This is a genomic window from Uliginosibacterium sangjuense, assembly GCF_059132465.1.
Genome location: NZ_CP101132.1, coordinates 2,776,373 through 2,831,641, shown reverse-complemented (window position 1 = coordinate 2,831,641; position 55,269 = coordinate 2,776,373). Strand labels below are relative to the sequence as shown.

Genomic DNA, 55,269 nt, shown 5'->3' with positions numbered 1-55,269 from the left:
CTGCCGGGGAGTCCCAGGGTCATGCTGTTTGCCTTGTATTACATCGTTTCCATTACCGTGCTGATCCTCCATTTCACGGGGTTTCTGGCTAGGCACAACCTGGAATGGTTGATCTATGTGCTGGCCGTTACGGTATTTCCTGCCGTTCTGTATCTGTAAGTCGTCATGACAGCGCGCCGGGGGATGTGCCCGGCGTGGCGCTCAACTTTCTCTCCCTACCTGCCGCAACTACTCCCAGCAGACCTTCATGTGATGGGCCGACATGCTGGAGTCCTCCACCTGGCTTGATTTCCTGACCGCCCTGATGATCGGTGCGCTGGTCGGCATCGAGCGTGAGAAGCGCAAACGCGAGGCGACCGATCCGCGCGGCGTGGGCCTGCGCACCTTCATGCTGTTGGCCCTGTTTGGCGCCTTGGCGAGCTTTCTTGCGGTGAGCCATGCCTCCCTGTCCTGGATGTTGCCAGCAGCGCTTCTGGCGGCCGTCACCTTGCTTGCCGCCGGCTATTGGCTGGATACACGCAGTTCTGTGGACACCCCGGGCATGACAACCGAGATGGCTGCCTTGTGCGTCTTCCTGCTCGGTGCCCTGTGCGTGGCGGGCGAGCGGATGCTGGCGGCGGGCCTGGGGGTGGCGCTGGCGGCCGTGCTGGCCTACAAGCAGCCGCTACACAGTCTCGTCGTCCGTCTCGGCTGGGACGATGTCTTTGCCGGCCTGCGCCTGCTGGTGGCCACCTTCATCGTGCTGCCGCTGTTGCCGGACCGGGCGATCGACCCGTGGCAAGCGATCAATCCCTATCGCTTGTGGTGGCTGGTGCTGTTGATCGCAGCCCTGTCCCTGATCGGCTATGTTGGCACCCGGCTACTGGGGGAAGGGCGCGGCGCTGCGCTGACCGGCCTGACTGGCGGCCTTGTCTCTTCCACCGCCGTGACCTTGAGCTTTGCGCGTCAGAGTCGCTTGGGCGACCAACTGCCGGTGGCCATGATGCTGGCCTGTGGGGTGATGCTGGCTTGGGGGGTGATGTTCGTACGCGTGCTGGTGGCGGTGCTGATCGTCAATCGTGCCCTGTGGCCAGCCTTGTGGCCGCCGGTGCTGGCCGCAGGGCTTGCCTGCCTGGTGTTGGCGGGTGGCTTGTACTGGCGTGGCCAAACCGCGCGGAGTGCCGACGCGACGCATGCGGGCGTGCCGCTGAAGAATCCCTTCAGCCTGTTGTCGGCCATCAGCTTCGGGCTGGTGTTTGCGGTCGTGCTGCTGATCGTCAAGCTGGTCGGGCACTATCTGCCGGGGCAGGGTGAGTACGTGGTGGCCGCACTGGCAGGCCTGACCGACGTGGATGCCGTCACCTTGTCGATGGCGGAATACGCACGCAGCGGGGATGCGGGCATCGCGGTCGGCGCGATCCTGATCGCCATTGCGGCCAACACGCTGTGCAAGTGGGGCATGCTCATCGCATTGGGCGGACGTAACCTGCGGCGCATCGTGACCGCCGCGACCGGCGCGTTGCTGCTTGTCGGTGGCGTGGTGTTTGCCGTGCAGGGCTGAGCACCTTACAGGCGGAACGCGCTGACCAGACCGTTCATGTGATTGGAGAAGGCCAGCAGCTTTTCGGCCGAGAGGCTCATCGCCGTGATGGCGTTGTTATTGGCCTCCACCATCTGGGCGATGCGTTCGATGTTGCGTGCGATCTCACCATTGGAACGGTTTTGCTCGCGCACGGCCACAGCGATCTGGTCCAGCTCGTCGGTGGCGTGGGCGACTGCCTGGTTGGCGCCCCCGAGCGCAATGACCGTCTCGTCCATGCCGCTGCGACTGCTTGCGATGGTGCTCATGCCGTGTGTCACCGCGCGCTCCAGGTCCAGTGCCTGGGCGTTGAGCGTGGCGGTGATCGCGTCGATCTCGGCGGCCGACTGGCCGGACTTCTCCGCCAGCTTGCGCACCTCGTCGGCGACCACCGCGAAGCCCCGTCCGGCCTCGCCGGCACGGGCGGCCTCGATCGCCGCGTTGAGGGCGAGGAGGTTGGTCTGGTCGGCGATCTCGCGCACCTGGCGCGTCATCGAACTGATGCGCTGCATGCTGGCGACCGACTCGCGCGAGGCTGTCGCCACGCGCTGGATGACTTGTGCGGTCTCGTCGATGACCTGCTTCACTTCCTCCAGCTTGTCGTGGACCTCGCGCGACTGGTCCAGGCTGTCGTGCGAGAGACGGTTCGCATTCTCCGCATTCTCGGTGATGGCTTGCATGGACAAAGTCAGTTGCTCCATCGAACCGGCCGTGGCGGAGGCCGCAGAGGACTGTGCGGAGCTCGAATCCGAGACCTTGCTTGCCTCGTTCGCCATGACGTCCACACCCTGTTTGAGCGTGACGGCGCCGTCGCGGATCTGCCCGATCAAGGCCCCCAGATCGCGCCGGATGGTCTCGGCCGAGGCGGCCACGAGGCGGAATTCGCTGCTGTGAAAGCTGTGGATCGGCTGGCTGAAATCGCCGCCAGCCAGGTGGCGCAAGTCTTCAGCCAGTTCGGCTGCGGGTCGGGCGAGCTGGCGGTGCAGCAACCACAGGAAGGCGGCGAAGGCGAAGACGCTGGCCAGTGCCATCAACGCGACGGTGGTCCACAGGGCTCCCTGGGCGTCGGCGAGCAGGGCACTGGTGCTGCCGCTGGCTGCGCCGGCCTGCTCGGCCAGCTTGCGCGCGGCGGTCCATTGCTGGCTAAGGCCGTAGGCGGCGGAGCTAATGACGCAGGTCGTGCCCAGTCCGCAGACGAGCAGCAGTTGATTGCGCAGGGTGTCGAGCAGATGAAACGGCATGGCACGACCTCGGGGGTGGTGACGGGATGGCGCTGTTTACGGCATTGGTCGGGATTCGCTTGAGCTGGAGGCGGGTCATCTCAAGCCTCCAGGCGCCCAGCCGTTAACCCGAAGACAGGCCAGAAAGGGAGCAGCGCATGGCGCGCAAGCAGCATCACGAAGAACACGAGAATCACGAGCGCTGGCTCGTGTCCTATGCGGATTTCATCACCCTCTTGTTCGCCTTCTTCGTCGTGATGTACGCCATCAGCTCGGTCAATGAAGGCAAGTACCGCGTCCTGTCCGATTCCCTGGTCAGTGCTTTTCGCAGCAATGTGAATGTGGAGGGGGCCACCATCGTGGCGCCGCCCAGCACCGCCGGCGCACCGATCACGATGGCGATCGCCAAGCCGCAGGCCGACCCCAAGGTGGAGGCGGCGCGCGCCGAGCATCGCAACAAGATGCGCAGCATGGCCGAAGAGATCCGCCGCGTGCTGGCGCCCCTGGTCAGTGGTGGCCAGGTGCGGGTGAGCGAAGGGGCGCATGGCATCTCCGTCGAGATCAATGCCAGTGTGCTGTTCGCACCGGGTGAGGCCTTGCTGGGGCCGGAGGCGGCACGTGCCCTGCGTGCAGTGGCCCAGGTCGTGGCCGAGGGGGAGTTTCCGATCACGATCGAAGGGCACACCGACAATCTGCCGATCAGCACGCCCAACTTTCCATCGAACTGGGAGCTGTCGGCCGTGCGGGCCTCGTCGGTCGTACGTCTGTTCGTCGAGAACAGGGTGGGACCGTATCGCCTGACTGCTGCTGGCTACGGTGATCAGCGTCCGGTGGCGGACAACCTGACGCCGGAGGGGCGGGCGCGCAACCGGCGCGTCACCATCCTGATCGAATCCATGATGCCGGAGCCGGAGGCAGAGAGTGGGGCGCCGGCCGCGCCCGATGGTTTCGGGCGTGGCAACAAGGCGGATGGTGCGCTGGGCGTGCCCAGGGATGCCGACCAGACCGGCGTGACACCGCCGGCGACACCTCCGGTGCCTGCCCAACCTTGATTCAGGGGATCATGAAACGGCGGCGTCAGACGCTGCCGAGCGAACGCGAGCCGGGGCGGGTACGGGTCTGGCCGTCGCGGCCGTAGACCGTGGGCTGGTCGGAATGGGCCAGCAGGACGGCGAGCGCCTGGTGGTTGTTGCGTAGCATCTCGGTCACCATCTGGCCGTTGTCGCGGTTCAGATCGCGGGCCTGCTGGGCGAGTTCCAGATAGCGCAGCCAGTCGGGATGGTCGGCCTTGCCGATCAGGGTAAGGATGCCGTCGCGCGCATTGGCCAAGCCGGCCTGGGCCAGCAGGGCGCTGCGGGCATCGGCGAATTGCTTCAGCTTGGCGGCGATTTGCCCCTTGCGCTCCGCCAGGGCAAACAAGGGTTCGACGTTGCGGACGTCCAGGACCTGCCTCTCTTCGCCCAGCAAAGACACAAACTGCTCGAGCTGCGCCGTCTCGGTGACGAGCAACTGGAGCAGTTGCTGGCGCTGGATGGCGCGGTCCGGCGTCGTCGTCACGCGCTACGCGGTTGAGCGGACAGCATCTGGCGCACGCTGTCGATCAGGCCATCGGCGACCTTCTCCGGATTGACGGAGAAGCGGCCTTCGGAGATGGCGTTCTTGATCTCGGCGACCTTGCTGCCGTCGACGACCGGCGTCTGGCCGATCACTTGCTCGATCTGCTGCAAGCGGTTCGACAGCGAGGACAGTTGCACCTTTTCGGTCTGCGAGCCGGTAGCCGCGTCGGTTCGCACCTGACGCGTCTTGTTCTCGCTCGGAACCGAACTGGTCGGCTTGATGGTGTTATCGATTTTCACGGCGTTTCCCTTCTTCTTAACAGCTTTCAAATCTGGCCACGGGATGCCTTCAACCCGTTGCCTCACACGGGATAACGGATTGATATGGCCGAACTTTAGCGCATTTTTCTCCGTTTCCCGCTATTGACGTGGGCGAATAATCCTGGTTCCGCAAGTTGGATTTCGGCCCTGGGGCGTCAGTCTTGAGCCGGGCGCGCGCTCGCGGCGATGAATGGTGGTGGTCGGCGGTATGATCGGGGCAAGCCTTCGCGGAGCGGAATGCGGTGAACAAACGAGTCCTGATCATCTATGCCGGGGGGACGGTGGGTTGCGCGGGCGAGCCCTTGCGGCCAATGTCTCTGGGTGAATTCGAGCAGTTGCTGCGCCAGCGTGCGGTGCCGCAGTGGCCGGCCGAGCTGGACTGGCAGCTCGACGGTTTCGAGGTGCCGCTGGACAGCGCCAGCATGCAGCCGGCGCACTGGGTGCGCCTGGCCCAGCACATCATCGACGCCTACCTGGATTACGACGCCTTCGTGATCCTGCATGGCACCGACACCCTGGCCTGGAGCGCGGCGGCCTTGTCCTTCCTACTGCTCGGGCTGGACAAGCCGGTGGTGCTGAGCGGTGCGCAGCGCCCGCTGGCGGCGGCGGATTCGGATGCGCCGGCCAACTTGCGCCTGGCCATGCATGCGGCGCAAATGGACCTGCCGGAAGTGTGCGTGGCCTTCGGCGGGCAGGTGTTGCGTGGCAACCGGGCGATCAAGGTCCATGCATCGAGCGACGCCGCTTTCGCTTCACCCGACTACCCCGCGCTGGGCGTGTGGCAGGACGGCCGCCTGCTGCTCGACGCGGCGGCGGCCCTGCCCATGCCGCCAGTCTGGCTGGCCTTGTCGGATGCCACCGTGCGTGCGGTGGCGCACGAGCGTCTGCGGCAGATCGAGGTCGGCTTGCGCGAGGCCTCGGTCATCGCGCTGAACCTTTTTCCAGGGCTCTCCGCTGGCCTCTTGCGCACGGTGCTCCAGCACACCCGGCCGGCGGTGCGCGGCCTGGTGCTGGCGGCCTATGGCAGCGGCAATGCACCGGACTCGGAAGAGTTGTTGCAGGAACTGGCCCAGGCGCACGAAGCGGGCGTGGTGACGGTCGTCGTGACGCAGACGCGCGGGGGCGGGGTCCGCCTGGGGCAATACCAGACGGGTGCCGGCCTGCGTGGCGCGGGGGCGGTCAGCGGCGGAGACATGACGGCCGAGACGGCGCTGGCCAAGCTGGTCTTCCTGGTGGCCCAGCAACTACCGCGACAGGAAATCGAACAGGCCCTGCAGCGCTCGCTGGCGGGCGAGCTGAGCGCTGGCTGAGCCGGCTCGCCCGCCCGCCCGGGCGGCGCACTAATCGGCGTCGAGCTGGACCACGCCTTCGCTGCGTGCCTTGCCACTGACGATGCGGCCGCCGGCCACGCGCACCCGGACCGCCTGGCCCACGCTGGCGGTGTTCAGTGCCTGTCCTTCATAGCTCACCGCGAACCCCTCTCCCTGGGCCACCAGCTTGACGGTCTGCCCGGCCGTTACCGCCAGCACCCCGCGCAACTGGCTGGCCCGCAGCGGCTGGTTGCTCACCAGGGTCTGGCGGGCAACCAGGCCCAGCGCTTCGGCCGGATCTCGTAGCACGTCGGTCGCCAGGCTGCTGACTTCACCTTCTTCGCGGCGCATATCCGTCTCGGTCAGCGCTTCCCCCCCCGCGACCGTGCGCGCGACCACCACGTAAGGACCGTGGACCTCGACCGTGGCCGGCACGTACAGCGCGGCCTTGGCGCCGGCGCTGCAATTGACCGCCACGCTGACCCGCCCCCAGGCGCGCTGACTGCGTGGGAGAGAGGCCGTCCAGTCTGTGCAGGCCGCCAGGCGCGGCGAATCGAGGATGCGGCCCACCTCGATGCGCACCGTGTCGCCCGGGCGCTGCGGCTGCGCGGCCAGGTAGCGCTCCACGGCCGCGGCGACGCGTTCGACCGCTGTCTGCGCAGCTCCCACGGCGGGCCAGGTGAGCAGGGTGGCGAGTAGCAGGGCAAGGCGGAACAGGGGCATGGCAAGGGGGCAGTGAGGGGGCCGGACGGCGCCCATTATGCGTGGCCGCTTGCCGGCCGGGGCGGCAAACATTGCCGAGCGGGCCTGCCGCTGCTGCCGGGTATGCACGTCGTTTTGCCGCTTTTTCGACCGAAAGCCTCGTGGTGACGGCAGATACGATGCTGGCACAGAAGCTGCAAAGCACCTCGTGAAGGCTCCGCGCTGGTTGGGAGCCGGCAGAGGTGAGCATGAACGACGCAGTGAGAGAGGACGATATGAACAGACTCGATCCAAACCTGGACTTCCATCAGGCCGCGCTCGGCCTGAGGGCCCAGCGTCAAGCCCTGCTGGCATCCAACATCGCCAACGCCGACACCCCGCATTACAAGGCGCGTGATCTCGATTTCGGCAGTGCCCTGAAGGGGGCGCTCAATGGCCGCGTGGGTCAGCCGCTGGCGCTGTCCACCACCACCTCGGGCCATATTCCGGCCCAGGGCATGGCCTTGGCCCCGCATCTGCAGTACCGCACCGAAGAACAGTCCAGCGTGGACGGCAACACCGTCAACATGGACACGGAGCGTGCGGCCATCTCGCAGAACGCCGTGTACTACGAAGCCAGCCTGAGCTTCATCAACGGCCTGCTGCGCACCATGCAGCAAGCGGTGACGGGCCAGTAAGCGGGAGCGCGCGATGAGCCTCTTCAACGTGTTCAACATTTCGAGTTCGGCCCTGCATGCGCAGTCGGTCCGGCTCAATACCACGGCCAGCAACCTGGCCAATGCCGAGAGCGTGGCGGGGGCCGATGGCAAGCCCTACCGTGCCAAGCAGGTGGTGTTCTCCGCCACGCCCATGGGCGGGCCCTACTCGCAGGGCGTGCAGGTGAATCAGGTGGTCGAGTCCGCGGCGCCGCTGCGCACGGTCTACGACCCCTCGAATCCGGCCGCCAATGCCGAAGGCTACGTCAGCATGCCCAACGTGGATGTGGTGGAGGAGATGGTGAACATGATTTCCGCTTCGCGGGCCTACCAGACCAATGCCGAGGTGATGAGCACTGCGCGCACGCTGTTGCAGCGCACGCTCGCCATCGGCCAGGCATAAGGCAGGCAAGGCCCGCGACTGACCTAGAAGGACCGCAACCATGACAACCGCCGTCAACAACAGTTCTGCGTACTCGCAGCAGATTCTGTCCTCGCTGGGCAGCAGCTCCAGTTCGTCCAGCACCAAGGATGTTTCGTCTGCCGAAGACCAGCAGTCCAAGTTCCTCAAGCTGTTGACGACGCAGTTGCAGAACCAGGATCCGCTCAATCCGATGGACAACGCGGAGACCACTTCGCAGCTCGCGCAGATCAGCACGGTGGATGGCATCGAGCGCCTGAACCAGACCATCGCCTCGATGATGAGCAGCTACAAGACGGGCGAGGCCTACCAGGCTGCTGCCCTGGTCGGTCGCCAGGTGCTGGTCGATGGTAACCAGTTGCAGTTGCAGGAAGGTCTGTCGCTGGGTGGCGTGGATCTGAAGGGCGACGCGGACCATGTGTATGTGAGCTTCTACGACAGCACCGGCAAGGAGGTCGACAAGGTCGATCTGGGCGCCATGGACAAGGGCTCCAACACCTTCATCTGGGGTGGCGAGCTGTCGGACGGCACGCAGCTTGCGGACGGCAAGTACACGATCAAGGTCACGGCCGAACTGGCGGGCAAGAAGGTTGAGGTTTCTTCGCTGGAGATGGCGACCGTCGCCAGCGTGGTCAATGGCACCGACGGTGTCAGCATCGAAATTGGCAGGTTCGGGCAGATGTCGCTGTCCGACATCAAGCGCATTCTCTGAGCAGGAGCAGCATCATGGCATTCCAACAAGGTCTTTCTGGTCTGAACGCTGCCTCCAAGGCGCTGGACGTCATCAGCAACAACGTGGCGAACGCCAACAACGCGGGTTTCAAGCTGTCCGGCACCCAGTTCCAGGATGTCTATGCGGCGGCCCTCAACGGGGCCGCGGCCGGTGTGCAGGTCGGTATCGGTACCGCCGTGAGCCAGGTCAGCCAGTTGTTTTCGCAGGGCAACATCACGCCCACCAACAACCCGCTGGACGTGGCGATCAACGGCTCCGGTTTCTTCCGCATGACCAAGGACGGCGTCATCGGCTACACCCGCAACGGTCAGTTCGACGTGGACAAGGACGGCTACATCGTCAACTCGTCCAACTACCGTCTGACGGGCTATCCGGCCGATGCCACCGGCGCGATCCTGAACGCCTCGCCGACCGAGATCCAGATCGACACGGCCGACCTGCAGCCGGTGCAGACCGGCGCCAGCCCGGGCGCCACCGGCATCCAGATCGGCCTCAACCTCGATTCGCGCCAGACCGCGCCGACCGCTGCGTTCAACCCGGCCGACCCGTCCACCTACAACTCCTCGACTTCGGTCACGGTGTACGACAGCCTGGGCAACTCGCACATCATGACGATGTTCTTCCGCAAGGCAGCCACGCCGGGCGACTGGGACATGTACACCCAGACCGATGGCGGCACGACTTCGGCTGCCACCACGCTGTCGTTCAACACCAGCGGGGCGATGACCACCGGCATGCCGCTCACGGTGACGGTGGACTTCAACAACGCGGCCTTCGGCGGCGCGCTCGACTTCACCACACCGCTGGACCTCACCGGCTCCACCCAGTACGGCAGCTCCTTCGGGGTGAACCGCCAGGTGCAGGATGGCTACGCATCGGGCCGCCTGTCCGGCATCACCATCAGCCAGGACGGGATCGTGCAAGGCCGTTACAGCAACGGCCAGTCGCGCAACCTGGGGCAGATCGTGCTGGCCAACTTTGCCAGCCCGGGCGGCCTGTTGTCGCTGGGCGGCAACTTCTGGGCCGAGTCCCCGGCCTCGGGCCAGCCCCTGATCGGTGCACCGAATGCCGGCAACCTCGGCGCACTGCAAGCCGGCGCCATCGAGGAATCGAACGTCGACCTCACCGCCGAGCTGGTCAACATGATCACCCAGCAGCGTAACTACCAGGCCAACGCGCAGTCGATCCGCACCCAGGATCAGGTGATGCAGACCCTGGTGAACCTGCGCTGATGAGGCCTGAGGAGTGAGGAGGAAAACGCGATGTGTTCCGCGCATCACTCCGCAGTGAAAAGTTCTGTAATGGCAGGGCGGGCAGAGTCGTGATGGCTGTGCTCCCTTGACCCTCCAACTCCGGGACCGATCACCATGGACCGTCTGATCTACATCGCAATGAGTGGCGCCAAGGCGGCGATGAGCCAGCAGACGGCTGTCGCCAACAACCTGGCCAACGCGTCCACCAGCGGCTTCAAGGCCGAGATGAACCGCTTCCGCGCTGTGCAGGTGCAGTCGGAAGCGCTGCCTTCACGCGCCTTCGTGGTGGATGCCAGCGTGCGCAGCGACTTGTCGCAAGGGCCGCTGCAGCACACCGGGCGCTCGCTCGACGTGGCGGTGCAGGGGAATGGCTGGTTTGCGGTGCAGACGCCCGCCGGCGAGGCCTATACGCGCGCCGGCAACTTCGTGGTCGATGCCAACGGCACCCTGCGCACCATGGGTGGACTGGAGGTGATCGGGGATTCCGGGCCGATCTCGATCCCGCCCGACAACAGCCTGGAGATCGCGGCCGACGGCACCATCACCGCCACCCCGGTATCCGGTGCGCGCAACACCTCGTCGCAGATCGGTCGCCTCAAACTCGTGAATCCGCCGGCTGAGAACATGCAGCGCGGCGACGACGGCCTGTTCCGCGTGCGTGGCGGCACCCCGGCGGCGCAGGACGAGAACGTGCGCGTGGCCGGGGGCTACCTCGAAGCGAGCAATGTGAATGTGGTCGAGCAGATGGTCAGCATGATCTCGGTCGCGCGCCACTTCGAGATGCACACCAAGGTCCTGCAGAACGCGCAGGAGAACGACCGCGCTTCCACCAAGCTGGTGGCCGCGGCCTGATGAACATGGGACAGGCGGGGCAAGTGCCCGCTTATCGAAGCATGCCCGGGACGACGACGGCTTAGGCTGGACCGGCAGGAGGAAACTGAAATGATCCGCGCACTTTGGGTAGCCCGCACCGGCCTTGACGCCCAGCAAATGCAGTTGGACGTGATCTCGAACAACCTGGCCAACGTCAGCACGAATGGCTACAAGCGCTCGCACGCGGTGTTCGAGGACCTGCTGTACCAGACCATCCGCCAGCCTGGCGCGCAGTCCTCGCAGCAGACGCAGATTCCCTCTGGCCTGCAACTCGGCGCCGGCGTGCGTCCGGTCGCGACGGTCAAGAACTTCACCCAGGGCAACCTGCAGCAGACCGGCAATGCGCTGGACGTGGCGATCCAGGGCGAGGGCTTCTTCCAGGTCCTGCTGCCCGACGGCACCACCGCCTACACGCGTGATGGCTCCTTCCAGAAGGATTCCCAGGGGCAGATGGTCACCGCCAGCGGTTACCCGCTGCAGCCGGCCATCACCATCCCGGCCGATGCGCTGAGCGTCACTATCGGCAAGGACGGCACGGTCAGCGTGACCCAGCCTGGTTCGGCCAATCCGGCGCAGATCGGCAGCATCCAGATCGCCGCCTTCGTCAATCCGGCGGGTCTGCAGGCCATGGGGGAAAACCTCTTCCTGGAGACCGCCTCCAGCGGCACGCCCACGCCCAGCACACCGGGCACCAACGGCGTCGGCGTGCTGAACCAGCTCTACGTCGAGACGGCCAACGTCAACGTGGCCGAGGAACTGGTGCAACTGATCCAGACCCAGCGTGCCTATGAATTCAACTCGCGCGTGGTGCAGACAGCAGATTCGATGCTGGGCCGCCTGGCGCAACTGTAATGACCACGGGATAGGGAGCCGCGCATGAACAAGCTCACCACCTGCCTGATGCTGCTGCCCCTGGCCGCCTGCATGACCACGCCACCGACCGCGACCCATCAACCGATGTCGGTGCGCCCGCCGATCACCGATGCGGTGGCCAGCAATGGCTCGATCTACCACGCGGCCAAGATGCGCCCCTTGTTCGACGACCGCCGTGCGCGCTACGTGGGCGATGTGCTGACCGTGAACCTGGTCGAGAAGACCTCTGCCAGCAAGGCCTCCAATGCCAACGCCACGCGCTCTTCCGAGATGACTTACGGCCTGCCCACCATGGCGGGCGTGCCGGGCAAGTTTCTGGCCGGCATCGACGTCAGCGGCAGCTCGGACAACAGCTTTACCGGCAAGGGTGCAGCGGCGGCCAACAATGCCTTCACCGGCACCATTACCGTCACCGTGATCGAGGTGCTGGCCAACGGCAACCTGGTCGTCTCGGGCGAGAAGCAGATCGCGATCAACAAGGGCGAGGAGTTCATCCGCCTCTCCGGCGTGGTCAACCCGAACACCGTGACCACCGCCAACACCGTGCAGTCCACCCAGGTGGCTGACGCACGCCTGGAATATCGCGGTTCCGGCTACATCGACGAAGCGCAGAACATGGGCTGGCTGCAGCGCTTCTTCCAGATCATCGCGCCGTTCTGAGGCGGGAGTCCGAATCATGTCCCTGTCGTTCCGCCTGCGTCGCCTGATTGTTGGTCTGCTCATTGTGTGTCTGGGGGCCGGCATGGCTCCGGTACGCGCCGAGCGCATCAAGGAACTGGTCACCCTGGCCGGCGTGCGTCCCAACCAACTCGTCGGCTACGGTCTGGTGGCGGGGCTTGATGGCACCGGCGACCAGACCTCGCAGGCGCCTTTCACCACCCAGGGCATCCTCAACATGCTGGGCAACCTGGGCGTAACCCTGCCGCTCAACACCAATCTTCAGCTCAAGAATGTGGCCGCCGTGATGGTGACCATGGAGTTGCCGCCTTTCGCCCAGCCGGGCCAGCAGTTCGACGTGACCGTGTCCTCGTTGGCCAATGCCAAGAGCCTCAAGGGCGGCACCCTGCTGATGACGCCGCTCAAGGGTGTCGATGGGCAGGTTTACGCGGTGGCCCAGGGCAACCTGATCATTGGCGGTGCCAGTGCGTCAGCGGGCGGCGCCAGTGTGACCGTCAATCACCTGTCGGCCGGGCGCATCCCGGCCGGGGGCTTGGTCGAACGCGCCGTGCCCACGGTGCTGGGCGAGGCCGACTGGGTCATGTACGAATTGCGCCAGGCTGGTTTCACCAACGCCCAACGCGTGGCCGAGGCGATCAACGGCTTCATCGCGCCAGGCATCGCGATGCCGCTCGACGCGCGCCGCGTGCGCGTGCAGGCGCCGCAGCAGATCAGCGACCGGGTGGCCTTCCTGGGGCGCATCGAGAACCTGGAAGTGGTGCCGGACGTCGATGCCGCCAAGGTTATCGTCAACTCGCGCACCGGCTCGGTGGTCATGAATCAGGCTGTCACCCTGCGCGAATGTGCGGTGTCGCATGGCAACCTGACCGTGTCGGTGAACACCGAGAACCAGGTCAGTCAGCCGAATCCTCTGTCGCAAGGCCAGACCGTGGTCACCCAGACCGGTCAGGCCGACATCAAGCAGGACAATGCCAACGTCGTGCGCGTGCGGCCCGGTGCCAACCTGGCTGACGTGGTGAAGGCACTCAACGCGGTCGGCGCCAAGCCGCTGGACCTGATCAACATCCTTCAGGCCATGAAGGCCGCCGGCGCCCTGCGGGCCGAGCTGGAAGTGATCTGAGCGAAGCGAGGCCCGCATGATCGACCAGATCAACACCCTCGACCCGCGCAGCCTCAACGGCCTCAAGCTGGCCGCGCGCGACAACTCGCCCGAGGCCGTCAAGGCTGCGGCCAAGCAGTTCGAGGCGATGTTCCTGCAGATCGTGCTCAAGACCATGCGTGAGGCTGCGCCCACCGACAGCATGATGGACAGCGACGCCACCCGCTTCTACCAGGGCCTGTACGACCAGCAGCTTGCCGGTGTCATGGCGCAACGTGGCGGGGTGGGCCTGGCGGCGGCGCTGGAGCGCCAGATGCTGGGCCTCGCGAACCCTGTGCCGCCCAGCTACGACCTCAAGCCCGGCGTCCAGAACCCGGGTGCCTTGCCGCAGACAACCAACACGCGTGACGCTGCGGCAGGCGACGCCATCCAGACCACGCCGGCGGCTACCGTCACGCCCAGCGGCGACCAGCGCAGCTTCGTCGAGAAGCTGTGGCCGCAGGCGCAGGACGCCGCGCGCCAGCTCGGCGTGCCGCCGCACTTCCTGGTCGCCCAGGCCGCTCTCGAGACCGGCTGGGGCAAGGGCGAGATCCGCGCCGCCAACGGCCAGCCCAGCTACAACCTCTTCAACATCAAAGCCACCAAGGACTGGACCGGCCCGACAGTCGACACGGTCACCACCGAGTATGTCAATGGCGTGGCCCAGACCAGCGTGGAGCGCTTCCGCGCCTACGGCTCCTATGCCGAATCCTTCCAGGACTTCGTGCGTCTGATGCAAAGCTCGCCGCGCTACGCAAAGGTCGCCGGCAGCAACGACGCCAGCAGCTTCGCGCGCGCCCTGCAGTCCGGTGGCTACGCTACCGACCCGGCCTACGCCGACAAGCTGACCCGCGTCATCAACGGCAACACCCTGCGCCAGAGCCTGATTGCTTCGACGCGCGCCTGACGCTTTGGGCTGCCCGAGGGGCGGCGCGGCTCCCATTCCCTGAGCTCTTCGGTACCGTCGGCCACGGCTTCAAGCCAGCGCGGCAATCCACTGCGTGGCGACGCGCAGTTTGTCGGCCAGGTCGCTTGCGAGGTCTTCCAGCAGACTGATCCTGAAGCATGGGTCGCGCGCCGAAATCTGATCCAGATCGGTGGACGAGAACACCAGGCAGCGGCTGTCGACGTCGGCGAACACCGAGGCGCTGCGGCGGCTGGCGCCGAGCAGGCTCATCTCGCCGAACACCATGCCCGGGCCCAGGGTGGAGATGCGCTGGGTGGCGCCGTCTTCGAGCGGCACGACCACGCTCACCTGCCCGGACTGGATGAAGTAGATGCGGCCGTCACTTTCTTCGCCGCAGACGAGGATGGGCGCGCCGGCAGCATGTTGCTGAGGGATGCCTATGCGCCCGAGTTCGGCCAGCAGGCTCTCCGGCAGATCCTTGAACAGCCTGGCGTCCTTCAGTTGGCCAGTCTGTCCGGTGGTGGTGGCGAGCTCGCCGAGCAGGCGGTTCTCGCACCACTCGGCGGCGAGGTCGTTGTCTTCGAAGCTGAGGAAGCCCAGCCCAGTGCGCGCGGTGCGGCTCAGCGGCGCGGAGATCTGCGCACGGTTGTGGATGCGCGAGAAGCCGACCGCGATGCCCTCGTCGCGGAAGCTGATGCGGGCCTGGTTGAGCAGGCGCGCGGCACTTTCCGAAATGCCGATGACCTGATGCATGTCGAGGATGAAGCTGTGCGTCTCGGCGGCCAGTTGCCGCATCTGGCGGATCACGTATTCGATGCCATCCACCGCGAGGTAGCCATTCAGGCTGAGGTACTTGATGCGGTGCGCCTGTTCCCTGAGCAGGGCGCGCGCCTCGCTGGCGTGCTGGCGGCGTGAGGGTGCGCTGGCGTCGGTGTAGATCCGGCCAAGGGCAATCGACGGTGCGGAGGTCCAGTTGAAGATGTTCAGCCCGATGTCGCGCGACAGGCGCTTGCAGGCGGCGATGCCGCGCACGCTGTTGCCCTTTTCGTCGAGGCGCGGTGAGAACACGCCGATGCCGAAGCGCCCGGGCAGCACGGCGATGATGCCGCCACCGACGCCGCTCTTGGCCGGCATGCCCACTTCGTACAGCCAGCTACCGGCGTAGTCGTACATGCCGCAGGTGGCCATCACGCCCAGCACGCGCTCCACATACTCGGACGGCAGGGTGCGCTCGCCGCTGACCGGGTGCGTGCCGTTGTTGGCCAGCGTGGCGGCCATGTAGGCGAGATCGCGGCAGGTGACCTGTACCGAGCATTGCCGGAAGTAGTTCTCCAGCTTGGCCATCGGGTCGCCTTCGACGATGTTGAAATTCTTCAGCATCCAGGCGATTGCACGGTTGCGGTGGCCGGTCTCGCTCTCGGAGCGGAACACGGCCTCGTCCACCTGCACCCCGTGGCCGATGAAGCCGGCCATGGCGGCCTCGATGCGCTGCCACTGTGCGGCGGGCGTCGCGCCGGCGACGATACTGGTCGAGGCGATTGCACCAGCATTGATCATCGGGTTGAGCGGTGCCCCGGTGTGGGGGTTGAGGCTGATCGAGTTGAAGGCGTCCCCGCTGGGCTCCACCCCGACCTTGCCGGCCACGTATTCCTGCCCGCGGTCCGACAGCGCAGTCGCGTAAACGAATGCCTTGGAGATGGACTGGATGGTGAAGGGCGCCTCGGTGTCGCCTACGGCGTAGCACACGCCATCCATGGTCACGAGGCAGATGCCGAACTGCTCCGGGTCGACGCGCGCCAGCTCCGGGATGTAGTCGGCGAGCTTTCCGCCACGTTCATTGGCCAACTCCCGATGAAGCTCTTCCAGGTAAAGCTGTATGGGTGATTTCATGGCGCGTCTCAGGTTTGGGGGGCCGCGAGCGTCTGCGATGCAAACTTCATGCTAGAGGGTGTTCACAGAAGCCGCACCGAATTGCGTGGGTCGCTGCGATGCGTGGGCAGTGCCTTCACCTTGCAAGGTTTTTTACTATGCTCCCTTGGTGTCCTGCGAGTGATGTGGCAGGCTCATCCAGGGCAGGGGGCGAGGCGTGTCGCCGGCGGGGGTGGCCCCACTCTGCGGGCGACGCGGATCTTCCGTGCAGAGGCGCTGAGCGCCCGCGTTGCAGCCCTGCCTTGCAGGTTTTGATGGCCCGGGGCGAATCGCCTGGCTGGCGATTGTGATTTCCATCTTTGGCAGGCAATCTGGAAGCAGGGTGCCCGGCTTGCGTTGAGCACCTCTAATAACGATCTCAACAGAGGAAAGACCGATGAATATTCGCCTAGCGCATCTCGGGGGCTGCGTCGTTGGCAGCGTGGGCTGTGTGCTCTTCGCCGGCACCTTGGCTGCGGCACAGCCCGATCCATTCGCAGCAAACAACACCGTGTATCCACCGCAGGCGGACTGGAATGGCACGTTCCGGCCCAGCAACTACGACTATCCGGCGGCGCCCGTGCCGTCGAAGTGGTTGCAGCAGCGGCCCGCCACCCGACTGACGAAGCAGAACGCACTCGCCTATGCGGTGGCGATGAAACGGTTCATCACCCCCACCATGTCGGGGCTGGTCAACGATCCGATGAAATGGTCGCCGCAGCAGGCCGGCTGGTACGACATGCCCTGGGGCGGTCAGGGCTCGCCGATGGCCAACGGGGAGATCGACCCCGAATCCGGTCGCGAGGCGCTGCTCGGTTCGTATACCGGACAGATACTGCAGCCGTATTCGTATCCGTCCAATCCGCCAAAGGTGGCGTTCCAGAACCATGCCGTCGTCTATTACAACGACGTGGCCGCCGCCAAGCTGGGCGAGATCTGGCGGAATCCCTTCAAGCCGGATGTCACCAATGCCGAGTTTCCCGAAGGCTCCATCGTCGTCAAGGTGGAAGGCGCGACCCTGACCGAGGACGAATGGCCGGTACTGAAGAACTCCTCGATCTCCTATATCTACCGACCGACCGTGGCCTCGTTGTCCAATCCGGACCCGACGAAGAGACCGCCGGTCATCACGCCGATGCGCTTCCTGCAGATGGCGGTCCGCGTGAAGGACAAGGTGGCCTCGCCAGCAACCGGCTGGGTGTTCATCGCCTATGCCTACGACACGCGCTCCAGTGGTGCGACCGTATGGGACCGCGCGATCCCCATCGGCGTCATGTGGGGCAACGATCCGGCGCTGGCCAAGTATCCGAACGGTTTGGGGCCGAACGGCGTGCTGCAGGAAACCTGGGTCAACTCGGGCTTGCCCAGCTTCATCACGGACGGGCTTGGCTGGGGTGGCCGTCTGGCCGGCCCGCTGGACGTCGGCATCCGGCACAACGCGGTGACCGTTTCGGGGCAGCGCTTCGGCGTCAAGAATCCGCTGGCGGCGACCAGTTGTGTCAGTTGCCACAGCGCGGCCCAGTACCCGTTCGTGGCCAACCTGTATCCCTCGCCGAACATGGTCTTTCCGCCGGAGGGGCAGTCCTTCCTGTTCTTCGACCCGGGCTCGCCGCAGTGGGCACAGTGGTTCCAGAACCGTCCGGGCACGATGGCCTTGTCGGGCAAGGGCCGCAAGGGCATCGTCGGCATTGACTACGACATGATGCTGACATTCGCGCTGATGCGCGCCAACGGTTCCGCTGAGACGGACGCCTTCATCCGCAATCCGCTGGCCGGGCATTGATCTGCCGGAGCGCGCCGCCGCCTTGGCTGCGCGCCCCTTGTGTTTAGGGCTACGCTGAATAAGCCACAATTTCGTCATTCCCGCGCAAGCGGGAATCTACTTCTACGTGACAAAAAACGCCTTGCGGCGACGTGGATTCCCGCTTGCGCGGGATGACGGACTTATTCAGCATTGCCTTAGCCCAGCACCTGGCGCCGCCTCAGGGCGATGCGTTCCTGCCAGCCGGCGGCGCCTTGTTCCCGGGCCAGTGCTTCGGCGCGGTCGAACTCCGCTCCCGCCTCGTCACGTCCGCCGGCTCGTTGAGCGAGGGCTGCGGCGCGCTCAGCCAGTAGCGGGCTCTTGAACTGCAACTCGCCGTTGGCGGCAATGCGCGCCAGTTGGTGCTCGATGTGCTGCAGGGCCTCATCCGCTTGCCCGAGCTGGCACAGGATTTCAGCCTCCAGCGTGGTGAACCAGGGTTGCCAGTTCTCGAAGCCGGTGTGCGCCCAGCCCGCGAGCCCGGCCTGCACGTCGGCCAGCCCGTCGGCCCAGCGTTGCTGGCCGTGGGCCAGCGCCCAACCACGCGCGACCCGCGCCATCGCGATGAATTCCGGAAAGCCAAACTGGCTGGAGAACTCGATGCAGCGCTCGGCCATGGGTAGCGCTTCGGCTGTATCGCCGCGCATCACTGCAGTATTGAAGTTGGCCAGCATGGCAAAGCCCATGGTGTGAGGCTGTGTCAGCCCTTCGGCCAGCATCAGCGCTTCGGCGGCGATGCGCCGCGCCGCGTCGGAAAAGCCGAGGACTTGCGTCGCCAGCGCCAGGTAGAAGCGACCGAAGACGCCGAAGTCCATCAAATAGACCGGGTACAGCGCGGCGTCGCGCTGGGGCTCGTACAGCGCAGTCGACCGCGACAGATGCTTGTGCGCCGCGTCCGCCTCGCCGAGATGGAAGCGCACCATGCCGGCCATGTTGTTCGCGGCCATCGCGGCCTCGGTGTCGCCATGGCGCTCGGTACTGGCCTCCAGCAACTGGTCGACCAGGCGGGTCGCCGTGCTCAGGCGGGCGCGCCCCCAGTTGAACAGGCACCAGCCGTAGAGGATGGGGAACAGGCGCGGCTGTCCGGGCACGGCCTGGCTCAGTCCATAGGCACGCTCCTGCACGGCGCCGAACTCGGCGCTGCCCGGCCCCAGCAGGACCATCGTCGTCGGCCCCAGCATCGACAGCAGGCCCAGTTCGGCCGTGTCGCGTTCGAGCCCGGCGGGCGCGCCTTTCAGAGCGTCTACGCCGGCACGCAGATGGCCTGCCGCTTCACGCGGCGCTCCGCGCGACAGCGCTTGTCCGCCAGCCGCCTGCCACCAGGGCGCCGCCTGCAATGCATTGCCGGCGCGGCTCAGATGGCGTGCGGCGAGTTCCGGCTGGTGTGCGATGCGATCGCTGAAGTGGCTGAGCAATGCCGTGGCGATCCGTCCGTGCAGTTCGGCACAGCGCTTCGGCGGTATCGAGGCGTAGGCCGTGTCCTCGACCAGCGCGTGCTTGAACACCAGGCGCTCGCCATCGGCGCTGAGGGGCTGCACCAGGCCGCTTTCCAGCATGGCCTGGAGGCCATCGTGCAGCGCGGCCTCGCCGTCGGGAGCGGCGGCCGCGGCGAGCAGGCTGCGGTCGAACTCGCGCCCGATGATCGACGCCAGTTGCGCCATGGCCTTGCCATTGGGTGGCAGCCTGTCCAGTCGTTCGGTCAGCAGGTCGATCAGGGTGTCGGGCACGTCGCGCTCGGTGCCGTCACCGACGGCTGCAGCCCGTTTCTTCTCGAGCAGCATGCGTGTCATTTCCTCGATGAACAGCGGCACGCCATCGGTTCGCTCGACGATGGTGGTCAGCCACTGGGCTGGCAGCTCCACATGCGCCGATTGCTGGGCGACGATAGCCTCGGCATCGGCATCGGACAGGCGCTGCAAACTCACGCGCAGGATGTCCTCACTGTCCGGCCAGGGGGCTTCGAAGCCGGGCCGCGCCGTCATCAACAACAGGATGGGCGCGGTATCGCCATTGGCGAGCAGCAAGCCCAGCAGCTCCAGCGAGGTCGGGTCAATCCAGTGCAGGTCCTCGAACACGATCAGCAGCGCCCTCTGCTCGGCCAGGCCGACGAAATAGCGCGTCAGCGAGCGTTCGTTCACCGTCCCCACCTGATGCTGCGCCAGCCCGGCGAAGTAGTGCTTCAGTGCTTCCTTCGTCAGTTGCAACTGCATGGGCGGCGGCATCGCCAGCGGTGGGTAGCGATCGCCGAAGGGCACGTCGAGCAGGGCGGCGACGAGCGCGCACTCGCGCGCCTCTTCGATGCCCGCAATGGCCAGTTGTGCTTCGAGCTTGTCCAGTTGCTCGTCGGGCGAGTCGCTGGCGGTGAGGCCGGCTGCGGTCTTCAGGTGCTCCACGAAAGGCTGCAGCGCGCTGTTGATGTGAAACGGGGAGCATTGCAAGCGCAGCAACGTGTGGCCCTGGGCGGGCAGTGCCTGATCGAGCGCGGTGATCAGCCGCGACTTGCCCAGCCCCGGCTCGCCGATCACCAGGGCACCGCAGGTATGGCCGGAGACGACGCGCTGCCAGTGCTGCTGCAGGAGGGCGAGCTCCTTGTCGCGGCCCACCATCGGCAGGCTGGCGTCGCGGCCGCGCCAGGCGGAGCGGCTGTCCAGCGACAAGGCACGGCGTAGGCTGCTGATTGCGACCGGTTGGTCGAAGCCCTTCAGCGTGTGCTCGCCGAGTTCCTCGAATTCGAACTGCCCCCCGGCGATGCGCCGCGTGCTTTGCGCAACGCCGATGCAGCCGGGCGGAACGGCCGCCTGGATGCGGGCGGCGAAATTCGGGGTGGCACCGGCCACCGCGACGCCCTGGCTCACGCTGATCGCGACCATGCCGGTAGCCAGACCGATGCGCAGTGCCAGCGGCTCACCCGGCGCAGCCTCGATGCTTGGTACTGCGCTGTTGATTGCCAACGCGGCATGCAAGGCGTGTGCGACATCGTCCTCATTGGCCGTCGGGTAGCCGAAATAGATATCGACGCCGTCGCCCATGATGCGTGCCACAAAGCCGCCGAAGCGCGCAGCGATCTGGCGCACCACGTCGTGGTAGCGCTGCAGCGCCAGCAGGAGATCGTCGGGGTCGATGCGCTGCGCCAGCTCCGTCGAACCCACCAGGTCGCAGAACAGAACCGTCATCTGCCGGCGCGTCGTGCGCGGCGCCTCCTCGGTCGGCAGCGGCGCACCGCATTGCATGCAGAAACGGCCGCCGGGGGGCGTGGCGGCTTGGCAGCGGGGGCAGGGCATGTTGGGTTCCTGAGCAAAGGCGGTGCTGATTGCATGGCCGTGTTGGCCATGCCGCTCTAGGCGGCGTTTTGATCGAGACTAGCAGCGGCCCCTGTTCCGGGCAAGCGCCTGGCTGCCATGACACGGCGCGTGGGTTCATGGCAGACGGCGCGTGGGCGAAAGCCTTACTATGCTTGGCCCACAACCCGCACCCCGTGCCGGCAAGAAAATGAGCCTCTCCGCCCCACATCGCCTGGCTTCCCGTCTGATCCCCCGCTGCCGATCCTGGCTGGCGACCGGAGCCTCCGCGATTTCGAGTGCGCTGGAGCATGCTCCGGAGAATGCGGCCTATGGCTTGTTGGTATTCGCTGCGCTTGGGCCTGCCTTCGGGCCTGCCGCCATGGCGCTGGCCCTGCTCGGTACGGTCATCGCCAACATCATTGCTTCGATTTTCGGTGGCGGGCGCTTGGTCAGCGGCACGCGTGCCGCGCAGTCACTGCTGACGGCTGGTTTCGTGACGGCACTGTCCGGCATGCTGACGTCGGCAGGCCAGGCGTCCCCCGCGCTGGTGCTCGCCCTGTGCGCGCTGGGCGTTGCCTGCTCAGGCTTGCTGCAGGCGGGTTTTGGCCTGTTGAAGCTGGGCAGCATCGTCAAGTACACGCCCTATCCTGTGCGGGCTGGCGTCACCAGCGGCGTCGGGCTCCTGCTCGTGAGCACGGCGTTGCCGGTCATCACGGGGCATAGCTTTGGTACCGGCCTGAGTGCGACCTTCGACCACCCACAGTTCGGCCCGACTATTGTTGGCGTGTGCGCACTCCTGGTCACATGGCTGACGGGACTCTGGTTCAAGCGTCTGCCGTCGGTGCTCATTGGCCTCGTAGCCGCAGCGCTGCTGCACTTCGTGCTGGGACGTTGGCCATACATTGTCGACCCGGGCGCCCTGGCCGGAGAGCCGGCGCTTCCTGCGGGCGGCTTCATCGCCCTGGACCCCAGCCTGCTACTGCAACCCGATGTATTCACCGCACCGCTGCTGGCGCTGATCGCTACCTATGCGGTCACCGTCGCCGTACTGGGCAGTCTGGATACGCTCATCGTCACCTCGGTGGTGGATGGCCGCCTGCGCCGTACGCGGGATGCCAATCGCGAGCTGTGCGCTCAGGGCCTGGCCAATGTGGCGACCGGCTTCGTCGTCGGACAGCCGTTGGTGCCGTCGATGCCGCGCACCCTCGCGCTGGTGCTCCGCATTCCGGATCAACGCCACATCGTGGCCGTGTATGCCCTCTTGATGCTGGCACTGTTGTTGTGTGCGCCACAACTGGTGGGACAGGTGCCGCGCAGCGCCATTGGCGGCGTGCTCCTGTTGCAGGGCATCGGCATGCTGGCGCCCGTGTTCTGGCATGGGCCGCTGGAGCGCTGGCGGCAACGCGGCCAACGTGCCGTCGATGCGGACCGTGAAAGCCAGCCCCCGCAGTTGCGGCTCGCCGACTGGGTGGTTGAACTCGCGGTCGCCCTCAGTGCGGTGATCTTTGGCCTGGGGCCTGCGGTCCTGATCGGTGCGACCTGCGCCGTACTGCTCTTCGTGCGCGCCAACATGCGCGACGTGGTGCGCAATGAGTGGACCGGCCAGACGCGCCGTTCATTGAAAACCCGTCCTCCAGCGCTGGCCGAAGCCATTGCAAAAGAGGGCAACCGGATCGCCCTGCTGGAACTGCAAGGCTCCTTGTTTTTCGGCACCGCGGACGGTTTGCGAGCGCGTCTGGAGAGACTGGAGACCGCGGTCGATACCGCGATCCTCGACCTGCATCAGGTCACCGAGGTCGACGTCACGGCGGCACGGATCCTGTTCGAGACAGCCGAGCACTGGCAGCGCACCGGACGGACACTGGTCTTTTCCGAATGGCCCGCGGGTGACGCGCGGCGGGCCCTGATCGAAGGAGCGGGTCCGCTGTCGGCGCGCAAGGCGCTGACATTCACTGACCATACTGATCAAGCGCTGGAGCAGGCCGAAGAACGCCTGCTCTCCCGCATCATGCCGATGCGTGGGTCGGGGAGGGTGCTTGCGCTCGCCGACACCCAGCTCGGACGCGAGCTGACCCCCGATGAGATTGCCGTGCTGGCTCCCGCGCTGATCCGGCTGCGCTTCCTGCGTGGCGAAATTCTCTTCAGGGTGGGCGACCCGGGCGATGGCCTCTACGTCAGCCTGCTGGGCGACATCGGCCTGCGCATTCCGGGCAGTGCGCGTCGCCTGGCTTCGTTTGCGCCGGGCACCGTCATCGGCGAGATGGCGACCCTGGCGCGCGGTACACGCTCCGTCGAAGCCGTCGCCGAGACCGAGGTCATCGCCTTGAAGCTGTCTGTCGACGCGTTCGACCGGCTCCTCATCGAGCATCCCGCGCTGGCTGCCAAGCTGCTGAAGAACCTGTCACTGCATCTGGCCGATCGCGTGCGTGCGCTGACCAGCGACTTGTCGCACTGGGTTGCGCGCGCGGCGGCAGGGCGCACCGGCCCGTCGATCGAAGCACGGCTCGACGATTCCGCATCCTCGCGGTTGTCGTAGGCGCGGCGAACCGCTTTCCACGCCTGTCTGAGGCGGGGCAAGCTTAGTTGGCCATGCCCCATGGCGAACACGGGAGTGCGGATCTGTCGGCCACCCAAAAGCAAAAAGGCCTGCCACCAGAGTGGCAGGCCTTTCTTGCTTCAAGTGCCGCTTAGTTCTGGTACGAGCACTTGTTGGGTGCGCCGCCGGGGTCGGAGCCGAAGGCGGCCACGGTACAGGCGATGCTCTTGCCCACGCCGACGTACTTGGAGACCCACTTGCCCTTGCGGCCAAATGCGACCCAGCCAGTGCCCTTGGTCACCGAGCAGGTCACACCTTCATCCGAGCACTTGCTGAAGCCGGTGGGGTAGTCACCCGTGCCGGACAGGACCGGTGCCGTGCCGCCGCCCGAGCTCGACGAGGAGCTGCTCGACGAGGAGGAGGACGAAGAGCTGGAGGAGCTGCTCGACGAGCTGCTGGACGACGAGGAGCTCGACGAGGACGAGCTGGACGACGAACTGCTGGACGAGGAGGAGCTGGAGCTGCTGGACGAGGAGGAACTGCTACCCGAGCAGGCGGCCGCCGTCAGTTGCGCGCCGTTCTTGCCCACGCCGGCGTACTGGGCCAGCTTGTCCTTCACGCACTGGGCCGAGACCGGCTCATAGGTGTAGGGCAGCGAGGGCTTGGCGCTGAGGGTGGAGGTCCAGGTGTCGGCGTTGATGCCGCCCGTGCCGGCGCTGGTCCAGGTGATACCGTAGGTGGCATTGCTGGCGCTGCTGGTCGTGTTGTTGCTGTCCAGGTACCAGGTGCCGCAACCATTCGTGTCATAGCGACAGGTCAGCGGAGCCACCGAGTTCTCGAACCAGTTGCGCTCGACGATGGCCTTGCCGCTGGCCCGCACGTTGATGCCCGATTCGGTGATCTTGCTGTACAGGTTGTTGTAGGCATGCACCAGCCCGCCACGCTGCAGCGGCACGCGCCCATTCACGTTGTAGTAAATGTTGTGGTGGTAGGTGATGTTGCGCTGGTAGTCGGTCGTGCCACCGCTCTGGGTGTGGCCGTCCAGGCCGACCTTCTTGCTGTCGTGGATGTAGTTGTACGACACGGTGACGTTGGTCGCGTTCTTCTTGATGTCGATGGCCGACTCGAAGGTCAGGTCGCCGTCGGGCGAGCCATTGCACTCGTTGTTCACCGCGAACAGTTCGTTGTGGTCGATCCACACGTTCGGCGAGTTGTCGACGCGGATCATGTCGGCGTCATTGTTCGCACCGGCCAGCGCGCCGATCTTCATGTTCTTGATGACGACGTTGCTGGAATTGATGATGGGAATGCCGAAGTTGGCCGAAGAACCGTTGGCGCCAATGATGGTCAGGCCGGCGGTGAATTCCTTCACCTCGACCTTGCGGTAGGCCTCGTTCCAGCGCGGGTTCGGGCAGTTGCCGGAGGCATCCTTGGTGTGATCCTTGATCATCTGCGCGATCAAGGCGTCTTCGTTGCCGGTGTAGGTCAGGATCAGCGGCTTGCCGGCAGCCTTGGCTGCGGCGATCTCGGTGATCATGGCTTCCATGGTGGCGGCGCTCTTTACCAGGGCGCCGGACACATCACCGCCCGCCGTGGTGGCGAAGCCACCCGTGTTGACCGCCAGCGCGGATTGGGCCGAAACAAGGGCGATACCAGCGACAAGCGCCTTGAGCTTGAATTCCATCTTTGTCTCCGTTTCTTTTGTACGAACTGCCTTCGTCGAGCCGGTTTGGAGCCTGAACTCTCCACCTCATATCCGAGCTTCGACGGCCGCAGTTTGTCCGAAAGACGGACGAGGAATCAATGAAAATTTCTCGTTTTTGGATGGTTTTATTGTTTTATTGCGGTGCAAAACGTGCGCTGTGTCACGCTTTTCCAGGTTGGTGCGGGTAAACCAAAAGCTACGACTTTCGTTCTAGCCGCAGCGCAGCATCCAGCGTTTGCTGGGAGGACTCGCCGAGGAAGCGGCACAAGTCCTCGTCCAGTACATAGGGCGGCATCCAGTAGACCGTTTTACCGATGGGGCGCAGCAGCAGACCGCGCGCCAGACCCTCGCTGAAGAAGCGACGCGCGAAGTCCGGCGCCTCGGTGACGACGTCGAATGCCAGGATCATGCCCTGCTGGCGCAGGTGGCGAACCGCCGGGTGCGCCGCCAGCGGACGGGCCGCTTCGGCCAGCCATTGGGCACGCATGCGGTTGGTGGCGATCACGTCCTCGCGCTCGAACAGCTCCAGCGTCGCCAGCGCCGCCGTGCAGGCCAGCGCGTTGCCGGTGTAGGAGTGCGAGTGCAGGAAGCCGCGCGCCATCGCATCGTCATAGAACGCGGCGTACACCGTGTCGGTCGTCAGCACCAGCGACAGCGGCAGATAGCCGCCCGAGATGCCCTTCGACAGGCACAGGAAATCGGGCCACACACCCGCCGCCTCGCACGCGAAGAAGCTGCCGGTGCGGCCGCAGCCCACCGCGATCTCGTCGGCGATCAGATGCACCTCGTATTGGCTGCACAGCGCCCGTGCGCGGCGCAGATACTCCGCGTCATACATCGCCATGCCGGTGGCGCATTGCACCAGCGGCTCCACAATCAGCGCCGCGGTCGTCGCGTGGTGTTGCTGCAACCACGCTTCCAACTCGGTTGCCGCGCGCAGCGCCACCTCGCGTGCCGTCTCGCCCGGCGCCGCCTGGCGTGCATCGGGTGAGGGCACCGTCGCCGCCGCGCGCACCAGGGGCGCATAGGCTTCGCGGAACAGCGGGATGTCGGTCACCGCCAGCGCGCCCACCGTCTCGCCGTGGTAACTGCCGGCCAGGCTCACGAATTGGTTCTTCTGCGGGCGCCCGGTGTTGCGCCAGAAGTGCTGGCTCATCTTCAGCGCGATCTCGGTGGCCGATGCGCCGTCCGACGCGTAGAACGCATGGCCCAGCACATGCCCGGTCAGCGCCGCGAGACGCTCCGACAACTGCACCACCGGCTCATGCGTGAAGCCAGCCAGGATCACATGCTCCAGCGTCTCCATCTGCTCGCGCAGGCGCTGGTTGATGTAGGGGTTGCAATGCCCGAACAGGTTCACCCACCAGGAGCTGACGCCATCCAGCAGGCGCCGCCCCGTTTCATCGACCAGCCACGGCCCCTCGCCGCGCACGATGGGCACCAGCGGCAGCGTCTCGTGCTGCTTCATCTGCGTGCAGGGGTGCCAGACGGCGTGGAGGGAGCGCTGGAGGAGGGAGGGCATGGTGCGGCGTGAGGTCAGGAAAAATCAGGAACGGCGGAAGGCCGCCATTAAGCCAGAAACGCCGCCCTTGAGCATCGCGCGCGTGGGCCGGCGCTCACACCCGCAGCGAGCCACGGAAGCCGCGCGCGGCGTAGTACGACTGCGCGCCGTTATGGTAGGTGAATACCTTGCCATAGCGCCGGTCGCAGAAGAGCGCGCCACCGAGCGCCCTCACATCAGAAGGTGTTGCTATCCAACTGGAGGTCTTGGTGTCGAACGCCTCCAGCTCCTGCAGCGCCCGGTATTGCGCTTCGTTCAGCAGCTCGACGCCCATCCCGGCCGCCATGTCGGCGGCACTGCCCTCGGGCCGGTTCTCTTTCCGCGACGCCAGCGCCTCCGCGTCGTAGCAGAGGCTTCTGCGCCCACTGGGGCTTTCCGGCGAGCAATCCACGAAGATGAACTGGCCGGACGCCTCGTCGCGGCCGATCACATCCGGCTCACCACCCGTGGCCTCCATGTCGCGCAACGATCTCAGCACAGCGAGGTTTCCTTCCAGCCTTGCCCGCAGCTCGGCCCACGCGATGCCAGCGTGGCGGTGCATGTTCTTGCCGAAGCGGGCTTCCAGCACCTGGAGCAGTGCTTTGCATTCCTGTGTGTTCATGGTCATCACGGTGCTTTCAGGCTTATTGGCAATCAACCGCGCAGCGCCGCCTCGATAACGGCAATGTCGATCTTGCCCATGTTCATCATCGCGTCGAAAGCGCGCTTGGCCGCGGCCGGGTCGGGGTGGGCAATTGTGTTGATCAGCGCCGCCGGCGTGATTTCCTAGGACACTCTCCAATTAGGCGTCAGTAATGAGACCAAGGCGTTTGGCCTCTACGTGCGGAGTGTATGTGACTGGCTCGAAAACCACCGAGAACTTGGATTTGCTACGTTTTCCTTGCCACAACTGTACCCCAGGGTTTTGGCTGGCAATGATCAGGGCAATGATTTCGAACGAGGCAAAGCCGGCGTCTGGGCCCATGAAGACTCCGCTAAGCGCTTCAGGAGGGTAGGTGTAGACCGTTCCGGCCTTGTTATGGAGACAGCGCCATTCGTGTTCGTAATGCCAATCCAGCGCCTTTGTGCAGTAAAGATCGAGGATCGCGTCTCCGTCGAGTCCATCGCACAAGAGTGGCAGGAGGTCGATCTTTGGCATCTCTGCTGCATATCTGACCTTTCTTGCCTTGGTAAGGGGATCGCAGGATGTGCGGAATTCAAGACAGAATCCCTTAAAACGCCCGCCATAGTGGCCCCACATTAGTAGATTGTCATTGCGTTCAGAGAAGCAGGTGACACCACGCTTCGACAGGAACGCAGCAATGGCGTCATCTAGAACGTGCTGGCCTTGCTTGAGAAGCAATGATCGCAGCGCGGTGTCGTCGAGTTGTTGAAGCTGAGCCTTAATTTGGGGTGGGGTATTGTTTGTCCCCAGATAGTGCCTCCTGATAACTGCCACATCCTCGTCTGTAGGCTCTTTTACGCTGGGAAAAACAGCGCAATCGTAGGGGTCATTGAAGTTTGCGGGGGAGCCGAAGTACAGCGACTGGTTCTTGAGGTTCTCGAGTGCTTGAGTTGAGAAAGGCTCGTATTTGTAGAGACGGGTTGGACTGGTCATTACGTGCGGAGCCTATTTTTAGCTTTAGATAGAGAGGGCAGATGTTAAGTATGCGGCACCCGATGTGCAGTGGTTTTCAACGCTTGGGCACTCGTTGCACATTCATGTGTCGCGATGGAAATACCGATGTCTTAGTCCGAAATGTAACCGCCAGAAAATTCATTCGTCCGCTTGTCCACGCAATCATCAGCATAGCCCCCCGCTAAGGCCACGATAGCCAGCAGGGTGCTGCGCGTCCAGGGTGGCTGTCGCTATCATGGCGCATCCCCCTGACAGACCTCCAACAAGACCATGCTGTTGACCATTTCCCCCGCCAAGGCGTTGGACTACGAGAGCCCTTTGCCTTTCAAGCCGCGCCACACCCAGCCGCGTTTCCTCGACCGTTCCGAAGCCTTGATTGGCGTGCTGCGCGACCTCAGTCCGGCGCAGATCGCGCAGTTGATGGACCTCAGCGATCCCTTGGCGGTGCTGAACTTCACGCGCTACGCGGAATGGCGGCGCCCATTCACGGCGAGGAATGCGCGCCCGGCGGTGTTCGCGTTCAATGGCGATGTCTATGACGGCCTGGGTGCGCGCACGCTGGACGAGGCGGACATCGCCTGGGCCCAGGATCGGCTGCGCATCCTGTCCGGCCTGTATGGCGTGCTGCGTCCGCTGGACCTGATGCAGGCCTATCGGCTTGAGATGGGCACGCGGCTGGCGACGCCGGCCGGCAAGGATCTGTATGCCTTCTGGGGCGATACGATCACCGACAGCCTGAATGCCGATATGAAGAAGAGCGGTGGCGAGGCGGTGCTGGTGAACCTGGCCTCGGAGGAGTACTTCAAGTCGGTGCGGACCAAGCAGGTGAAGACTCGCATCGTGACGCCGGTGTTCCAGGACTGGAAGGGCGGCGGCTACAAGATCATCAGCTTCTTTGCCAAGCGCGCGCGGGGCCTGATGTGCCGCTACGCGATCACGCAGCGGGTCGAGCAGGCCGAGCAATTGAAGGGCTTCGATCTCGACGGCTATGCCTTTGCGCCTGAGGCGAGCGAGGGCGATACCTGGGTGTTCCGGCGGCGCGTGGTCTGAGGCTGCGGCTTCGTTTCGTGGCTTGCCGTGCGCTCATTCCCGTGTAGGCGGGACGTCGGCGTTTATCACTGTTCCAAAGAAAGTTGCTGGTTCCCTGCCTGCGCAGGGACGACGGGGCCGGGCGTACGTTTGATCCCCTCGCCCCGGCGGGGAGAGGGGTGGGGGAGAGGGGCTCCTCCGCCCGCCTCACCACCTACCGTCATGCCTGCGCAGAGCCTGCCCTCGACCCGATCGGGGGCACGCATGCAGCGTCTTTCCCGGCCATCTCCAGGGTAATGGGCCTCAGGCCGGCTGGTAGGCGGGCGCTGGCTGGGGTTCGCTCAGCAGGCGTTGTACGCGGCGCGACGCGGCCAGCGCGGTTTCGCTCTGGCTCAGGCTGTCGTAGCCATGTTCCAGCACGCGCAGGGTGTAGCGGGCGATGGCGCGGCAGGCGTTGTTGACCGGGGTGGGGAAGCTCTCGGGCAGCGGCGATTGCAGCAGCAGCTTGGACGAGGACAGGTTGAACACCGGCGCCAGCACGCGGTTCTGCAGGTGCGGCGGGATGCTTTCCAGCAGGCGTTGCGAGGTCTGGAACTGCCAGCGGTTGGTGGGCCATTGCGAGGGCAGGGCCAGGGCCTTGGGCAGGCGTTCGAGGTCGCGCAGGGCGACGCGCAGGTCTTCCTGCGAATCGCGGAAGGGCACCAGCACGAGGTCGGAGGCGTGGTAGAGCATGTCGTCGGTGCGCATGCTGTTGGCGCCGCCGTCGAATACGCCGATCCAGCCTTCGCGGCCCCGCAGCGTGGCGATGATCTTTTCGCGCGCAGTGGCGTCGCGGCCGTCGGCGAACACATAGGGCAGGCTGCCGGGGGGCGGCGGTTCGCGGCCGATGTCGGTCATCACGCAGACGGTGCGTTCGCCGATCAGGCCGAGGCCGTAGCAGAGCATGTGCGTGAGGGTGGTCTTGCCGGTGCCACCCTTGGCGCCAATGATGCTGATGATGCTGGACATGGTGCTTCCTCCTGCTGCATACCTTTTCACCGTAGAAGCATGCCAGAGGCCCCGCAAGCTCGACGCCGGAAGTGAGGCGGGGAAGCCTGCCAATTCCGCCTCAGCGGTGTCTGGGGCTGGCGGTGCGGTGGCTGACGGATGGGCGCTTCCCCGGATTCCGCAGCGCGTCATCCGGGCTACTATCGCGTCTTCGTTACGTTCTTGTGGTTTATACCCAGCAGCCCATGGATATTTCCATCAGCAGCCAGTTCGACAGCGGCAACATCCAGTTCCTCTCGCATGACCCGATCGTGGAGGGGGCGCCGGAAGCGGTGCATACCATCCGCCTGCGCATCCGGCCCGACAGCAATGCCGAGTTTTTCCAGTGGTTCCATTTCCGTGTGTCCAACGCGCAGGGCGTGCCGCTGCGCCTGATCATCGACAACGCGGGCATGTGCAGTTACGCCGATGGCTGGCTGGGCTACCAGTGTGCGGCGAGTTACGACCGCAAGAACTGGCTGCGCGTGCCCAATACGCGCTATGACGGCCAGCAGCTCATCATCGAGTTCACGCCGCAGCGCGAGCAGGTCTGGCTGGCCTACTTCGAACCCTATTCGCATGAGCGCCACCAGGATCTGATGGCCCGCTGCAATACCGCGCCGGGCGTGCAGGTGCTGCGCTTTGGCAGCAGCGTGCAGGGGCGCGACCTTGACCTGGTGCGCGTGGGCGAACCGGAATTCAGCAAGCGCCGCGTGTGGATCGTGGCGCGCCAGCACCCCGGCGAGAGCATGGCCGAGTGGTGTGCCGAGGGGCTGCTGGATCGCTTGCTCGATGCGGCGGACGCAAGCGCGCGCGAAATCCTGCAGCGTGCGGTGGTCTACGTGGTGCCCAACCTCAACCCGGACGGCGCGGCGCTGGGCAACCTGCGCGCCAACGCGGCCGGCGCCAACCTCAACCGCGAGTGGCTGAACCCCTCGCTCGATCGCAGCCCCGAGATCTGGCACGTGCAGCAGGCCATGCATGACAGCGGGGTGGATCTGTTCCTCGACCTGCACGGCGACGAGACCTTGCCCTACGTGTTCATCGACGGCAGCCACATGGTGCCCGGTTATGGCGAGCGCAACCTGGCGCTGCAGGCGGCCTTCCTCGAAGGGCTCAAGCTCGCCAGCCCGGACTTCCAGACCGAGCACGGCTATGCCGACAACCGCTTCGACGAGGAGCTGCTGACCCTGGGTTCGAAGTGGACCGCGCACACCTTCAAGTGCGTGGCGCTGACCCTGGAGATGCCGTTCAAGGACAACGCCAACGCGCCGGACCGGCGCACCGGCTGGAACGGCGCGCGCAGCCAGCGAATGGGCGCGGCGCTGCTGCAACCGATCCTGACCCATCTGCGCGCGCTGGGGCGACGGGGGCAGGCATGAGCGGCGCCAGCCACAACGCCCCGGAGGGCTCGCTGCTGGGCAAGGCGGTCGCCTATCGCAGCGACTATGCGCCGGAGCTGCTGTTCCCGATTCCGCGCGAGGGCAAGCGGCGCGAGATCGGCGTCGATCCGGCCGCGCTGCCCTTCCACGGCTACGACCTGTGGAATGCCTACGAACTCTCCTGGCTCAATCCCAAGGGCAAGCCGGTGGTGGCGCTGGGCGAGTTCCGGGTGGCGGCGGCCACGCCGAACCTGATCGAATCCAAGTCGCTGAAGCTCTACCTCAACAGCTTCAACCAGACGCGCTGCGACAGTCTGCAAGCGGTGGAGGGCCTCATCGCGCGCGACCTGTCGCAGGCCGCCGGTGGCGAGGTGAGCGTGCGCCTGCGCGCCATCGACGAAGACACGCATCGCCGTCTCGGCGTGCCGGGGGGTGTGTGTCTCGACGAGCAGGACATCGTCATTGACCGCTACCAGCCCGCGCCCGAACTGCTGCAGGCCGATGCCAGCCATCCGGTGGAGGACGCGCTGCTGTACTCGCACCTGCTCAAGTCGAACTGCCTGGTCACGGGCCAGCCTGACTGGGGCATGGTGGCGATCCGCTACAGCGGCGCAGCCATCGCACACGAGGGCTTGCTGCGCTACATCGTCTCGTTCCGCGAGCACAACGAATTCCACGAGCAATGCGTGGAACGCATCTTCACCGACATCACGCAGCGCTGCGCACCGGCGAAGCTGGAGGTGTGGGCACGCTACACGCGGCGTGGCGGGCTGGACATCAACCCGTACCGCGCGTCTTTCGCGGGCGGTGAGATGCCGGCGCTGGATGAAGTGAGGCAGTAGCGGGTTGGGGTGAGGCGGCTCAGATCGCGTTCTTGCGCGCCTGGGGCGTGGTGGTCGTGGCGGGGCGGGTGCTGCCCTTGCGGCCCGACGGGGTCTGCACGGTGGGCGGCTGGGTGTAGAACTTGGCTTTTTCGAGGCGGTCGCGCTCGGCTTCGGCGGCGGCCAGTTCGGCCTGCTGGATGCCGTTCAGCGCGCGGTCGATCTGCGCCATGATCTCCTGCGCGGTGGCGGCGTCGACGCGAAACACATCCTTGCGGGCCACCACGGTGACGCGCGTCATGGTGGTCGAGAGCTGTTCCAGCTCCAGTTCCACATCCAGATTGCTGACCTTGGCGTGGGTGATCTGGCCTTTTTCGGTCGTCGCCACACGATCCACTTCAAGTTGCAGCTTGCGCACCGCGATGCGCGAAGCGCTATCCACTCTCTCCAGGTTGTCGGCAAACGTGCGCGAGGCGGTGCCGCTCATGTTGTGCGACAGGGTGGCGCCGGCGCCGGCACCGGCCAGGCTGACTGCCAGGGCGGCGCAACCGTTGAGGCCACCCACCATCAGCAGGCACAGCCCGGCGTACGAGAGCGTCCGGCCCAGCGGAAGGCGGGAGGGTGAGCGGCTGTGGAGGGAGTTCTGCATGATGCGGCCACCTGGCGAAACGGGCCTCCGCGCGGGAGGGATACGGGTCCACAGGCAGCCTGCGTGCCAGATTCCGGCACTACGGGTGCGCGCCGACGAATGAGTAGTCGAGCGGTGCGAGCGGATTGTCGGCGGTGCCGGGTGGTGAAAGACGGCGCGGTCGCGCCCGGTGTGCCGGCCGTGAACTGCCGAAATTCGTCACTCCTGCGGCGGCATTGGGCAGTCGACGGCGGGCCTCAGCGGTCGCCGGGGCGGCGCCGTGCGCGACGCAAGGGCTGGACGATGGTGCTCATGATGGTGGACAGCGTGTCGGCCGGGGCGGCCGGTTCGGGTTCGGCACGCGCGATCTCGTCGAGGCGGCCTTCCTTGCGCAACTGGGCCTGGGCCATCAGGACGAACTTGCTGATGATGCGGTCGCGTCCCTGCTCCTTGGCGGCGTATAGGTACTTGTCGGCTTCGGCGATCAGGACTTCGTAGTCGCCCTGGCCGTTGTAGGTGGCCACACCGAAGCTGGCGGTCATGGTGCCGGCCGTGCGGATGGGCTTCTGCTTGATGGTGCGGCGGATGCGATCGGCCACCAGCATGGCGTCGGTGGTATCGGTCTCCGGGCAGATCAGGATGAACTCCTCGCCGCCCCAGCGGCCGACGTGGTCCGAGACGCGCAGCCGCTTGCGGATACGGCGGGCAATGGACATCAGCACCACGTCGCCGACGCCGTGACCGTAGCTGTCGTTGACCCGCTTGAAGTGGTCCACGTCGATCATGACGATGGACAGCGGACGGGCGTAGCGCATCGCGCGGTCGAATTCGCGCGCCAGCACGCGCTCGATCTTGCGGCGGTTGGACAGCCCGGTCAGCTCGTCGGTCTCCGCCTCCTGCAGCAGGAAGTCGATCTCGCGCCAGCGGCGCCAGGTGAAGATCGCCAGGAACAGGAGCAGGAACTCCAGCCACAGGCGGTCGCGCAGCTCCGGCCGCGTGGCCGAGGGCAACAGCCAGCGCGCGCCGGGGGCATCCAGCGCGAACAGCCACAGCCAGGCGATCACGCACACGCAGGCGAGCAGGGCCAGGTCGAGCGCCCGTTCGCGGTTGCCCTGGTACCAGCGCCGAATACCTCGCACCAAGCCTGCCGTCATCTCCGTCCTGTCTGCCTTTTCAACTGCTCGTTTCCGCCGTCCGGCATGCTAGGCCAGACACATGCGCGTCGCATATGGAGCCTCGCGCCGAGGCATCCCGGGGATGACGGACGGTGGCGCCTCAGTGCTTGTGCTGACCGCCGTTGACGTCGAGGATTTGCCCGGTGATGTAGCCGCTGCACGCATGCGAGGCGAAGAACAGGAAGGCCGGGGCAATGTCCGGCCCCTGGCCAAAGCGCCCCATCGGGATGCCGGCGCAGATGCGCTCGCGCACCTCCTGCGTCTTGTCAGCATGGAACGCGGTGTCGAAGACGCCCGGCGAGACGATGTTGAAGCGGATGCCGTCGGCGGTGTGGTAGTCCACCCAGTTCTTGTGGATGTTGTGGAGCCAGGCCTTGGCCGCGCCGTACAGCGAGGCGCCGGGGCCGCCCCCGGTGTGCCCGGCGATGGAGCCGACGCTGATCACCGCGCTGGTCTCGCCGCTGGCCTGGGCGGAGGCTTTCAGGTGGGGCAGGGCGGCGCGCGTGCACATCAGGGCCGAGCGCATGTTGAGGTCGCTCACCGCGTCGAAGAAGGCGTCGTCGATCTCGCCCAGGGGCTTGCGCCCGACCAGGCCGCCGGCGTTGTTGATCAGCACGTCGAGGCCGCCGAAGCGGGCGACGAAATCAGCCACCAGCTTGTCGCAGGCGGCGCTATCGGAGAGGTCCGCGGCGAAGAACTCGGCCTCGCCGCCATGCTGGCGCAGGCTGCCGAGCAGGGCGGGCAGGTCGGCGGGCGGGCGGCGGCCGTTCAGCCCGACGTGGGCGCCCAGGCGGGCGAAGGCCTGGGCCGCGGCGAGGCCGATGCCCATGGTTGAACCGGTGATGAGGACGCGCTTGCCTTTGAGGTCGTCGAACATGACGCTGGATTCCGTGTGATGTGGTCGGCCCGCCCGATGCGGACCTGATTTTGTCTGACAACTATAGCGTACAATCCCAAGCCTCCCACGCGTTTGATCTGGCTGACACCGGGGCCATGCATCCCACTACTTCCGCGCCGGCGCGCCTGCGCCTGTTCGCCATCACCTGGCCTATCTTCATCGAGAACGCGCTGATGGTCGCCATGGGTTTGTTCGGCCTGTGGATGGCCGCGCGCGTGTCGGATGGCGCGGTGGCCACCTATGGCCTGGCCAACCAGGTGGTGGGCGCGATGCAGATCATCTTCCGCGTCGCCAGCATCGGGACAAGCGTGGTGGTGACCCAGTACCAGGGCGCGGGCGATCCGGCTGGGGCGCGGGCGGTGGCGCGCAGCGGCCTGGCCGCCTCGGTGTGGGTGGGGCTGGCGACCCTGCTGCTGGTGGGGCTGGGGGCGGCGGCCATTCTGTCGGTGCTGAACCTGCCAGCGCAGTTGTGGCCCGTGGGCGAACCCTATCTGCAGGTACTGGCGCTGGCGCTGGCCGGCGATGCGGTGGCGATGACGATGATCGCGATCCTGCGGGCCAGCACCTTCACCCGCGAGGCCATGCAGGTGGTGCTGCTGATGAACCTGGTGCAGGTGGCGCTGAGCTTCCCGCTGATGTTCGGCCTTGGCGGCTGGGAGGGGTTCGGGCTGGCCGGCCTGGGCTGGGCCATGGTTGTCTCGCGCGCATTCGCGCTGGCGCTGCTGTGGCGCATGTGGGGCGCGCGTCTGGGTGTGTGGCTGCGGGGGCGCGACTGGCTGCTGGCGGCGCGTGCGCCGCTGCGCAGCATCCTGCATATCGGTCTGCCGGGGGCCGGCGAAAAGGTGGCCTACCGGGTCGCTTTCATCATGACGGTCGCGATGGTGGCCGGCATGGGCCAGGCCGAGCTGGCGACGCATGCCTATGTGTGGCAGTCGGTCGCGCTGGTCACGCTGTTCTCCAATTCGGTTAGCTTCGGCACCGAGATCGTGGTGGGGCATCGCGTCGGCGCGGGCGAGCTACGGCGTACGCGGCGCGTGATCTGGCAGGCGATGGCCTGGGCCATGGTCGTCACGGTGGTGTGCACGCTGGCGAGTTTTGCCCTGACGCCGCTGTTGATCGCGCGGGCCACCCAGGACCCGCAGGTGCTTGCTCTGGTGGCCGCGGTGATGTGGGTGGAACTGGTGCTGGAGCCCGGGCGCACTTTCAACCTGATCATCACCAGCGGGCTGCGCGCGGCAGGCGATGTGCGTTTCCCGGTCAAGGTCAGCGCGGTGGTGGTGTTCGTCTTTGGTGCCGGCTTGGCCTGGCTGCTGGGCGTGCACCTGGGCATGGGGCTGGTCGGGGTGTGGATCGGTTACACCGCTGATGAGTGGGGGCGTGGCCTGGCGATGGCGGCGCGCTGGTACTGGCTGGGCTGGGTGCCACATGCGCGCGCCACGCGGCGACGCATCCTGCGCCAGCGCGGCACCATTGATTGAAGCAATGGCGTCCATGCAGTGAAGCTAATTGAGGGCATCGAAACGGTGAACTAGCCTCAGAGTGCTGCCATACCACGGTAGCGCGAGAGTCTGACTGTGTGTCCTGAGTTTGTTGGCGTCCAGTCCGCGCGGCATGAGCCCGGAATACAAGAGGCGCCGCGCCACCCCGTTGGCCGCAGGATGTGGCGCCGGGGGCGAGGGCGCAGCACGGCTCTGATCGTGTGGAGGCCACATGCTTCAATTGGTCGCCGGGGCGTTGCCGAGCCCCTTTCTGGCGCGTCGCGCCGAATCCCGCCTGTCCTCCTGGCAGGACTCCCTGAACATTCCCCTGGCCATCGAGCTGTGGAACGGCAGCCGTTTCGAGTTCGGACCCATGCCCAAGGTCTGTCTGTGGTTGCGCTCGCCGCATGCCCTGGTGCGCCTGCTCAAACCCTCGCTGGACAGCCTGGGCGAAGCCTATGTCGAGGGCGCACTCGACATCGAGGGCCGGCTGCGCGATGTGATCGAGGTGGTGACGGCGCTGGTGGCGCGCTTCTCGACCGCTGACACGCGTATCGCGTCCAGCCGCCGCCGCCATTCGAAGGCGCTGGATGCACGCTCCATCGAGCATCACTACGATGTCTCGAATGCCTTCTATGCCCGTTGGCTGGACCCGCGCATGGTCTATTCCTGCGCCTACTTCCGCGACGCCGACGATTCGCTGGAGCAGGCCCAGTTACAGAAGATCGACCACATCCTCACCAAGATCCGCCTGCAGCCCGGGCAGAGCTTGCTGGACATTGGCTGCGGCTGGGGCGCGCTGGTCATCCGCGCGGCGCAGCACTTCGGCGCCCGTTGCGTCGGCGTCACCCTGTCGCAGCGGCAGTGCGAGCTGGCGCGGCAGCGCGTGGAAGAGGCTGGCGTGGCGGGGCAGGTCGACATCCGCCTGCAGGATTATCGGGATGTGGAGGGGCGCTTCGACCGCATCACCAGCGTCGGCATGTTCGAACATGTGGGCCTGGCCAACCTGCGCGGCTATTTCCGGCGTATCCATGCGCTGTTGGCCGACGATGGCATGGCGATGAACCATGGCATCACCTCGACCGATCCTGAATCGCGCGAGACGCCCTTCGGCGGGGGACGCTTCATCGACCGCTATGTGTTCCCCAATGGCGAGCTGCCCCATGTGGGCTTCCTGTTGCAGGAGATGAGCGCGGCCGGGCTGGAAGCCACCGATGTCGAGAACCTGAGGCTTCACTACGCGCGGACGCTGGATGAGTGGAGTACGCGTTTCGAGCAGGAGGCCGACTTCCTGCGCACTGAGGTGGGCGAGCAGCGCGTCCGCGTGTGGCGCATCTACCTGGCGGGCTGCGCCCATGCCTTCCGCCAGAACTGGATTGCCCTGCACCAGATCGTGTCGATCAAGGCGGAGGGTGAGGCCTGGCCCTTGCCTTTGACGCGCGACTACATCTATCGCGGCGCATAAAAGAACAACCCCGCCGCAGCGGGGTTGTCTGTCTGGTTCAGTACGCGCTTACTTCGCGAAGAACCATTGTTGCGGCATGGACGGGCCCGGGGTTGGGTAGGTCCAGCTTGCCGGCATGCGCTCGAACACGTTGATCAGGTTGTTCTTGCGGATCGCCGTGTCGTTGGGCGGGCGCACCGCGCCGAACACCTCGAACTCGTCGGCCGCTTCCTGCAGCAGCGCCTTGAAGGCGTTGTCGGCTTCAGCCGGAGTCTTGGCGGTCTGCCATTGCTCGTACAGGCTCAGGCGCTTCCTCATGCTCGGGCTGGGCTCTTCGCCTTGCTTGCCGTTGGACAGATACCACTTGGTCCACAACAGGCTCATGCGCGACTCCAGCGGGTGCACCGCGACGTAGGCGCGCGGGTTGAAGGGCGCATCCATGGTGCCGGCCATCACGTCGACCGAGATGTCGTAGTCGTTGGCGTTGGCGCGGTCATAGAACAGCGAGCGCTCGGAAGCCTGGATCACCAGTTCGATACCGATCTTCTGCCATTGCTTGCGCATCAGTTCCAGGGTCTCGACCTGCTGGGTCAGCTGGATCGCGGTGATCGCATTGAGGCTCACGCGGCCGCCTTCCGGATACAGGCGATAGCCTTCGCCGTCACGCTTGGACAGGCCCAGCTTGTCCAGGATCTCGTTGGACTGCTTGAGATCGAGGTTCAGGTACTGGGTCGACAGCTTCTCGTTGTACCACTTGGAGCCCTTCATCGCGCCCAGTTGCCACGGCGTGGCCTGGCCCAGGTAGACGATGTCGTTGATCTCCTTGCGGTCGGTGGCGAGCGACAGGGCGACGCGGAAGTCCTTGTTGCGGATCAGCTTCTTCAGCTTCTCGTTCTTGGTCGTGTGGTTGAACCAGATGCCGATCGAGTTGGCCAGCAGACCCTGGAAGCTCATGACCTTGTAGCCGCCCTTGGCTGCGTTCTCGGACAGCACCGGACGGTTCTGCACCGCGAAGATGTGGCGGTGCTGGTAGTCGAGCTGGCCATTGATGGCAGCCAGCACGATGGTCTCGACTTCCGAGATGATCTGGAACTGCACGCGGTCAACATAGGGCAGTTGCTGGCCCTTGGTGTCGACCTGCCAGAAGTACGGGTTGCGCTCCAGCACCACCTTGGTGGACGAACCGCTGTAGGGCTCCTTGATGACCCACGGGTCCATCACCGGCTTCTCGGGGTTGCCCCAGCGCGTCGGGATCTCGATGTCGCCGCACTTGATGCGCATCAGCGCTGCCCAGTCCTTGGCATTCTCCTTGGCCAGCAGGTCATTCACCTTCGGGTTGTACTTGGGGTGGAACTGCGAGCAGTACTTCTTCTGGTACAGCGTCGGGTGCTGGGCGACCGGCGTGGCCAGTTGCTCCAGGAAAGACAGGTAGGGGCCGGCAAACTTGAACTTGACGGCGTAGTCATTGACCTTGGTGACTTCCGCCAGCTTGTCGCTGACCACGAACTGGGCCGGCGGGTTGGAGAAGAACTGCTTGTTGCCGACCATGTCATTCATGTTGAACAGGATGTCGTCGGCCGTGAACGGGCTGCCGTCGGACCACTTGGCGCCCTTGCGCAGGTGGAAGGTGAATTCCGAACCGTCGGGGCTGATGTCCCAGCGCTCGGCCAGGTTCGGCACCACGCCGTTGAAGTCATGCGACCAGCGCGTCAGGCTCTGGTTGCCCACCAGGCGCAGGATCGCGTTGTGGTCGTTGTTGGAGCGCATGGCGGTGCGCAGGGTGCCGCCGTAGACGCCCACCCGCTCGATGGGCTTCACCACCTCGGGCTTCTCGGGCAGGCGCTGGTCGACCGGAGCCAGCTTCTTTTCCTGAACCAGCTTGTCCAGCATGGGTGACTGCGTAAAGGCGTGTGCTTGCGGCAGGGCAAGCGATGTTGCCAGCGCGACGGCAAGCGGAATGCCGCGCATGACGGCAGGGTGCAACTTCATGTGTCGTCTCCTCAAAACAGCGCCTTTGCAACCTGGCTGGCGAGCCGGCCAAACTACATTGCGCGACAAAAACAAGGTAAAACGTTTAACCTTTGCTGTCAACCCATAAGACGGGGCCCATGAGATAACGCTCCGGACGCCCTGAAAACAAGACAGGGATTCCACTTATTCCATTCCCCCATAAATCCGCCCTGAAGGTTTTGACGTGGCACAGGCCGAGGCTGGAGGCGCATTCTGGAAAACGCTTTGCGCATAAAAAAACCCGGCCGGGGCCGGGTTTTTGAGGGGACGCCGAGGCGCGCTCAGGCGAAGTTGGCCGCCGCGAAATCCCAGTTGGCGAGGTTGTTCAGGAACACCTCGACGAACTTCGGACGGGCATTGCGGTAGTCGATGTAGTAGGCGTGCTCCCACACGTCGATCGTCAGCAGGGCCTTGTCGGCGGTGGTCAGCGGCGTGCCGGCCGGGCCGGTGTTGACGATGTCGACGGAACCGTCAGCCTTCTTCACCAGCCAGGTCCAGCCGGAACCGAAGTTGCCGACGGCGCTCTTGGTGAAGGCTTCCTTGAAGGCATCGAAGCTGCCCCACTTGGCGTTGATGGCATCCGCCAGGGCGCCGGTGGGGGCGCCGCCGCCGGCCGGCTTCATGCAGTTCCAGAAGAAGGTGTGGTTCCACACCTGGGCCGAGTTGTTGTAGATGCCGCCGGAGGACTTCTTGATGATGTCTTCCAGGCTGGCGTTCTCGAACTCGGTGCCCTTGATCAGGTTGTTCAGGTTGGTGACGTAGGCCTGATGGTGCTTGCTGTAGTGGTAGTCGAAGGTTTCTTCCGACAGGTGCGGGGCCAGAGCGGTCTTGGCGTAAGGCAGGGGGGGCAGTACGTGTTCCATGTTGTGCTCTCCGGATAGGTTGTTGTGGAAAACCCGACAAGTTTAGTCGGGAAAGAAAGGCCGTGACAATTGCCGTGGGCTCTTGGCCTTATTGCCGTTGGCTATAAGTCTCGAGCACCTCTGCGCTGGCGCCACCTTGTTCAAAGCTGATGGCGAGCCGGTCGCCGCGTACCAGGCCGGCGGCATCGCGCAGGATGCGTCCCTGCGGGTCCCGCACGATTGCATAGCCGCGTTGCATCACCGCGGCGGGGTTGAGGGCGGCCAATCCCGCACTCAGCCGGTCCAGTTGATGGTGCTGCTGTTGCAGCCCACGTGCCGCGGCTTGCTGCAGCCTTTGCTGCAGCTCGGCGAGCCGGGCCGCGGGGCGGCCCAGGTCAGGCGCCTGCAGTGCCAGGCTGCGTTCACAGCGGGTCAGGCGATTGAGTTGGGTCTGGAGCAAGCGCGCGCCGGCATGGCGCAGACGCAGCGAGAGCTGATTCAGGCGATGGCCGATCACATCCAGTTGCTGGCGCGGGTGGCGCAGGCCACGCTCGGCGAGGTCCAGGCGCTGCTGGCTGCGATACAGACGGGTCTGCATGGCCTGGTTCAGTCGCCGGGCGACATGTGGCAGGCGCTCGGCCAGCGCCAGGTAGCCGGCGCTGAGGGCTTCAGCTGCCGCCGTCGGGGTGGCGGCGCGCAGGTCGGCCGCGTAGTCGCATAAGCAGGTGTCGGTCTCATGGCCCACGCCGCTCACGACCGGAATGCGGCTGCGGCGGATCGCCCGCACCACGGCCTCGTCATTGAAGGCCCATAAATCCTCCAGGCTACCGCCGCCACGACACAGCAACAGGGCTTCGATGCCATCCGCCGCAATACGTCGGCTGGCGAGGTCGATCGCCGCCGCAATCTGGGCGCCGGCGGCGCTTCCCTGGACCGGCGTGGGGTAGAGGATCGTTTGCAGGCTGGGGGCGCGTCGCCGCAGGGCGGCCAGCACATCCTGCAGCGCGGCCGCGTTGGGGGAGGTCACGATACCGATGCGCCGCGGCAGGGCCGGCAGCGGGCGGCGCCGCGCGGGGTCGAACAGGCCCTCGGCTTCGAGCGCCGCTTTGAGTCGCAGCAAGGCCTCGAACAGGTTGCCCTGGCCGGCCCGGCGGATGTGCTCGACCGCCAGTTGCAGGTCGCCGCGCGCCTCGTAGACCGTCATCTGCGCCCGCACCTCCACCCGCATGCCCTCGCTGAGCTGGAAGGGCAACAACTGCGCGCGGTTGCGCCACATGGTGCAGCGCAACTGCCCATTGTCGTCCTTGAGGCTGAAGTAGAGATGACCCGAGACGGCGCGCGTCAGGTTGGACACTTCACCGCCGACCCAGCACAGGGGGAGGCCCTGTTCGAGCAGACGCCGCGCCTGTCGGACTAATTCCGACACCGGCAGCACGTGCGCACCGTCAGGGTTCACCAGATTTCGCGTTGATTCCATGGCATTGATTTTATGTGAATCCACATCCGTGGTCCGGTGGGGTGCAGGAGGCGGGTTTTCCCTTGCTTGCTGGGGCTTGACACGGAAATGGATTGTTAAGTCATTGATTTATAAAGAAAGTAACCGTAGCGTCATTTTTGACCACACTAATGAAAAGCCTTGTGGGAAGCCAACTTAGCGTCGGCCGGGGCAGCCTACCCACAAAGTTGTCCACAGATTCTGTGGATTACTATAAACAGTGTTTCTGAGGCTAAGGGTAGTCCCTTATGCGTGCCGCCCGGCCGCGCAAACTTGCCCCTCGCCGCCATCAAAGGATAAAGTCACGCGCTTGTTTCCACCCTCTGGAGTATGGCTGTGCTGGACATCATCCGCGCTGCAGGCTGGCCCATCATCCCGCTGTTGTTCGCTTCCGTGATCGCGGTGGCCCTGATCGTCGAGCGCGCCATTTCGCTGCGCCGCAAACAGATCGTGCCTGACGGCCTGCTCGAGCGCCTGGTGGCCGAACTGCGCCAGAACGCCATCAGCGACGAATTCATCAAGAAGGTCGCCAATCATTCCCCGCTGGGGCGTGTGCTGGCGGCGGGCCTGAGCCATGCCAAGTCGCCGCGCGAGGTCATGAAGGAGTCGATCGAGGAGGCTGGCGGCGCGGTCGCGCACGATCTGGAGAAGTACCTCACCACGCTGGGCACCATCGCCACCGTGACGCCGCTGATGGGGCTGTTCGGCACCGTGGTCGGCATGATCGAGCTGTTCGGCGCCAACAACCCGGCCACCGGCGGCGCCGATCCGACCGCGCTGGCCCATGGCATCTCGGTCGCGCTCTATAACACCGGCTTCGGCCTGCTGATCGCCATCCCCTCGCTGATCGCCCACCGTCACTACCGTGCCCTGGTCGACAGCCTGGTGGTGGACATGGAGCAGCAGGCGGTCAAGCTGGTCGAAGTCATCCACGGCGAACGCCGCGTCAAGTAAGGAGTGGCCATGGCCATGGATTTCCGTCGCGGGCGTGGCAAGGAAGAGCTGGAGATCAACCTGATCCCGCTCATCGACGTTCTGCTGGTCATCATCATCTTCCTGATGCTGACCACGACCTACTCCAAGTTCTCCGGCCTGGAGATCAATCTGCCCACCTCCGACGTGCCGCCGGGCAAGGAAGTGCCGGCCGAGATCGACGTCGCGGTCAATGCGCGTGGTGAAGTCTCGGTCAATCGCGTCGCCGTCGGCTCGGCCGATGTGGCGGCGATCGCTGACGCCCTGCGCCGTGCCGCGCCACCCGGCGCACAAGTACCGGTGGTGGTGATCAGCGCCGACGCCAAGGCCACCCACCAGAGCGTGGTAGACGTCATGCAGGCGGCGCAGCGCGCCGGGCTGGCCTCCATCTCCTTCGCCACCCAGGCGGGGCGCGGCACCAAGTAATCCATACATGGCCGGTCTGCGCGCACCGCGCTGGTGGTCGGCCCGCGGCCCGGTCGCCCTGGCCTGGCTGCCGCTGGCCGGTCTTTTCTCCCTGATCGTCCTGTGTCGCCGTCTGGCTTATCGCTGGGGCTGGCTGCGCAGTCACGCCTTGCCGGTACCGGTCGTCGTCGTTGGCAACCTGGCGGCAGGGGGCAGCGGCAAGACGCCGGCAACCCTGTGGCTGGCCGCCGCCTTGCAGCGTGCAGGCTGGCGACCAGGCATCCTGTCGCGCGGCTACGGCGGGCAGGTCACCGGGACACAACTGGTCCGGGCGGACAGTGATCCGGCCCTGGTTGGTGACGAACCGGCCCTGATGGCGCGCCGCAGCGGGTTGCCGGTATGCGTCGGGCGGGACCGCGTGGCGGCCGGCCAGGCTTTGCTGGCGGCACATCCCGAGGTAAATGTGCTGCTCACCGACGATGGGCTGCAGCATTACCGTTTGCAGCGTGTGGCCGAGGTGGTGGTGATCGACGAGGCGGTGCTGGGCAATCGTCTGCCCTTGCCGGCCGGGCCCTTGCGCGAGCCCCTCGGGCGGGCGGCCCGGGCCGATCTGGTGCTGGCGCACGGCGAGCTGTCGTCTGCCCTGCGCGCGGCCATCGCGCCCTGTCCGGTTTTTGCCATGCAGTTGCAGCCCGGTGAGTGCTATCGCTTGCAGGCGCCGGACGAGCGACGGGCCGTGGCCACGTTCCGTGGCCTGCGCTTGCGTGCGGTGGCCGGTATCGGACGGCCCGAACGCTTCTTCGAGACCCTGCGTGGGCAGGGTCTGGAACTGGCCGAGGCCGTGCCGTTCCCGGACCATCACACCTTCACGCCGGCCGATCTGGCGCTGGATACCTGCGACGCGCTGCTGATGACGGAAAAGGATGGGATAAAATGCCTCCCCTTCGCACCCGCTGAAACCTGGGTGCTGCCGGTCAGCGCCGAGATTCCGGAAACCGCGCTGACGCCGATACTGGAACGCCTGCATGGACGCCAAGCTGCTTGAAATCCTCGTCTGCCCTCTGTGCAAGGGGCCGCTGCGTTATCGCAAGGCCGAGCAGGAGCTGGTGTGCCGGCCCGACCGCCTGGCCTACCCGGTGCGTGACGGCATCCCCGTCATGCTCGTCGATGAGGCGCGCGAACTGAGCGCCGAAGAAGCCGAGCGCTGAGCGCCGGCAATCTCCCTTTTCCTTTCCGTCTGCCCATGATTGCAAGCGTCCCCTTCAAGGTCGTCGTGCCGGCGCGTTATGCGTCCTCCCGTCTGCCCGCCAAGCCCCTGGCCGACATCTGCGGCCGCCCGATGGTGGTCCGTGTCATGGAGCGCGCGCAGCAGTCCGGCGCCAGCGAGGTGTGGGTGGCGACCGACCATGAAGGCGTGGCGGACGCGGTGCGCGCTGCGGGCGGGCAAGTGATCCTGACTCGCCCGGATCACCCCAGCGGCACCGACCGCCTGGGCGAGGTGGTCGACACCCTGGGCTGGAGCGATGAAGAGATCGTCGTCAACGTGCAGGGCGACGAGCCGCTGATCGACCCGGCCATCATCGCGCGCGTGGCCGCGGTGCTGGCGGACGACGCCGAGGCGGCCATCGCCACCGCCGCCCATGCGATCCACAGCGCCGAAGACTTCCTGAATCCGGCAGTGGTGAAGGTCGTAAGCGATCTGAAAGGCCGCGCGGTGTATTTTTCGCGCGCACCGCTGCCGTTTCCGCGCGATGCGACCGCCGCGGGCCTTGTCCAACCAGGCCTTCCGCTGCCAGCGGGTTTGCAGCCCCTACGTCATGTGGGGCTGTACGCCTACCGCGTCGGCTTCCTGCGGGCCTACGCAAAGCTGGCGCCTTCACCCTGGGAGGGTATCGAGATGCTGGAGCAGTTGCGGGCGCTGTGGCACGGCTATGCCATCCGCCTGGATGTGCTGGACGCGGCGCCACCTGGCGGCGTGGATACACCGGAAGACCTGGCCCGCGTGCGGGCCATTTTCGAGCAGCTTTGAGCAAACCGGAGCCTGCAGGCTCCGCAACCAAGACATCGCACAACGGAGGGGTTGAGATGCGTCTGATTTTGTTGGGACCGCCGGGCGCCGGCAAGGGTACGCAGGCCAAGTTCATCGCGGAGAAATATGGCATTCCGCAGATTTCCACCGGCGACATGCTGCGTGCCGCAGTTAAGGCGGGCACCCCGCTGGGCCTGGCCGCCAAGGCCGTGATGGATGCCGGCCAACTGGTGTCGGACGACATCATCATCGGTCTCGTCAAGGAACGCCTGGCACAGCCCGACTGCGCCAAAGGCTACATGTTCGACGGTTTCCCGCGCACCATTCCGCAGGCTGATGCGCTGAAGGATTCCGGCGTGGCGCTGGACGTGGTGCTGGAGATCGATGTGCCCGACGCCGAGATCGTCGAGCGCATGAGCGGCCGCCGCGTGCACGTCGCTTCGGGCCGCACCTATCACGTCAAGTTCAACCCACCCAAGGTGGCCGGCAAGGACGACGAGACCGGTGAAGACTTGATCCAGCGCGAGGACGACAAGGAAGAGGTCGTCAAGAAGCGCCTGGACGTCTATCACTCGCAAACCAAACCGCTGGTGGCGTACTACAGCCAGTGGGCGGCCACCGGCGACAAGGCCGCACCGCGCTACGCCAAGATCGCCGGTACGGGACCGGTCGACCAGATCACCGCCAAGGCTTTCGCTGCGCTAAAAGGCTGAGCTCGCAATACCGGGCCGGGGAACGGGGCTGCGGCCCCGTTTTTCATGCGCGGCGGCGGAAGTCGCGCAGGCGGAAACCGAGCAGGAAGAGCGTCAGGAAATACACGCCACCGCCTGCGACCATCACCAGGGTCAGACGCAGAATGCGCCACAACGTGCCTTGTTCGAGCCACGCGGCTTGCTCGCCCATCGCAAACCACAAGCTCACACCCATCAGCGTGACGGCGAGCAGTAGCTTGCCGCAGAAGCTCAGCCATCCGGCTTGCGGCGAATAGGCACCGACCCGACGCAAGCCGCGATAGAGCAAGGCGGCATTCAGCGTGGCGGCGAGGCTGATCGAAAGCGCCAGCCCGGCGTGCTTGAGCGGACCGTACAGCACGAAGAGCACATTCATGAGCTGGGTGGCGGCCAGGGAGATCAGGGCGTACTTCAGCGGCGTGCGGATGTCTTGCCTTGAATAAAAGGCCGGTGCCAGGATCTTCACCAAAATCAGGCCGCACAGGCCCACGCTATAGGTCAGCAGTGCCTGGCGCGTCTGCAAAGTGTCCGCCGCGGTGAAGGCGCCGTGCTGGAACAGCGTGGCCGCCAGCGGCACGGCCAGCAGCATCATGCCCACGGCGGCCGGCACCGTCAGCAGCAGCGCCACGCGCATGCCCCAGTCCAGCGTGGCCGAGAAGCCATCGGCATCGTTGGCCGCTTTCATCTTCGACAGGCTGGGCAGCAGGATGGTCCCCAGCGCCGCCCCGAGGATGCCCAGCGGGAACTCCATCAGGCGATCGGCGTAGTTGAGCCAGGACACGCTACCTGTCGGCAGCCAGGAGGCAAACGCCGTGTTGATCAGTAGACTGATCTGCGCGACCGACACGCCGATCGTGGCCGGCCCCATCAATTTGAGTATGCGCAGCACGCCGGGATCGGCGGTGGAAAGCGAGAAGCGCGGCAGCATGCCGATCTTCATCAGCGCCGGCACCTGCAGGCCGACCTGCAGCACCCCGCCGATGAAGGCGCCCCACGCCAGGGCCTCGATCGGCTGTGCGAAGTAGGGCGCGGCGAACAAGGCCATGGCGATGAAGCTGAGGTTCAGCAGCACCGGCGTGAAGGCCGGGATCGAAAAACGGCTCCAGGTATTCAGCACGCCCGCCGACAGGGCCACCAGGGCCATGAAGAAGATGTAGGGGAAGGTGATGCGGGTGAGTTCGACGGTCAGCGCGAACTTTTCCGGGTTTCTCGCGAAGCCCCCTGCCGTGGCGTGGATGATCCAAGGCGCACCCAATACCCCCAGGATCGACACGATCAGCACGACCAGGCCCAGCAGGCTGGCCACATGATTGACCAGCAGGCGGGTCTCGTCCTCGCTGCGCTGTTTGCGGTACTCCGACAGGATTGGTACGAAGGCCTGCGAGAACGCCCCCTCGGCGAACAGGCGCCGCAACAGGTTGGGCAGGCGGAACGCGACGTTGAAGGCATCGGTCAGCATGCCCGCGCCGAACAGGTTGGCGATCAGTACCTCGCGAACCAGCCCCAGGATGCGGGACAGCAGGGTGAGGCCGCTGACAGTGGCCAGTGCGTGGAGCAGGTTCATGGACGGTTCGCGTGGCGGGGCAGAGGATGATAGCCAGTCGTCTCCTGCCCGCGCAACCAAAACACTTGCATCCTTGCGCGCCTACAAGTAAAATCGCGGGCTTTCTAGTTAAACCGAACCGGAACAACTCCTATGGCCAACTCGGCACAAGCCCGCAAGCGCGCACGTCAGGCAATCGCCGCTCGCGCTCACAACGCCAGCCTGCGTTCCCGTCTGCGTACTGCGATCAAGGCTGTGCGCAAGGCCGTGGATGCAGGCGACAAGAACGTCGCTCAACAAGTCTTCCAGCAGTCCGTCAGCGTGATCGACAAGATCGCCGACAAGGGCGTCTTCCACAAGAACGCCGCTGCCCGCTATAAGAGCCGCCTGTCCGCCGCCATCAAGGCGATGGGCGCTGCTGCCTGAGCGAAGCCTGCTGCGGGGTAACCCGCCATGAAAAAGGCGCAACCACGGTTGCGCCTTTTTTGTTTGTGCCGCCAAGGGCAGACTCAGTCCGGGTCGAATTCGATCTGTAGATCGTTGTCCTTGGCGAAACTGAGCAGGAATTTGTAGGCCAGGGGTTCCAGTTCGTTCAACTGGGCGTCGACCAGCACGCATTTTTCGCCATCCAGCATGCAGCCCGGACGCACGTAGGGCGAGAACTTCATTTTGCGGTCCGCACCGAAGGCCGACATGATGCCGCACAGGCGGTCGGCCCAGTCGCTGGGGCGGAAGCGCTTGCCCTCCGAGGTGCGACCGATGATGGTGAAGCTCTTGGTGGGGCCGGGCATAGGTGATTCTTGGGTTCGTCAGGGCGCAACAGTGCCGAGCCCCGAGTCTACCAGATGGGGGCTGGTGCTGCGCCGCAGCGCCCGTGTCTTGCCTGGGGTGCCTGTACAGGCAGCATGGATTTCCATAAACTCACTGGCTTGTTGTTCGACGGCGGCTTTGCCGCCGTTATGTTTTGTGGCGCCGCGAGCCTTGCTTCGCGGCAAACATCAGTCTGACGGAAACTGGTTGGAGGCAGTCCGCGCCCGCTGCGGCGGGGCGACTGGCGAACATCATGAATGCGCCCAAGCATTATCTGCAGTTCAATGACCTGACGGTCGAAGAGTACGCCTACCTGTTCGAGCGGGCGGCCTGGATCAAGTCCAAGTTCAAGCGCTACGAAACCTATCATCCGCTGTTCGACCGTACCTTGGTCATGATCTTCGAGAAGGCCAGCACGCGTACGCGCCTGTCCTTCGAAGCCGGCATGTTCCAGTTGGGCGGTTCGGCCATCTATCTGAACACGCGCGACTCGCAGCTTGGTCGCGGCGAGCCGGTCGAGGATGCCGCCCAGGTCATCTCGCGCATGTCGGACGTGGTCATGATCCGCACTTTCGAGCAGACCATCGTCGAGCGCTTCGCCGCCAATTCGCGCGTGCCGGTCATCAATGGCCTGACCAATGAGTATCACCCCTGCCAGATCCTGGCGGACATCTTCACCTACATCGAGCGCCATGGCTCGATCAAGGGCAAGACCGTGGCCTGGATCGGTGATTCGAACAATGTCTGCAACACCTGGCTGCAGGCGGCCGAGGTGCTGGACTTCAACGTCCACGTCTCCACGCCCAAGGGCTACGAAGTGGAGCCTGAGCGCGCCAATCTTTACGGCACCAGCCACTTCGAACAGTTTGCGGATCCGATGGAAGCTGCGCGCGGCGCGCACATCATCACCACCGATGTGTGGACTTCGATGGGCTTCGAAGCCGAGAACGAAGAGCGCCTGCGCGACTTCGCTGACTTTCAGGTCGATGGCGACATGATGCGCGTGGCCGACAAGGAAGCGGTGTTCATGCACTGCCTGCCGGCCCATCGTGGTGAAGAGGTGACCGCCGAGGTCATCGATGGGCCGCAGAGCGTGGTGTGGGAAGAGGCTGAAAACCGCCTGCATGCACAGAAGGCGTTGCTGGAGTATCTGGTGCTCGGGCGAGTCGAGCAGAAGTAGGCGCGCTCGTTGTTGCTGCTGGATTGCAGCGATCATTCGAGATCAAACAACCTCGCTGCGGCGGGGTTGTTTTTTTGATGTGCATCAAGTGGTCTGTCGTGTGCCAGGAAAAAGTGCGGTCTGTTTGCCAATTTCGAATTGTGCGGCGCGCCATCGGCCGCTAAAATCCGCGAAGCGGTTCGCGTGAGCGGAGCGTGATGACAGCGTTGACGTGGCGGTAATTTCCCAAGGGCCGATCTGGCCCACCCGAGTGGCTCCTGGAAAATTCCTGCAACAATCCTGGAGCTTCATCATGATCTTTGGTCTCACCGTGGCCGAGTTTGAGGAGATTTCGCTCAAGCTGTTGGTCAGTGGCCTCATTGGCTACATGTTCTTCATCATCTGGAACCTCGCCCGCGAGTCCAAGGCCGGCAAGTACGGCACGGCCTGGATGTTCTTTGCGTTGGGCTTCGGCATGTTCGGGTTCATGGCCAAGGAGGTCATCGCCAAGATGCTCGGCATCCAGTGATGCGTGATCAAGCGGTCCAGGGGGCTCCGGTATAATCCGGGGCCTTTTTCATTTCTACCCAGAGAGTTTCCATGAGCCAGTTCGACAACGTCTCGGTCGTCAAGAAAGCCAATGTCTATTTCGATGGCAAGTGCGTGAGCCACAGCATCGTGCTGGCTGACGGCACCAAGAAGTCAGTGGGCGTGATCCTGCCCGCGACGCTGACCTTCAATACCGGTGCGCCGGAGATCATGGAAACCGTGGCGGGTGGCTGTCGCGTGCGTCTCAAGGGCGAAAGCGAGTGGAAGACCTACAGCGCGGGCCAGTCCTTCGATGTGCCGGGCAATTCCAGCTTCGACATCGAAGTGAGCGGTGAGCCGTATCACTACGTTTGTCATTTTGGTTGAGCTGCGCAAGCGTGCAGCGTCGGGGCGGCGAGTGCCGCCCCAGGATGCGTTGAGGAGAGGAAGCGATGCCTTCGTTTGATTTCACGTCCGAAGCGGACATGGTGGCCTTGAAGAACGCCGTGGACGTGGCGGTGCGCCAGATCGAGAACCGTTACGACTTCAAGGGCACCAGCGCCAAGGTGGAACTGGACGAGAAGAACAAGACGATCACCCTGCACGGCGATTCGGACTTCCAGCTCGACCAGATCAAGGACATCCTGTTCCCTGCCATGGAGAAGAAGGAGGCGGAAAGCTCCAAGCGCCTGGATGCCCAGCCGACACAGAAAGTTTCTGGCAACAAGGTCAAGCAGGAGCTTAAGATCAAATCAGGGATCGAGACCGAGCTGGCGAAGAAGATTGTCAAGCTCATCAAGGACGCGAAGCTGAAAGTCCAGGCCACGATCCAGGGCGACGAGGTGCGCGTCCAGGGCGCCAAGCGCGACGATCTGCAGGAGTGCATCGCGCTGGTCCGCAAGACGATCACCGACTTCCCGATCAAGTACGGCAATTTCCGCGACTGAGCCCGGCCGGGCTGCGTCGCAAGGAGTCAAGGATGGACGTTTCTTCCGTGCGCAGCCCCTCCACCGAGCAGCTCGGCACCGTGCAGGGCCAGGCCCAGGTGGCCATGCTCAAGAAGCAGATGGACATGCAGGAGCAGCAGATGGCGCAGTTGCTGCAGTCCGTGCCGCAGCCCCCCAGCGCGCAACCCGGCCAGCCGGGCGGCATCATCAATACTTTTGCCTGATCCGACTGCGGTTTATAGCCGCGAGATCAGCGCCTGCGTCGTCTCGTTGCCATCGGCACGAAAGTAGGCGAACAGGCGCTCGGGCAGCCAGTCCAGGCGACCCGGAAAGCCTCCGGTCACGAATCCGACGTGGCCGCCATGTTCCGGTTGTTCCAGCGTCACCATCGGTGACACATCCCGTTTGTTCGGTAGCGCATTCCGGGGCAGGAAGGGGTCGTTGCGCGCATTGAGCACCAGCGTGGGCAGTGCGATGTGCGCAAGGAGGGGTTTGGACGAGGCGCGGGCCCAGTAGTCACGTACGTCGCGGAAGCCGTGCAGGGGCGCGGTGTAGGCGTCATCGAACTCGTACAGGTTGCGGGCCTGGATTGCACGCCGGGCGTCGAAGCGTCCGGGGTGATGGCGGGCCTTGAGCGCGGCGGTTCGGCGCATGCTGCGCAGGAAGTACTCGGTGTAGACGCGATTGAAACCGGCGCCCAGTGCATGGCCGGAGGCCGCCAGGTCCACCGGCGCCGACACGGCGGCGGCACGCGTCAGCAGTTTGTGGGCCGCCTCGCGTCGCGTCCCCAGCCAGCACAGCAAGGCGTTGCCACCCAGCGACACGCCAGCCGCGTAGCGCGGTACGTTCGGGTAGCGGGTGGCGAGCTTGCGCAGGATCCAGTCGATCTCGTCCGCGTCGCCGGAATGGTAGGCACGTGGCAACCGGTTGGGCTCGCCCGAGCAACCGCGGAAATGCACCACCACGCCGTTCCATTCCCGCTCGTAGGCGGTATTCATCAGCGAGCGTGCGTAGTGACTGCGGCTGGAGCCTTCCAGGCCATGGAACAGGATCAGCAGTGGTTGGCCGGGGCGCTCGGGCAAGCGGTCGAGGTCAATGAAGTCCCCGTCGGGCGTTTCCCAGCGACGGCGCTTGAGCGGCGGCATCGGGCCTTTGATGGCCAGGGGCCAGATCGTCTGGGCATGGCCGCCGGGCAGCCAGGAAGGCGGGGTGTATCGCATCTGAGGGTCAATGCACGACGCGTGGCGTGTCCTGCAGCAATAGACCTTCGGTGTCGGGCGCGGGCGAGGTGTGATGGAGCACCAGTTGCCAGCCCGAAGCCCCGCGGCTATAGACGTTGGTCGCGATCATGGGCGGTGCGATGGTGTCTTCGCCTTCCACGCAGACATGTTCCAGCACGCAGTGGACTGCCAGCAGCATGGCCTGCGTCTTGACCGGGTGGCTGGTGCGGATCGACAGCTTGAGGCCGGAGGCGAACAACTGGCGCCAGGCTTCGCGGATCGCGCTGAGACCACAGAAGCGCGAGCCGCCGGGCAGCACGCAGACGGTTTCCTCGTCTTCCGACCACACGTCCATCATGGCGTCGAGGTCGCCCTTGGCCAGTGCTTCGTAGAAGGCGCGTTCGGCGTCGTCAGCGGTGGCGAAGATCGTCTTGCTCATGACGTGCGGGCTAGGTAGGCAATCGCCGCATGCTACCGCGCCAGCGCGACGAAGTCGCCCTCGAACAGCGCGGCGGTCTCGTTCTGGTAGTGCACTTCGGCCCGCAGCGTAAGGCGGGCGCGTCGGCGCGTGGCGAGTTGCTGCAGCAAGGCGTCCCAGTCCTGATCTGCGGGGTAACGGCAGATGGCGCGGAAATCGCCTTCCACCGGACGCAGGTAGTTGACGCTGTTGCGCGCCACCACCAGATGGGGCAGCGGGTCGAGGCCATCGGTGCGCACGCGCAGCAAGGACCAGCAGGCCAGCGTGGCGAGCGTCGAGATGCTGCCGCCGAAGGCGGTGCCACGATGATTGATGTTGGGTTCCAGCGGCGCGAATAGCTCGATTTCGTCGGGCGTGGCGGTGAGGACCTGCACCGCCATCGCGCGCGACAGCGGGATATGTTCGTGCAGATAGGCCTGCAGCGCATCCCCGTTCATGGTTTGGCTTCCGCGCGGCTCAGCGTGATGGCGACGCGCTCGGGCGTGATCTTGTTGAGGCAGTCCAGGTGGCCCAGCGGGCATTCGCGCTTGAAACAGGGGCTGCAGGAAAGCTGTAGCGAGATGATCTGTGCCTGGTTCGACAGCGGGGGCGTGTAGCCGGGGCTGCTGGAGCCGAACAGCGCGGTGAGCGGCGTGCCCAGCGCGGCGGCGACGTGCATCAGACCGGAATCGTTGGTGACGACGTGACGCGCGATCGACAGCAGGGCGATGGCCTGATCGAGGCCGGTGACGCCGCACAGATTGCGCGCCGCGCCTTCGCTGAGACGCACGATTTCTTCGCCGACCGGGGCATCTTTCTTCGAGCCCAGCAGCCATACGGGAATCTCTTGCTGCGCGAGTTGCCGCGCCAGCGCAGCAAAATGCTTCTCGGGCCAGCGCTTGGCTGGACCGAACTCGGCGCCGGGGCAGAAGATGACCGGGGCCGGCGTTGCGTTCAGGCCGAGGCTGTGCAGCGTGTCTGCCACGCGTGCAGCATCCACGCTGAGCTTGGGATAGGGCAGTGGGCGTGGCAAAGCTTGCTGCGGTTCCTCGGCCAGGATGGCGTAGCGCTCCACCTGCAGCGGCAGCGCGGCCTTGTCCAGCGTATGGCGCAGGTTGATGAGGCCATAGCGCGATTCGCCGGTGAACCCGACGCGGCGCGGGATGCCGGCGAACCAGGGGATCAGCGCTGACTTCAGCGAGTTCGGCAGCACGTAGGCGGCGTCGTAGGCACGAGCCTTGAGCTGGCGGGCTAGTCTCCAGCGCTCGCGCAGACGCAGCGCGCCGTGACCGAAGGGGTTGTCGATGACCTCGCCGTCGATCTCGGGCATCGCACGCAGCACGGCCGCGACCCAGGGCGGCGCCAGGGCGTCGATGACGGCCTGCGGATACCTGGCGCGCAGGCGCATGAACAGCGGGTGGGCGGCGACGGTGTCACCGATCCAGGAGGGGGCGACGATCAGGATTCGCATGGTCGACAGAAGAAACGGAAAGGGCCGCAGCGCGGCCCTTGTTTCGAAGCAGGCTCAGTGCCCCTTGGGTGCCGGCCCGTGCAACTCGTACTTGGCGCCGCAGTAGGGGCAGCTCGCGCTG

At 65.3% G+C, this 55,269-nt stretch carries 55 protein-coding genes (1 of these 55 running past the window's edge); 31 read left to right on the top strand and 24 right to left on the bottom strand.

The window, feature by feature from the left end:
• Positions 1 to 262 precede the first annotated feature (262 nt).
• Positions 263 to 1,540 (top strand): MgtC/SapB family protein, encoded by a 1,278-nt coding sequence (locus NMB43_RS13130; protein WP_494348616.1) that lies wholly within the window; start codon positions 263 to 265, stop codon positions 1,538 to 1,540.
• A gap of 5 nt (positions 1,541 to 1,545) precedes the next feature.
• On the opposite strand, the gene NMB43_RS13125 is transcribed toward NMB43_RS13130, so the two are convergent.
• Positions 1,546 to 2,799 carry a methyl-accepting chemotaxis protein gene (locus tag NMB43_RS13125; RefSeq protein WP_494348615.1) on the bottom strand — a complete coding sequence of 418 codons (1,254 nt, stop codon included), beginning with the start codon at positions 2,797 to 2,799 and terminating at the stop codon, positions 1,546 to 1,548.
• Positions 2,800 to 2,936: 137 nt separating this feature from the next.
• Here NMB43_RS13125 and motD point away from each other — a divergent pair, with 137 nt between their 5' ends.
• On the top strand, positions 2,937 to 3,830 hold the full coding sequence (motD, locus tag NMB43_RS13120) for a flagellar motor protein MotD (protein WP_494348614.1): 894 nt from the start codon (positions 2,937 to 2,939) through the stop codon (positions 3,828 to 3,830).
• Between the two features lie 25 nt (positions 3,831 to 3,855).
• Here motD and NMB43_RS13115 read toward each other — a convergent pair whose 3' ends face one another.
• Positions 3,856 to 4,335 (bottom strand): flagella synthesis protein FlgN, encoded by a 480-nt coding sequence (locus tag NMB43_RS13115; RefSeq protein ID WP_494348613.1) that lies wholly within the window; start codon positions 4,333 to 4,335, stop codon positions 3,856 to 3,858.
• A complete protein-coding gene (gene flgM, locus NMB43_RS13110; RefSeq protein ID WP_494348612.1) occupies positions 4,332 to 4,634 on the bottom strand; it encodes a flagellar biosynthesis anti-sigma factor FlgM in 303 nt (100 codons plus the stop codon). The genes NMB43_RS13115 and flgM overlap by 4 nt, the downstream gene beginning before the upstream one ends.
• Before the next feature lie 263 nt (positions 4,635 to 4,897).
• Between flgM and NMB43_RS13105 the strand changes: the two genes are divergently transcribed.
• Positions 4,898 to 5,965: an asparaginase gene (locus tag NMB43_RS13105; RefSeq protein WP_494348611.1), complete on the top strand. Its 1,068-nt coding sequence runs from the start codon at positions 4,898 to 4,900 to the stop codon at positions 5,963 to 5,965.
• A gap of 30 nt (positions 5,966 to 5,995) precedes the next feature.
• Here the strand turns inward: NMB43_RS13105 and flgA are convergent, their stop codons facing one another.
• The gene (gene flgA, locus NMB43_RS13100) at positions 5,996 to 6,688 is read right to left on the bottom strand and encodes a flagellar basal body P-ring formation chaperone FlgA (RefSeq protein WP_494348610.1); all 693 of its coding nucleotides are present in this window, start codon (positions 6,686 to 6,688) and stop codon (positions 5,996 to 5,998) included.
• 254 nt (positions 6,689 to 6,942) lie between these two features.
• On the opposite strand from flgA, the gene flgB reads away from it, so the two are divergent.
• The 9 genes from flgB (at position 6,943) to flgJ (ending at position 14,238) form a co-directional block, all read left to right on the top strand.
• Positions 6,943 to 7,344 (top strand): flagellar basal body rod protein FlgB, encoded by a 402-nt coding sequence (gene flgB / locus NMB43_RS13095; RefSeq protein WP_494348609.1) that lies wholly within the window; start codon positions 6,943 to 6,945, stop codon positions 7,342 to 7,344.
• A 13-nt stretch (positions 7,345 to 7,357) separates the two neighbouring features.
• A complete protein-coding gene (flgC, locus tag NMB43_RS13090; protein WP_494348608.1) occupies positions 7,358 to 7,765 on the top strand; it encodes a flagellar basal body rod protein FlgC in 408 nt (135 codons plus the stop codon).
• A 40-nt stretch (positions 7,766 to 7,805) separates the two neighbouring features.
• Entirely contained in the window at positions 7,806 to 8,495 is a 690-nt protein-coding gene (locus tag NMB43_RS13085; protein ID WP_494348607.1) for a flagellar hook assembly protein FlgD, read from the top strand.
• Between the two features lie 14 nt (positions 8,496 to 8,509).
• Positions 8,510 to 9,748, top strand: coding sequence for a flagellar hook protein FlgE (gene flgE / locus NMB43_RS13080; RefSeq protein WP_494348606.1), 1,239 nt, complete (start codon positions 8,510 to 8,512; stop codon positions 9,746 to 9,748).
• 135 nt (positions 9,749 to 9,883) lie between these two features.
• On the top strand, positions 9,884 to 10,621 hold the full coding sequence (gene flgF, locus NMB43_RS13075) for a flagellar basal-body rod protein FlgF (RefSeq protein ID WP_494348605.1): 738 nt from the start codon (positions 9,884 to 9,886) through the stop codon (positions 10,619 to 10,621).
• A 90-nt stretch (positions 10,622 to 10,711) separates the two neighbouring features.
• Entirely contained in the window at positions 10,712 to 11,494 is a 783-nt protein-coding gene (gene flgG / locus NMB43_RS13070) for a flagellar basal-body rod protein FlgG (RefSeq protein ID WP_494348604.1), read from the top strand.
• A 24-nt stretch (positions 11,495 to 11,518) separates the two neighbouring features.
• On the top strand, positions 11,519 to 12,175 hold the full coding sequence (locus tag NMB43_RS13065; protein WP_494348603.1) for a flagellar basal body L-ring protein FlgH: 657 nt from the start codon (positions 11,519 to 11,521) through the stop codon (positions 12,173 to 12,175).
• A 16-nt stretch (positions 12,176 to 12,191) separates the two neighbouring features.
• Positions 12,192 to 13,313 carry a flagellar basal body P-ring protein FlgI gene (locus tag NMB43_RS13060; protein WP_494348602.1) on the top strand — a complete coding sequence of 374 codons (1,122 nt, stop codon included), beginning with the start codon at positions 12,192 to 12,194 and terminating at the stop codon, positions 13,311 to 13,313.
• Positions 13,314 to 13,329: 16 nt separating this feature from the next.
• Complete coding sequence (gene flgJ, locus NMB43_RS13055) at positions 13,330 to 14,238, top strand: flagellar assembly peptidoglycan hydrolase FlgJ (protein WP_494348601.1); 909 nt, start codon at positions 13,330 to 13,332, stop codon at positions 14,236 to 14,238.
• A 69-nt stretch (positions 14,239 to 14,307) separates the two neighbouring features.
• Here the strand turns inward: flgJ and glsA are convergent, their stop codons facing one another.
• Positions 14,308 to 16,128 (bottom strand): glutaminase A, encoded by a 1,821-nt coding sequence (glsA, locus tag NMB43_RS13050; RefSeq protein ID WP_494348600.1) that lies wholly within the window; start codon positions 16,126 to 16,128, stop codon positions 14,308 to 14,310.
• Positions 16,129 to 16,543: 415 nt separating this feature from the next.
• Here glsA and NMB43_RS13045 point away from each other — a divergent pair, with 415 nt between their 5' ends.
• Complete coding sequence (locus NMB43_RS13045) at positions 16,544 to 17,929, top strand: hypothetical protein (RefSeq protein WP_494348599.1); 1,386 nt, start codon at positions 16,544 to 16,546, stop codon at positions 17,927 to 17,929.
• 176 nt (positions 17,930 to 18,105) lie between these two features.
• Here the strand turns inward: NMB43_RS13045 and NMB43_RS13040 are convergent, their stop codons facing one another.
• The gene (locus NMB43_RS13040) at positions 18,106 to 21,228 is read right to left on the bottom strand and encodes an AAA family ATPase (protein ID WP_494348598.1); all 3,123 of its coding nucleotides are present in this window, start codon (positions 21,226 to 21,228) and stop codon (positions 18,106 to 18,108) included.
• A gap of 379 nt (positions 21,229 to 21,607) precedes the next feature.
• On the opposite strand from NMB43_RS13040, the gene NMB43_RS13035 reads away from it, so the two are divergent.
• Positions 21,608 to 23,764 carry an SLC26A/SulP transporter family protein gene (locus NMB43_RS13035; RefSeq protein ID WP_494348597.1) on the top strand — a complete coding sequence of 719 codons (2,157 nt, stop codon included), beginning with the start codon at positions 21,608 to 21,610 and terminating at the stop codon, positions 23,762 to 23,764.
• A gap of 151 nt (positions 23,765 to 23,915) precedes the next feature.
• Here the strand turns inward: NMB43_RS13035 and NMB43_RS13030 are convergent, their stop codons facing one another.
• The 4 genes from NMB43_RS13030 to NMB43_RS13015 all read right to left on the bottom strand — a co-directional run bounded on the left by NMB43_RS13030 (position 23,916) and on the right by NMB43_RS13015 (position 28,627).
• Positions 23,916 to 25,448 carry a pectate lyase family protein gene (locus NMB43_RS13030; protein ID WP_494348596.1) on the bottom strand — a complete coding sequence of 511 codons (1,533 nt, stop codon included), beginning with the start codon at positions 25,446 to 25,448 and terminating at the stop codon, positions 23,916 to 23,918.
• Between the two features lie 217 nt (positions 25,449 to 25,665).
• Positions 25,666 to 26,991, bottom strand: a complete 1,326-nt coding sequence (gene bioA, locus NMB43_RS13025; RefSeq protein ID WP_494348595.1) for an adenosylmethionine--8-amino-7-oxononanoate transaminase — start codon at positions 26,989 to 26,991, stop codon at positions 25,666 to 25,668.
• A 94-nt stretch (positions 26,992 to 27,085) separates the two neighbouring features.
• Entirely contained in the window at positions 27,086 to 27,667 is a 582-nt protein-coding gene (locus tag NMB43_RS13020) for a DUF4256 domain-containing protein (RefSeq protein ID WP_494348594.1), read from the bottom strand.
• 144 nt (positions 27,668 to 27,811) lie between these two features.
• Entirely contained in the window at positions 27,812 to 28,627 is an 816-nt protein-coding gene (locus NMB43_RS13015) for a DUF2971 domain-containing protein (protein WP_494348593.1), read from the bottom strand.
• 291 nt (positions 28,628 to 28,918) lie between these two features.
• On the opposite strand from NMB43_RS13015, the gene yaaA reads away from it, so the two are divergent.
• A complete protein-coding gene (gene yaaA, locus NMB43_RS13010; protein ID WP_494348592.1) occupies positions 28,919 to 29,698 on the top strand; it encodes a peroxide stress protein YaaA in 780 nt (259 codons plus the stop codon).
• A 282-nt stretch (positions 29,699 to 29,980) separates the two neighbouring features.
• Here yaaA and NMB43_RS13005 read toward each other — a convergent pair whose 3' ends face one another.
• Positions 29,981 to 30,685 (bottom strand): ParA family protein, encoded by a 705-nt coding sequence (locus NMB43_RS13005; protein ID WP_494348591.1) that lies wholly within the window; start codon positions 30,683 to 30,685, stop codon positions 29,981 to 29,983.
• Between the two features lie 224 nt (positions 30,686 to 30,909).
• Here NMB43_RS13005 and NMB43_RS13000 point away from each other — a divergent pair, with 224 nt between their 5' ends.
• Positions 30,910 to 32,085 (top strand): M14 family metallopeptidase, encoded by a 1,176-nt coding sequence (locus NMB43_RS13000; protein WP_494348590.1) that lies wholly within the window; start codon positions 30,910 to 30,912, stop codon positions 32,083 to 32,085.
• Positions 32,082 to 32,927: an NADPH-dependent 7-cyano-7-deazaguanine reductase QueF gene (gene queF / locus NMB43_RS12995; RefSeq protein ID WP_494348589.1), complete on the top strand. Its 846-nt coding sequence runs from the start codon at positions 32,082 to 32,084 to the stop codon at positions 32,925 to 32,927. The genes NMB43_RS13000 and queF overlap by 4 nt, the downstream gene beginning before the upstream one ends.
• A 19-nt stretch (positions 32,928 to 32,946) precedes the next feature.
• Here the strand turns inward: queF and NMB43_RS12990 are convergent, their stop codons facing one another.
• From NMB43_RS12990 to NMB43_RS12980, 3 genes are all read right to left on the bottom strand, one after another.
• Positions 32,947 to 33,555, bottom strand: a complete 609-nt coding sequence (locus tag NMB43_RS12990; RefSeq protein ID WP_494348588.1) for a DUF3568 family protein — start codon at positions 33,553 to 33,555, stop codon at positions 32,947 to 32,949.
• 236 nt (positions 33,556 to 33,791) lie between these two features.
• Positions 33,792 to 34,673 (bottom strand): GGDEF domain-containing protein, encoded by an 882-nt coding sequence (locus NMB43_RS12985; protein ID WP_494348587.1) that lies wholly within the window; start codon positions 34,671 to 34,673, stop codon positions 33,792 to 33,794.
• 136 nt (positions 34,674 to 34,809) lie between these two features.
• Entirely contained in the window at positions 34,810 to 35,586 is a 777-nt protein-coding gene (locus tag NMB43_RS12980; RefSeq protein WP_494348586.1) for an SDR family NAD(P)-dependent oxidoreductase, read from the bottom strand.
• A 116-nt stretch (positions 35,587 to 35,702) separates the two neighbouring features.
• On the opposite strand from NMB43_RS12980, the gene NMB43_RS12975 reads away from it, so the two are divergent.
• Positions 35,703 to 37,085, top strand: a complete 1,383-nt coding sequence (locus NMB43_RS12975) for an MATE family efflux transporter (protein ID WP_494348585.1) — start codon at positions 35,703 to 35,705, stop codon at positions 37,083 to 37,085.
• 232 nt (positions 37,086 to 37,317) lie between these two features.
• Entirely contained in the window at positions 37,318 to 38,550 is a 1,233-nt protein-coding gene (locus NMB43_RS12970; protein ID WP_494348584.1) for a class I SAM-dependent methyltransferase, read from the top strand.
• Positions 38,551 to 38,598: 48 nt separating this feature from the next.
• Here NMB43_RS12970 and NMB43_RS12965 read toward each other — a convergent pair whose 3' ends face one another.
• The 3 genes from NMB43_RS12965 to xseA form a co-directional block, all read right to left on the bottom strand.
• Positions 38,599 to 40,518 carry an ABC transporter substrate-binding protein gene (locus NMB43_RS12965; RefSeq protein ID WP_494348583.1) on the bottom strand — a complete coding sequence of 640 codons (1,920 nt, stop codon included), beginning with the start codon at positions 40,516 to 40,518 and terminating at the stop codon, positions 38,599 to 38,601.
• A 302-nt stretch (positions 40,519 to 40,820) separates the two neighbouring features.
• Complete coding sequence (locus NMB43_RS12960; RefSeq protein WP_494348582.1) at positions 40,821 to 41,402, bottom strand: superoxide dismutase; 582 nt, start codon at positions 41,400 to 41,402, stop codon at positions 40,821 to 40,823.
• An 88-nt stretch (positions 41,403 to 41,490) separates the two neighbouring features.
• Positions 41,491 to 42,858, bottom strand: coding sequence for an exodeoxyribonuclease VII large subunit (xseA, locus tag NMB43_RS12955; RefSeq protein ID WP_494348581.1), 1,368 nt, complete (start codon positions 42,856 to 42,858; stop codon positions 41,491 to 41,493).
• Positions 42,859 to 43,212: 354 nt separating this feature from the next.
• Between xseA and NMB43_RS12950 the strand changes: the two genes are divergently transcribed.
• Genes NMB43_RS12950 through adk form a run of 6 tightly spaced genes read left to right on the top strand, consistent with a single transcriptional unit; the run spans position 43,213 to position 46,995 of the window.
• On the top strand, positions 43,213 to 43,830 hold the full coding sequence (locus tag NMB43_RS12950) for a MotA/TolQ/ExbB proton channel family protein (protein WP_494348580.1): 618 nt from the start codon (positions 43,213 to 43,215) through the stop codon (positions 43,828 to 43,830).
• A gap of 15 nt (positions 43,831 to 43,845) precedes the next feature.
• Positions 43,846 to 44,274 (top strand): ExbD/TolR family protein, encoded by a 429-nt coding sequence (locus NMB43_RS12945; RefSeq protein WP_494352145.1) that lies wholly within the window; start codon positions 43,846 to 43,848, stop codon positions 44,272 to 44,274.
• A gap of 7 nt (positions 44,275 to 44,281) precedes the next feature.
• Positions 44,282 to 45,298: a tetraacyldisaccharide 4'-kinase gene (gene lpxK / locus NMB43_RS12940; RefSeq protein ID WP_494348579.1), complete on the top strand. Its 1,017-nt coding sequence runs from the start codon at positions 44,282 to 44,284 to the stop codon at positions 45,296 to 45,298.
• Positions 45,279 to 45,461, top strand: coding sequence for a Trm112 family protein (locus NMB43_RS12935; RefSeq protein ID WP_494348578.1), 183 nt, complete (start codon positions 45,279 to 45,281; stop codon positions 45,459 to 45,461). The genes lpxK and NMB43_RS12935 overlap by 20 nt, the downstream gene beginning before the upstream one ends.
• Positions 45,462 to 45,496: 35 nt before the next feature.
• The gene (kdsB, locus tag NMB43_RS12930) at positions 45,497 to 46,282 is read left to right on the top strand and encodes a 3-deoxy-manno-octulosonate cytidylyltransferase (protein ID WP_494348577.1); all 786 of its coding nucleotides are present in this window, start codon (positions 45,497 to 45,499) and stop codon (positions 46,280 to 46,282) included.
• 56 nt (positions 46,283 to 46,338) lie between these two features.
• A complete protein-coding gene (gene adk, locus NMB43_RS12925) occupies positions 46,339 to 46,995 on the top strand; it encodes an adenylate kinase (RefSeq protein ID WP_494348576.1) in 657 nt (218 codons plus the stop codon).
• Between the two features lie 43 nt (positions 46,996 to 47,038).
• Here the strand turns inward: adk and murJ are convergent, their stop codons facing one another.
• A complete protein-coding gene (murJ, locus tag NMB43_RS12920) occupies positions 47,039 to 48,577 on the bottom strand; it encodes a murein biosynthesis integral membrane protein MurJ (RefSeq protein WP_494348575.1) in 1,539 nt (512 codons plus the stop codon).
• 132 nt (positions 48,578 to 48,709) lie between these two features.
• Between murJ and rpsT the strand changes: the two genes are divergently transcribed.
• Positions 48,710 to 48,982 (top strand): 30S ribosomal protein S20, encoded by a 273-nt coding sequence (gene rpsT / locus NMB43_RS12915; RefSeq protein WP_494348574.1) that lies wholly within the window; start codon positions 48,710 to 48,712, stop codon positions 48,980 to 48,982.
• Between the two features lie 83 nt (positions 48,983 to 49,065).
• On the opposite strand, the gene NMB43_RS12910 is transcribed toward rpsT, so the two are convergent.
• On the bottom strand, positions 49,066 to 49,347 hold the full coding sequence (locus NMB43_RS12910) for a DUF3579 domain-containing protein (RefSeq protein WP_494348573.1): 282 nt from the start codon (positions 49,345 to 49,347) through the stop codon (positions 49,066 to 49,068).
• 272 nt (positions 49,348 to 49,619) lie between these two features.
• Between NMB43_RS12910 and argF the strand changes: the two genes are divergently transcribed.
• The 5 genes from argF to NMB43_RS12885 all read left to right on the top strand — a co-directional run bounded on the left by argF (position 49,620) and on the right by NMB43_RS12885 (position 52,224).
• Complete coding sequence (gene argF / locus NMB43_RS12905) at positions 49,620 to 50,546, top strand: ornithine carbamoyltransferase (RefSeq protein WP_494348572.1); 927 nt, start codon at positions 49,620 to 49,622, stop codon at positions 50,544 to 50,546.
• A 292-nt stretch (positions 50,547 to 50,838) separates the two neighbouring features.
• Complete coding sequence (locus NMB43_RS12900) at positions 50,839 to 51,054, top strand: DUF2788 domain-containing protein (protein WP_494348571.1); 216 nt, start codon at positions 50,839 to 50,841, stop codon at positions 51,052 to 51,054.
• Between the two features lie 71 nt (positions 51,055 to 51,125).
• Entirely contained in the window at positions 51,126 to 51,440 is a 315-nt protein-coding gene (ppnP, locus tag NMB43_RS12895; protein ID WP_494348570.1) for a pyrimidine/purine nucleoside phosphorylase, read from the top strand.
• 65 nt (positions 51,441 to 51,505) lie between these two features.
• Positions 51,506 to 52,000: a YajQ family cyclic di-GMP-binding protein gene (locus NMB43_RS12890; RefSeq protein WP_494348569.1), complete on the top strand. Its 495-nt coding sequence runs from the start codon at positions 51,506 to 51,508 to the stop codon at positions 51,998 to 52,000.
• 32 nt (positions 52,001 to 52,032) lie between these two features.
• Entirely contained in the window at positions 52,033 to 52,224 is a 192-nt protein-coding gene (locus tag NMB43_RS12885; RefSeq protein ID WP_494348568.1) for a YjfB family protein, read from the top strand.
• Between the two features lie 12 nt (positions 52,225 to 52,236).
• On the opposite strand, the gene NMB43_RS12880 is transcribed toward NMB43_RS12885, so the two are convergent.
• The 5 genes in view from NMB43_RS12880 to NMB43_RS12860 are tightly spaced (at most 54 nt apart) and all read right to left on the bottom strand, a layout consistent with a single transcriptional unit that may run on beyond the window.
• Entirely contained in the window at positions 52,237 to 53,220 is a 984-nt protein-coding gene (locus tag NMB43_RS12880; RefSeq protein ID WP_494348567.1) for a hydrolase, read from the bottom strand.
• Positions 53,221 to 53,227: 7 nt separating this feature from the next.
• Positions 53,228 to 53,659: a YybH family protein gene (locus NMB43_RS12875; protein ID WP_494348566.1), complete on the bottom strand. Its 432-nt coding sequence runs from the start codon at positions 53,657 to 53,659 to the stop codon at positions 53,228 to 53,230.
• Positions 53,660 to 53,691: 32 nt separating this feature from the next.
• Complete coding sequence (locus tag NMB43_RS12870) at positions 53,692 to 54,135, bottom strand: YiiD C-terminal domain-containing protein (protein WP_494348565.1); 444 nt, start codon at positions 54,133 to 54,135, stop codon at positions 53,692 to 53,694.
• On the bottom strand, positions 54,132 to 55,148 hold the full coding sequence (gene waaF / locus NMB43_RS12865; protein ID WP_494348564.1) for a lipopolysaccharide heptosyltransferase II: 1,017 nt from the start codon (positions 55,146 to 55,148) through the stop codon (positions 54,132 to 54,134). The genes NMB43_RS12870 and waaF overlap by 4 nt, the downstream gene beginning before the upstream one ends.
• Positions 55,149 to 55,202: 54 nt before the next feature.
• Positions 55,203 to 55,269 carry the 3' end of a zinc-finger domain-containing protein gene (locus NMB43_RS12860; RefSeq protein ID WP_494348563.1) on the bottom strand. It continues 131 nt past the right edge of the window, so the window shows 67 of its 198 coding nt (coding positions 132-198); its start codon lies off the right edge, out of view; it ends in the stop codon at positions 55,203 to 55,205.

Coding starts and splice junctions, on each gene's coding strand:
- kdsB (WP_494348577.1), top strand. CDS start 45,497: ATGATTGCAAGCGTCCCCTTCAAGGTCGTCGTGCCGGCGCGTTATGCG.
- lpxK (WP_494348579.1), top strand. CDS start 44,282: ATGGCCGGTCTGCGCGCACCGCGCTGGTGGTCGGCCCGCGGCCCGGTC.
- NMB43_RS12960 (WP_494348582.1), bottom strand. CDS start 41,402: ATGGAACACGTACTGCCCCCCCTGCCTTACGCCAAGACCGCTCTGGCC.
- NMB43_RS13030 (WP_494348596.1), bottom strand. CDS start 25,448: ATGGAATTCAAGCTCAAGGCGCTTGTCGCTGGTATCGCCCTTGTTTCG.
- NMB43_RS13035 (WP_494348597.1), top strand. CDS start 21,608: ATGGCGCTGGCCCTGCTCGGTACGGTCATCGCCAACATCATTGCTTCG.
- NMB43_RS12970 (WP_494348584.1), top strand. CDS start 37,318: ATGCTTCAATTGGTCGCCGGGGCGTTGCCGAGCCCCTTTCTGGCGCGT.
- flgG (WP_494348604.1), top strand. CDS start 10,712: ATGATCCGCGCACTTTGGGTAGCCCGCACCGGCCTTGACGCCCAGCAA.
- NMB43_RS12990 (WP_494348588.1), bottom strand. CDS start 33,555: ATGCAGAACTCCCTCCACAGCCGCTCACCCTCCCGCCTTCCGCTGGGC.
- NMB43_RS13130 (WP_494348616.1), top strand. CDS start 263: ATGCTGGAGTCCTCCACCTGGCTTGATTTCCTGACCGCCCTGATGATC.
- NMB43_RS12885 (WP_494348568.1), top strand. CDS start 52,033: ATGGACGTTTCTTCCGTGCGCAGCCCCTCCACCGAGCAGCTCGGCACC.
- NMB43_RS12965 (WP_494348583.1), bottom strand. CDS start 40,518: ATGAAGTTGCACCCTGCCGTCATGCGCGGCATTCCGCTTGCCGTCGCG.
- NMB43_RS12880 (WP_494348567.1), bottom strand. CDS start 53,220: ATGCGATACACCCCGCCTTCCTGGCTGCCCGGCGGCCATGCCCAGACG.
- flgJ (WP_494348601.1), top strand. CDS start 13,330: ATGATCGACCAGATCAACACCCTCGACCCGCGCAGCCTCAACGGCCTC.
- NMB43_RS13040 (WP_494348598.1), bottom strand. CDS start 21,228: ATGCCCTGCCCCCGCTGCCAAGCCGCCACGCCCCCCGGCGGCCGTTTC.
- NMB43_RS12910 (WP_494348573.1), bottom strand. CDS start 49,347: ATGCCCGGCCCCACCAAGAGCTTCACCATCATCGGTCGCACCTCGGAG.
- NMB43_RS12870 (WP_494348565.1), bottom strand. CDS start 54,135: ATGAACGGGGATGCGCTGCAGGCCTATCTGCACGAACATATCCCGCTG.
- NMB43_RS12890 (WP_494348569.1), top strand. CDS start 51,506: ATGCCTTCGTTTGATTTCACGTCCGAAGCGGACATGGTGGCCTTGAAG.
- NMB43_RS13125 (WP_494348615.1), bottom strand. CDS start 2,799: ATGCCGTTTCATCTGCTCGACACCCTGCGCAATCAACTGCTGCTCGTC.
- flgB (WP_494348609.1), top strand. CDS start 6,943: ATGAACAGACTCGATCCAAACCTGGACTTCCATCAGGCCGCGCTCGGC.
- rpsT (WP_494348574.1), top strand. CDS start 48,710: ATGGCCAACTCGGCACAAGCCCGCAAGCGCGCACGTCAGGCAATCGCC.
- flgF (WP_494348605.1), top strand. CDS start 9,884: ATGGACCGTCTGATCTACATCGCAATGAGTGGCGCCAAGGCGGCGATG.
- argF (WP_494348572.1), top strand. CDS start 49,620: ATGAATGCGCCCAAGCATTATCTGCAGTTCAATGACCTGACGGTCGAA.
- flgE (WP_494348606.1), top strand. CDS start 8,510: ATGGCATTCCAACAAGGTCTTTCTGGTCTGAACGCTGCCTCCAAGGCG.
- NMB43_RS13005 (WP_494348591.1), bottom strand. CDS start 30,685: ATGTCCAGCATCATCAGCATCATTGGCGCCAAGGGTGGCACCGGCAAG.
- yaaA (WP_494348592.1), top strand. CDS start 28,919: ATGCTGTTGACCATTTCCCCCGCCAAGGCGTTGGACTACGAGAGCCCT.
- NMB43_RS13060 (WP_494348602.1), top strand. CDS start 12,192: ATGTCCCTGTCGTTCCGCCTGCGTCGCCTGATTGTTGGTCTGCTCATT.
- NMB43_RS12875 (WP_494348566.1), bottom strand. CDS start 53,659: ATGAGCAAGACGATCTTCGCCACCGCTGACGACGCCGAACGCGCCTTC.
- xseA (WP_494348581.1), bottom strand. CDS start 42,858: ATGGAATCAACGCGAAATCTGGTGAACCCTGACGGTGCGCACGTGCTG.
- NMB43_RS12975 (WP_494348585.1), top strand. CDS start 35,703: ATGCATCCCACTACTTCCGCGCCGGCGCGCCTGCGCCTGTTCGCCATC.
- queF (WP_494348589.1), top strand. CDS start 32,082: ATGAGCGGCGCCAGCCACAACGCCCCGGAGGGCTCGCTGCTGGGCAAG.
- adk (WP_494348576.1), top strand. CDS start 46,339: ATGCGTCTGATTTTGTTGGGACCGCCGGGCGCCGGCAAGGGTACGCAG.
- glsA (WP_494348600.1), bottom strand. CDS start 16,128: ATGAAATCACCCATACAGCTTTACCTGGAAGAGCTTCATCGGGAGTTG.
- NMB43_RS12935 (WP_494348578.1), top strand. CDS start 45,279: ATGGACGCCAAGCTGCTTGAAATCCTCGTCTGCCCTCTGTGCAAGGGG.
- flgA (WP_494348610.1), bottom strand. CDS start 6,688: ATGCCCCTGTTCCGCCTTGCCCTGCTACTCGCCACCCTGCTCACCTGG.
- NMB43_RS13065 (WP_494348603.1), top strand. CDS start 11,519: ATGAACAAGCTCACCACCTGCCTGATGCTGCTGCCCCTGGCCGCCTGC.
- NMB43_RS13000 (WP_494348590.1), top strand. CDS start 30,910: ATGGATATTTCCATCAGCAGCCAGTTCGACAGCGGCAACATCCAGTTC.
- murJ (WP_494348575.1), bottom strand. CDS start 48,577: ATGAACCTGCTCCACGCACTGGCCACTGTCAGCGGCCTCACCCTGCTG.
- ppnP (WP_494348570.1), top strand. CDS start 51,126: ATGAGCCAGTTCGACAACGTCTCGGTCGTCAAGAAAGCCAATGTCTAT.
- NMB43_RS12900 (WP_494348571.1), top strand. CDS start 50,839: ATGATCTTTGGTCTCACCGTGGCCGAGTTTGAGGAGATTTCGCTCAAG.
- motD (WP_494348614.1), top strand. CDS start 2,937: ATGGCGCGCAAGCAGCATCACGAAGAACACGAGAATCACGAGCGCTGG.
- NMB43_RS13045 (WP_494348599.1), top strand. CDS start 16,544: ATGAATATTCGCCTAGCGCATCTCGGGGGCTGCGTCGTTGGCAGCGTG.
- NMB43_RS13015 (WP_494348593.1), bottom strand. CDS start 28,627: ATGACCAGTCCAACCCGTCTCTACAAATACGAGCCTTTCTCAACTCAA.
- bioA (WP_494348595.1), bottom strand. CDS start 26,991: ATGCCCTCCCTCCTCCAGCGCTCCCTCCACGCCGTCTGGCACCCCTGC.
- flgC (WP_494348608.1), top strand. CDS start 7,358: ATGAGCCTCTTCAACGTGTTCAACATTTCGAGTTCGGCCCTGCATGCG.
- NMB43_RS13085 (WP_494348607.1), top strand. CDS start 7,806: ATGACAACCGCCGTCAACAACAGTTCTGCGTACTCGCAGCAGATTCTG.
- NMB43_RS12945 (WP_494352145.1), top strand. CDS start 43,846: ATGGATTTCCGTCGCGGGCGTGGCAAGGAAGAGCTGGAGATCAACCTG.
- NMB43_RS12980 (WP_494348586.1), bottom strand. CDS start 35,586: ATGTTCGACGACCTCAAAGGCAAGCGCGTCCTCATCACCGGTTCAACC.
- waaF (WP_494348564.1), bottom strand. CDS start 55,148: ATGCGAATCCTGATCGTCGCCCCCTCCTGGATCGGTGACACCGTCGCC.